This is a genomic window from Mycobacterium sp. UNC410CL29Cvi84, from assembly GCF_000686745.1.
Classification (GTDB): Bacteria; Actinomycetota; Actinomycetes; order Mycobacteriales; family Mycobacteriaceae; genus Mycobacterium; species Mycobacterium mucogenicum_B.
Genome location: NZ_JMLM01000007.1, coordinates 115,343 through 169,609, shown reverse-complemented (window position 1 = coordinate 169,609; position 54,267 = coordinate 115,343). Strand labels below are relative to the sequence as shown.

Here is a 54,267-nt window from a genome sequence, read left to right as displayed (position 1 = left end):
GAGCGAGATCACCACCACCGTAATGGGATTCAGCGAAGATGAGATCGTCGATCGCATTCGGGTCGATGCCGGCACGCCGCACCACCTCCGGCAGGACGGTGGTGATCAGCGTCTCCGGCGGAGTGTTGACGAGGGTGCCTTTGAAAGAACGGCCGATCGCTGTGCGGACAGCACCGACGATGACGGGTGTGGGCATTACGCGACCTCGGTTCCCCTACTTGTAATGGTTACTGTTGCATTCACAGTATATGAGACATGACCGTCCTCACCGGTTCGGTCACGGCGGCCACCGGTTGCCATGCCGACTACAACCGCGCCGTCACGGCGATGGCGGTGTCGGTGGTCTGTAGCGGACGGATCATGCCCTCCTGCGTGAACGAGGCGATGAGTCGACCGTCCTCGGTGTGGACTTGTCCTCGGACATAAGACATTCCGGCGCCGACCTGGGTGCTGTCGTGGGAGTACAGCAGCCAACCGTCCCAGCCGACGGGTTCATGGAACGCCACGGTGACCGTCATCGGCGCCGTGGACACGGTGAGGTGTGCCTGGCTGGTACCGATGCCGGCGTGCGCACGCATGGTCGCCGAGATCGACAGGTGGCCGGTGAAGTGCGCGAGCAGCGCCTTGGCCAGGTCGTCGCGGCGCGGGATCGGATCGTAGTGCAGCCACGCGTGCAATTCGGGCGGACCGACCTCGTCGGGACTGTTGACGTCGAGAACGTCGACGAGGCGCAGTTCGCGGCCGATCATCGGCATGGGGCTCGGATTCGACTCGGCGGGAGGCGCGATGTCGGGGCGGTCCGCGTGGTGGCGGATCACGTCGGGTGTCGGGGTGTCTGCCAACACCGTCACTGTCGCGCAGCGCCGGCCGCCCTGCTCGACCGCGACGACCGCCACGGCGAAACTACGGCCGTCGTTGACTACGTCGACGGCAAATTCGACTGGCAGATCAACCTGCACGGCCCGGCCGAAGATCGCGTGGGCGGAGCGAATCGCTTTGTTCGGCAACTGCTTTGCGACCGCCACGATGGACTGCGCCAGCAGCTGCGTGCCGTCGACGACAGCGCGTTCGCCACCGTCGCTGAAGCCGCGGAACCGGCCGGGGCCCGCAGGCTGGACGTCGAACACCTCGAGCATTCCGGTGACGGAGGACGGCGTCGTCATGCGTGGCCGTACCCGAGGACAGCGGGGTGAGCCTGGGCGACGCGGACGACAACGCGGTCTTGATAGAACGCGATGTGGTCGCGCAGCCGCGCCACCTGTTCGGTCGGGTCCTCGTAGCTCCAGCACACCGGTTCGTCTCCGTCGTTGTCGAATCGCCAATAGGTGGCTTGCCCTTTGAACGGGCAGCGGCTTGTCGCGTCCGGGTCCTTGCGCAGTTCGATGTGGACGTCCGACCGCGGGAAGTAGAACACCAGGCCGTGGTCCTGCTCGTCGACGAGCAACGCGGCCGCGGTCGACGCGAGCAGTCGTCCATCGTACTCGGCTGTAATCCTGTTGCGGCGGCGATGGATATCGACACGGTAGTCGGGGCGGTCCACGAAACTCATGCCGCCCTCACCACCGTCTCGGCGAATTCCCGCAAGGTATCGGGCTCGGCGAAATCGGCGAACCAGACGTAAAACCGTTCGGCGCCAAGATCACTCATCCGCCCGAAGTGGTCGACTAGCTCGTCGGCCGTACCGCAGGTCAGTCCGGCACCGAGATGCCCGAAGCGGCGCGTGCTCGTCTCGGTGACCGTCGCGCGGTCCGCTGCGGAGCCGACGAAACCGACCATCTGCTGCACCGACACCCGCGCTGCGCCCGCCTGCGGGCGCAGCAGTTGCAGCCGGTCGAGGTGATTGCATGGCAGGTTCCACCAATCGGCATGTCTGCGAACGAGTTCCATGGTCTTCTTGCCGACACCGCCCAGCACCAAGGGAATCGGATGTTCCCGGCGCGGGAACTGCGCATCATCGCCGTCGTCGCCCCAGTACCGGCGGATCAGTTGCAGGTCACGTTCGAGCCGGCGGAAGCGAGCCGGGGCGTCGTCGGCGTTGTCGATGTCGAACCGCTCGAACTCGGCAGGCATCGATCCCGCGCCCAGACCGAGCTCGAACCGCCCGCCCGACGCGGCGGACATCGTGACGGCGTGCTTGGCGAGCACCGCCGGATGACGGAAACCGTCACACAGGACCAGATGCCCGACGCGCAGCCGCTGGGTATGCGCCGCGACCCAGGCGGCGATCGCCGTGGCGTCCCAGATACCGCGATCCGGGGCGCCGGGCGCTTCGAGGTGGTCGATGAAGGCGATGCCATCGAAGCCCGACTCCTCGGCCACCCGCGCGCGCTCGACGATGTCGCCAATACTCAGCCGCACCTGCGGCAGGAACAAGAACCACTCGGCCATGACCCCGCCACGATACCGCGACCGGAAGGAATGTTCTACCTATTTGATAACGGCATTCTCGCTCGCGTCGCCGACGTCAGCTCCGGTTCGTCCTGATGTCGAAGCCGACCTTCTCGCCATCGACGCTGGTGATCTTGAGATGCGCCTTGTATGGCCCTTCCGGTCCCGTGAAGGTGCAGTCGAATTCGCCGCCGACCTTGGCGTCGATGCCCGACGGGCACTTGACATCGGTCGGGTGGAATCCGGTCTTGCTGCTCACCATGTCGGTCACCGACTGCGCGGCGCCTTCGGGTTTGATGGTCGAGGTACACGCGCTCAACTGCAGCGTGAGGACCCCGACGATGACGGTCGTGCCGATGAAACCGGTGGATCGGGTCATGACGGGAACGTAGTGGCAGGCAGTTGGAAACGCGTTGGAAATCGGCCGCAGCTGTGCGCCCACCAACACTTTCCGCAAGGCCACGCAACGACGGTCCGCGTCGGACTACGTTGGACCCGGCGGAAGTGGGTATCAGCCGAACATGAATGCCGAGATGGTCCAGGATCGCCGCGCGTCGCTGTCGGTCGTCGTCACCCTCACCGCGTTCGTGGGGATATTGGCATACTGCGACTTCCCGGTGGCGTGGCTGGTCAACTCGCATCTGAGCCCGCTGCGCTCATACGTCAGCGAGTTGGCGGTCGCAGGCCAACCGGCACGTGCGTTCTTCCGGGTCAGCGACATCGTGGCCGGGGTGGGCTTGATCGCCGTTGCCAACCTGCTGATGCGTTGGCCGCCGACGAGGCAGGCGTCGGTCGCGCATCTGTGCGCGATGGTCGCCGGCGTCTCGTCGATGGTCGATGGCCTGTGGACCATGCCGTGCGCGCCGTCGATCGACGTGAGCTGCCGCGCAACGGAAGAAGCGATCCACACGACGCAGGTCGTGCAACCCCATACCGCTTCCAGCCTCATCGGGTTCACCGCACTCGTCTGTGCCATCGGCCTCTACGGGGCAGCGCTGACACGGCAGCCGGGCTACGGCAGGCTCGGCGTCTCCGGACTTTCTGCCGCAGCCGTGGCCGCGCTTCTCGGCAGTGTCGACGTCGCCATGTGCCTGACGGACTCAACAGCCATGGTGGGGCTGGTGGAGCGGATACAGGTGTGCGCCATCGCCGCGTGGCTCGCCATCCTCCTACTCCGCATGGCCGGTGATCGCCACTGGCGTTGACCGAGCGCCTAGGTCGACTCGGACTGCGACTTGCGGATGCGGTCCCCGACGGCCGCGACCCGGCGCCGTACCCGAGTGACCCGCGGTACGTATTCGGCGGCCCGTCGGGCACCGTCCAGAATCGTGGCCATCGGCTGCAACGGAGCGGAGACCCGAACCGGTGTCCGATCGACCTGCGGCGGCTGACTTCCCTTCCACCACACCGGTTCGGTGAGCCTTTGCACGAACGGCACCGAACTCTCCACCGAGGCGTTGCCCCACTCGATCGCGCGGTCGATGGCCTCCGGCGCGGCAGCCAACGTCACCGGAGACAGCGTAGGGCTGAACCGGATGACACGGTCGGCGAACGGCGCGTTGCGGACCATCTGCAACTGCAGCGCCTGGGTAATCGGTTGCAGCCAAAGGTGTCTCGGGTTCCACTGCGGATGGAAGCAGTCCCAGCCGATGTAGCACGCGTTGCGGGTGCCGAGGCGACCGTCCTGAATTCGCTTCCACGCCAGCTCGATCGGGACGTTGCTCGCCGCTCCCCCGTCGACCAACGCGGCGACATCCTTCTCCACGAGCAGCTGATCGAGCAGGCCCCACATCCGCGGATCACTCGACTCATGATGCAGAATCCCCGGGATCGCCGACGAAAAGCTCGCGGCGTCAACGACATTGAAGTCGGCCGTCAGATCGTCGCCCCCGAGCACGATCGGCTTGACGACGCGGGAATCGATGAACGCAGCGACCTGCCACAGCCGGTTGACGACGCCGGGCGCGTAGCCCAGCTTGAGGTGCTCGAGCGCGCGCACTCCCATCATCGTGAAATGCGACGGATGGAACTGGCCGGGCAGCCGGTCGAATGACTGCTTCCGGACGCCGGCGACGACGGTCTCGTACGGGATCGAGAGATCCGTCATCCGCATCGGTTCACCGTCTTCGCGCGTGAACATCTCCTTTGCGAATTCGTTGAACTGCAACGAGAACAGGCCATTGAGTCCGTGGCGACGGCGGGTCCGGGCCGGGGCCAGGACGCCGCGGTAGGTGACGGTCTTCGCCCAGGCGACGTAGTCCTCGATGGGCACCGGCAGGACGCGGGCCATGACACTGCCGACGATGGCGCCGAACGAGTTGGTCAACATGTAGGCGGGCGGCAGGCCCGCCGCGAGCATGCGCTGCATGCCGCCCAGATAGACGTAGCCGGCGCCGCCCCCGCCGCCCAGGACCGCGACGTAGGTCTTGTAACCGAGTTCGGCATCTAGTTCCGCCGCGGAGAAGTCGTTGGCGTGGCGCTCCAGCAGCAGCGACCGCTCATAGTCGACGTCCTCGGCGAAAGTCTCGAGGATCGCCTTCGCCGCGTCCAACCGTTCCTGTGCGGTGGTCCGCCCGCGCAGTGCGTGGTACAGCGCATCGATCACTCGCGCGCGGAAGCCGGCGATCTCGTCACCAACCGTCACGTCGCCGCGACCCCGGGTACCGCCCGGACCGGCCGCGCCCGGTTCGAACACCGTCAGACGCGCGAAGCTCAACAGGTAGCGCAAGCGCCGGAACTGCTCGGGGCTGAGCACGTCGGGGCAGTCGAGGTCGGCCCGAACCAGCGCGGCTTCCATATGCTGCAGCGCGAGAGTCGGATTGCTGCCCGGAAGGCCCGGGGGTTCCGCGGCCTCGATCACCGCCAGCTCGGTGGACACGTCGCCGAACGGTACGAGCTCGGGATTCACCATCAGATCATTGTTCGCCACCGGGCATCCGGCCGCGGCGGTTGGGTCGGATTGCCAGAACTGCCCGACAACGTCAGCTCTGCCGTGACTCGGCCAGCACGTCCGAGAGCCACTTGATCACGAGATCGGGCTGCTCGTCGATGATGAAGTGACCGCAGTTGGGCACCTCGGTGATGTTCAGATCGTCGGCGTGATCCTTGAAGCCCTCCAGCAGCGACGGATGCACCGCCACATCGTCGAGACCGAACAGGACGCGCACCGGCATCGCGAGCTTCTGATCGTCGTAGGGACCACGCGCCAGTTTCGCGAACTCCTTGCCGACCATGGCGCGGTAGATCTTTGAGCCCGCGACGCGACGGTCCCGGTCGCGGAAGCAGCTGCGGAAGAAGTCCACCGACTCCTGGGGCATGCCGCTGCGGCGGATGAACCACCACAGCGTCGGTGACAGGTGCGACAGCGGTCCAACGACCGGAGCGCCCACGACAAGTTGGTACGCCAGCTTGTGGGCATGCCGTGCGACCCGGCCCGGCTCCTGCCACACCGGCGGGATGTTGAGGATCGCCAACCGCTTGACGCGCGCCGGCGCCTTCAACGCCACCAGCTGCGCGGTCCAGCCGCCCCAGTCATGGCCTACCAGGTCGAAGGTGTCCAGCCCCAGCGCCGTCGCCGCGGCGAGCACGTCGGAGGCGAACTGTTCCTTCTCGTAACCCTTCGGGGTGACCTCGCTCCAGCCGGCGCCGCGCAGGTCCATGGCGTGCACCCGGTAGCCGGCATCGGCCAGCGCCGGAATGACCTTGTGCCACATGAACCAGTTCTCCGGCCAGCCGTGCAACAGCACGACGGGGCGTCCACCCTCCGGCCCGGCCGCAGCCACGTGGATTTTCACGTCACCGGCCTGCACATATTCATGGGTCACGCCATCGAGAGTGGGCATGCTGCGCTGCGTCATGCGCGCATCTTACCGCGCGGTAAGTTCGCTGGTCGATAGGTGGCGCCTTCCTGCGGCCGGGACGCCAGGCGGTCGGCAGCGATCAGTTCGTCGCCGCGTTCCATTCATAGGGCAGGAACTTCCCGTCGAACGTGATCACCACGCGGTCGCCGCCTGGGTGGGACTTACGTTGCAGGTCGATGCTGAAGTTGATGGCGCTCATGATGCCGTCACCGAACTGCTCGTGGATGACTTCCTTGAGCGCTGGTCCATATACCGAAAGCGCTTCGTAGAGCCGGTAAATGGTCGGGTCGGTGGGCACCGCGGTCGGCAACCCGCCGCGCATCGGCACCGCTGCCAGGACGGGAATGACGGACTCGTCGAGACCGAGCAGTGCCACGACCTTGGCACCCAGTTCGGTGGGCACCGGGTGCTGGCCGAGCAATGCGGCGATCGTCCACACCAACGGACGCTCCAGCACATCCGCCAACTGTTGCCATGTCAGGCCTTTCGCCAGACGCGCGGCGACGATCTCTTCGGTTACTTGATCTCGTGTCATGCGGTACAGCTTCGTGGACCGGTGTTACTGAGGAATTACGAGTTCTGCGCTGCCGCAGGATCAACCGCAGCGCGCCGCGAAACGCGAAAACCCGCCCTGACCGAAGTCAGAACGGGTTTTACTTGTGGAGCTAAGGGGACTCGAACCCCTGACCCCCACACTGCCAGTGTGGTGCGCTACCAGCTGCGCCATAGCCCCTTAAGTGGTGCCTGATGAAGCTACACCACTGGCACCACCGTCGACAAAACGGCTGGTCAGAGGGACCCTTCCACCGGCTCGTGGCCCAGTGGACAGATCGGGGTCTCCTCGTCGTCACCGGATCGACGCGTTTCCGGGGCCAGCGACCAACACACCGCAGCCGCCAGCAGGATCACCCCGCCGACGCCGAATGCGGCGGTGAAGGACACGTGCTGGGCGATCTGTCCGGCGGCCAGGGAGCCGACGATCGTGCCGAGGTCCGACATCATCTGGAAGGTCGCCACGGCGGTGCCGCCGCGAGCCCGGTTGCCGATGATGTCCGCGACGGCCGCCTGCTGGGGCGAGACGAAGACGCCACTCGCCGCACCCGTCACGAACGCGATCACGAGGAACACCGGCAGCGACGTGGTCCAGCCGAGCAGCGCAGTCGAGGCGGCCGACACCGTCAAGCCGACGATCATCAATTTGCGGCGGCCCACCCGGTCGGACAGGTGCCCGCTGGGAATCACGGCACAGACGTTGCCGATCGCGAACATCGCCAGCACCAGGCCGGCCATGCCCGCGCTGCGGTGCAGCACGTCGACGACAAACAGCGGCACCAGCGCCACGCGCAGGCCCAGCGCCGCCCATCCGGCCGCCAGGTTCGACAGCAGGGCGGCCTGATAGGCGCGGTTACGCAGCACGGTTCGCACCGACACCGTCGGCCCGACCGCCTCCTCGTCCGGAGCGGCCAGCGTCGAGTTCCGCAGGCTGACGAACACCACGGCCGCGGCGACCACCAGCGCCGCCCCGTAGATGGCGAACGGCACGGACAGACCCAACCCGGCGGTCAAGCTGCCGACCACCGGCCCGGCCACGCCACCGATCATGAATGCGCTCGAGAACAACCCGGCCACCCGGCCACGGGCGTCGAACGGCGACAGCCGGATCATCAGCGCCAGCGACGACACCGTGAACATTGCCGAGCCCGCACCACCGAGGGATCGGAACACCAACAGCTGCCAGTAGGTCTCCGCAAACGCGCAGGCCAGCGTCGACAACGCGACGATCAGCAGGCCAGTGAGGTAGACACGCCGCTCACCGAGCTTCTGCACCAACAGGCCGCTGGGCGGCGCGAAGATCAGCCGCATCGCGGCGAACGCGGTGATGACGAACGTCGCCGCGCTGATGCTGACACCGAAGTTGCGGGCGTACGCCGGCAGTACCGGGGCCACCACGCCGTAGCCGAGTGCGATGACGATGTTGGCGCCGGCCAGCACCCAGATCTCGGCCGGCAGTCGGGTCGGGGTCGGACAGTCGCCCTCCGTTACAGCGCTCACGCTATGACTGTATTCACCACTTCCCGCGCGGCGGCCTGAACCTGCGCCAGATGTTCCGGACCCTTGAACGATTCGGCGTAGATCTTGTAGACGTCCTCGGTCCCCGAGGGCCGCGCGGCGAACCAGGCGTTCTCGGTTGTCACCTTCAGCCCGCCCAGCGGCGCGCCGTTGCCCGGCGCGGCCGTGAGCTTGGCGACGATCGGTTCGCCTGCCAGCTCGGTCGCGGTGACCTGTTCGGCCGACAGCTTCGACAATCGCGCCTTCTGTTCGCGGTTGGCCGGCGCGTCGATACGGGCATACGTTGGCGCACCGTACTTTTCGGTCAGCTCGGCGTAACGCTGCGACGGCGACTTACCGGTGACCGCCAGGATCTCCGAAGCCAGCAGCGCCAGGATGATGCCGTCCTTGTCGGTGGTCCAGACGCTCCCGTCCGTGCGCAGGAACGATGCCCCGGCACTCTCCTCGCCACCGAAGCCGATTGTGCCGCTGAGCAATCCGTCCACGAACCACTTGAAGCCGACCGGCACCTCCACCAGCTGGCGCCCCAGCCCGGCCACCACGCGGTCGATGATCGACGAGCTGACCGCGGTCTTGCCCACCGCGGTGGAACCCGGCCACCCCGCCCGATGCGTGTACAAGTAGTCGATGGCCACGGCGAGATAGTGGTTCGGGTTGAGCAGGCCCCCGTCGGGCGTGACGATGCCGTGCCGGTCCGAGTCCGCGTCGTTGCCGGTGGCGATCTGGTAGCGGTCGCGATTCGCGATCAGTGACGCCATGGCGTTCGGCGAGCTGCAGTCCATGCGGATCTTGCCGTCGGTGTCGAGCGTCATGAACCGCCAGGTCGCGTCCACGAGCGGGTTCACCACGGTCAGGTCCAACTGGTGCCGTTCGGCGATGGCGGCCCAGTAGTCGACGCTGGCGCCACCGAGCGGATCCGCGCCGATGCGCACCCCCTCTGCGCGAATGGCATGCAGGTCAACCACATTCGGCAGATCCTCGACGTAGGCATTGAGGTAGTCGTGCCGCTCCGTCGAGCCCAGCGCACGCGCCAGCGGCATCCGCTTCACGTCGCGCAGCCCGTCACGCAGAATCTCGTTGGCGCGCTTGGCAATCGCGCTCGTCGCATCGGTGTCGGCCGGGCCGCCGTTGGGCGGGTTGTATTTGAAACCACCGTCGCGCGGCGGGTTGTGCGACGGGGTGACGACGATGCCGTCGGCGAGGTCGCCTTCCCGGCCGCGGTTGAAGGTCAAGATGGCGTGGCTGACCGCCGGTGTGGGCGTGTAGCGGTCGGCGGCGTCGATCATCGCGACGACCTCGTTGCCGGCGAGCACTTCCAGCGCCGTGACCCAGGCCGGCTCGGACAAGGCATGGGTATCACGGCCGATGAACAACGGCCCCGTGGTGCCCTGCGCGGCGCGGTACTCGGCGATCGCCTGTGTGGTGGCCAGGATGTGCGGCTCGTTGAACGCCGCGTCCAGACTCGATCCGCGGTGGCCCGACGTGCCGAACACCACCTGCTGATCGACGTTCTCGGGATCGGGCGCCACGGTGTAGTAGGCGGTGACCACGTGGGCCACGTCGATCAGGTCATCTGGCTGGGCCGGTTGGCCGGCGCGCGGGTTGGCCGTCATGGGCTCGATTCTGCTACCGGTTCTCCCCCGGTGTGCACCAGTCGGCGTTCGGCCACCATACTTTTGCCCTATGTTCGGCCACGACAACCGAGAATTGGCCGCCGTCTTCGTCGGGGGCGCCATCGGCACCGTCGCGCGTGCCGCCCTCGCCGTCTTCGCCGCGCCACATCCCGCGCACTGGCCCTGGCCCACGTTCATCGTGAACATCGTCGGCGCGTTCCTGCTCGGCTACTTCACCACCCGGCTGCTGGAGCGACTACCGGTATCGAGCTATCAGCGCCCGCTGCTCGGCACGGGCGTGTGCGGTGGCCTGACCACGTTCAGCACCATGCAGGTCGAGACGGTGCGGATGCTCCAACACGGCGCCTACGGGCTGGCCGCGGGCTACACGGTGGCGAGCATCATCGCCGGCCTGGTCGCGGTCTACCTCGCCACCGTCCTGGTCCGACGGGTCCGGGTGCGGGCATGACGGCGGTCATCTGGCTGGGCGTCGCGCTGATCGGTGGCGTGGGAGCCGTGACGCGGTTCCTGGTGGACCGCGCGGTATCGAAACGCAAGAGCAGCAGCTTCCCGTACGGCACGTTCGTGGTGAATCTCAGCGGCGCCTGGTTGCTCGGCTTCTTCGGCGGTCTGGCGTTGCCTCCCAATGTCGCCTTGCTGGCCGGTACCGCGTTCGTCGGCGCCTACACGACGTTCTCGACGTGGATGCTGGAAACCCAGCGCCTCGGCGAGGAACGGCAGGTCTGGTTCGCGCTCGCCAACATCGTGGCGAGCGTGGTGCTGGGCCTGGCCGCCGCGGCGCTGGGAATATGGATGGGCGGCCTGCTGTGAGCGACTCCACGGACTACCTGAAACTCACCACGTATTTCGGTGAGCGACAACGTCATCAGGGCCGCCGCTTCCTCGCCGAGGAGCTGCTCGACCTCTACGGCGCCGAAAACGTCGCCACCAGTGTGGTGCTGCGCGGCATCGCCGGGTTCGGGCCACGGCATCAGCTGCGCACCGACCAGACCCTGAGCCAGTCCGAGGACCTGCCGGTGGCCATCGCCGCGGTGGACACCGCCGACAAGATCGCCGAGCTGGCCGAGCAAACCGTGGAGCTGACGACGCGCGGACTGGTCACGCTCGAACGCGCGCGCCTGCTCACCACCGCAAGCGCCGACCCGAGCTCATCCCCGTCGCTTCGCTCGCCCCACCCCACCAAGCTCACCGTCTATGTCGGCCGCCAGCACCGCGTCAACGGCCGGCCGGCCCACATCGCGGTGTGCGACCTGCTCCACCGCAGCGGATTCGCCTGCGCCTCCGTCTTTCTCGGGGTCGACGGCACGGTCCGCGGACGCCGCGAACGGGCCCGATTCCTGAACCGCAACACGGACGTTCCCGTCATGATCATCGCGATCGGCGACGGCGACCGCGCGTCCGCGGTCCTGCCCGAGCTGGAGCGGCTGCTGCCCGACCCGTTGGTGACGGTGGAGCGAGCCGAGCTGTGCAAGCAGGCCGGGACACTCCGGGCCCGCCCGGGTGCGCTGCCGGCGCACGACGCCGACGGAACTCCGTTGTGGCAGAAGCTCATGGTGTACACCACCGAGGACACGCTGCACGGCGGCGAGCCGGTGCACCGCGAGATCGTGCGCCGACTGCGCGCCATCGAGGCCAGCCGCGGCGTCACGGTGCTGCGTGGCATCTGGGGCTTCCATGACCGACGGACGCCGCATGGCGACCGGTTGTTTCAGCTCGGCCGCCAGGTCCCGGTCACGACAATCGTGGTCGACACCCCCGAAAACATCTCTACCGCTTTCGATCTCATCGACGAAGTGACCGCCGACCACGGCGTGGTCACCTGCGAACGGGTGCCGGCGCTGGTCTCCATCGACAATGGAAACCGGGACGGTGGTACCAGTCTGGGAGACTTCCCTGGCTAGAAGGTAAGCCTAGCCTAAACACCTTCGGTCAGCTACGGTCCCTCGACATGGAGACAGCTGAATCGGTAAGCACTGGCTTGGCCAAGATCATGCAGGACGACATGGGCGTGGACATCAAACGCGTCACCCGCGAATCACGGCTCATCAACGATGTCGGTTTGGACTCGGTGGCTTTCGCCGTGGGCATGGTCGCGATCGAAGACCGCTTCGGCGTCGCATTGTCCGAGGAAGACCTGCTGAGCAGCGAAACCGTCGGCGACCTCGAAGACGCCATCGCCGCGAAACTGCCTACCACCCAACGCTCATGAGCGCCTCGAGCCTCGCGTCCGCCCTGTCCGAGGTGATGACCCGGTCCACGCGCGACCTGGTGACCCTCGATCCGAAAACTGGTGACTGGCAACGGCATCCGTGGCAGGAGGTGCACGCCCGCGCCGAGAACGTCGCCGCACACATCGACGGACAAAGCCGAATCGGGCTGGTCGGCGAGCCCACGGTGGAATTCCTGGCGGGCATCTACGGTGCGATCTTCGCCGGCGCCGCCGTGTCCATCCTGCCCGGACCGGTACGCGGCGCGGACACAGCCGCCTGGGCCGACGCCACCCTGGACAGGTTCGCCGGTATCGGCATCGGCACGGTACTCAGCCACGGCAAGCACCTCGACCTATTGCGCACCGGCACCGGTGACACGCACCTCCACGACGTCAATACTGTTGCCCACGAACGTCGTTCGACGACCTACCTACCCTCTCGCACCGCCGACTTCGGCATCCTGCAGGGCACCGCGGGATCGACCGGCACGCCGCGCACCGCGCAGATCCCAGCGGACGCGGCGTTGGCGAACCTGCGTGGACTGGTCGCGCGGATCAGCGCCACCGACGCCGATCGTGGACATTCGTGGTTGCCGATCTACCACGACATGGGTTTGGCGTTCATGCTGACGATGACGCTCGGCGGCGGCGAACTCTGGCAGGCGCCCACCACCGCGTTCTCCGCGTCGCCCTTCAACTGGCTCAAGTGGTTGACCGAGAGCAAGGCGACCATGACCGCGGCCCCGAACATGGCGTTCGGGTTGCTCGGCAAGTACTCCCGCCTGATCACCGATGTCGACCTGGGCGCGCTGAGGTTCGCACTCAACGGCGGCGAACCCGTCGACTGCGACGGCACCAACCGCTTCGCCACCGAGATGGCCAGGTTCGGCTTCGACGCGGACGCCCTGTGCCCGTCGTACGGGCTCGCCGAATCGACCTGCGCGGTAACCGTTCCCGCTCCGGGTGGCGGCCTGCGCTGCGACGATGTCACCGTGTCGATCGACGGCGACACCGCCGTGCGCAGGTACGCGGTGCTCGGCCGGCCGATCGACGGTATGGAAGTCCGCATCGCTCCCACGGACGTGCCCCATGAGCTCACCGGACGCGACGTGGGCGAAGTTCAGGTGCGCGGCACCTCGATGATGGCCGGCTATCTCGGGCAAAACCCCGTCGACCGCGAAGAATGGTTCGCCACGGGCGATCTCGGCTATGTCACCGCCGACGGCCTGGTGGTGTGCGGCCGGCTCAAAGAACTCATCACCGTGGCCGGACGCAACATCTTCCCGACCGAGATCGAACAGGTGGCCGCCCGCGCCGATGGTGTGCGCGAGGGCGCCGTCGTGGCTGTGGGCACCAAAGACGCGGGCGCCCGGCAGGGTTTGGTGATCGCCGCGGAGTTCAAGGGCGACGACGAGTCGACCGCCCGCAGCCAAGTGGTGTCCCTGGTCGCCTCCGAGTGCGGCATCGTCCCGGCGGACGTGGTGTTCCTCAAACCGGGTTCCCTGCCGCGAACCTCGTCGGGCAAACTCCGGCGCCTCGAAGTCCGTCGTACCCTGGAGACGGTGGGATCGTGACCACTTTCGAGGCGTGCACCACCGAGAGCTATCGCGAGCTGCTGAGCGAGGTCTTCGACGACCGGGTCCGCGAATGGACCGCGGAAGCCGAAGAAAACGAACGCTTTCCGCGCAAGCTCATCGAATACCTGGGCCAGTCGGAGGTTTTCGCCGCCAAGTGGGGCGACAGCCAGCATCCGGACGTGGCGAAGGTCTTCGCCCTCGCCGGGGAACTGGGCAAGCTCGGTTCCGCGGGCATCGGTGTCGGGGTCAGTCTGCATGACTCGGCCATCGCCATCCTGCGCAGATTCGGCAAGTCTGATTATCTGCGCGACATCACCGAGCAGGCCATCCGGGGCGATGCCGTGTTGTGCATCGGTGCGTCGGAAGAGTCGGGTGGTTCGGACCTGCAAATCGCCGAGACCGAAGTCGTCTCCGCGCGTGGCGGTTTCGAGGTCCGCGGCACCAAGAAGTTCGTGTCGCTGTCGCCCATCGCCGATCACATCATGGTGGTCGCCCGGAGCGTCGACCACGATCCGGAGAGCCGCCACGGCAGCGTCGTGGTGATCTCCGTGCCGACCGCGCAGGTCGAGGTACGGACGCCCTACCGCAAGGTGGGCGCCGGTCCACTCGATACCGCGGCGGTCCACATCGACACCTGGGTGCCGGCAGAAGCGTTGGTGGCGCGGGCGGGCACCGGCCTGGCCGCCATCTCCTGGGGACTGGCGCAGGAGCGGCTGTCCGTCGCCGGTCAGATCGAGGCCAACTGCCGCAGGATCATCGGAATCACGTTGGCCCGCATGATGAAACGGCGCCAATTCGGCCACACGTTGTACGAGCATCAAGCACTGCGGATGCGACTGGCCGACCTGCACGCGCGGGTCGATCTACTGCGCTACGGCCTGGCCGGGCTGGCCGCGCAGGGGCGCATGGATCTGCGCGCGGCCGCGGCCATCAAGGTCACCGCGGCGCGGCTCGGCGTCGAGGTCGTCGACGAGTGCATGCACATCTTCGGCGGCGCCGGATATCTGGTGGACGAGACACCATTGGGCCGGTGGTGGCGTGACATGAAGCTCGCCCGGGTCGGCGGCGGCACCGACGAGGTGCTCTGGGAACTCGTGGCCGCGGGAATGCGGCCTGACTACGAGGGGTACGACGCGGTGACGTCCTCACCGTTCATCGCTTGACGAGATTCACCAGGAATTCGATGGTGACGATGGGATCGACGGCGAGCACTCCCCCCGGCGGCGCCGGGGGGACGATGCCGTAATCGGCGAAGGTGACAGGGATTTGGCCCACGGCCACGACCCCGTTGCCCGACCGCTGCACATCGAGGCGCACCGCGACCTGCCGGGCGACGCCCTTGAGCGTCAGTTGCGCCGAAACCTCCATGGTCGTCGGCATGCCGTCACCGGCGATGGACGACAGGTCGACCGGGTCGAGGACGGCGAGTTTGGCCGTCGGGAACTTGACGGCGTCCATCACGTCGGTGCCGCGGAACCTGTCGTCACGGCCGCGGTGCGGCGACTGCATGGTTGCCACGTCGACGACGAAGCTAGCTGCCTGCAGAGTGCCACCGGCAACAGTCGCGTCGCCCCGGACCGAGTTGGTCCGTCCGGTGACGGTCACGGTTTCCCACAGCAGTTGTTGCCGGGCGCGGTAACCGGCCTGGGAGCGGTTGGCCTCATCATCAGGACCCGCGGCCACGATCCATTTACCGTCGAGGCTCGTGCTGGCCGGGCGATGCGTGGACGGCAAGGTCAGGGCCGGAGCCGGGGCGCCTTCCATCTGGGTTCGGTAGAACCACGGTCCCGCGCACACCCCCACGACGGCGAGCACTGCCAGCAACAGCAGAAGCCTTTTTGCCACTCCCTCTATATACAGGGCAGGCCCGACGTCAGCTGGCTGGGCGCGCCAGCGCGTACAGCGCCATCCTGCGGTTGGCCATGTCGTGTTCACCGAGGAATTCGGCGCCGCCATGTTCGACCAGCCGGCGCGCACCGGTATTGCGATGGTCGGGATCGAACATCACCCGACGGCACGATGGCACGAGTTGGAAGAGACTGGCCAGCACCTGGGGCATCAACATCGGTCCCAGGCCGCGATTGACGAAGCGCTCATCCGCGATCGCGGCGTGCAGCCCCAGATCGTAGGGATCGGCATCGTATCGAGGCGCGATGGAATCCTTCGCGGCCCAATACAGCTCGAGGTAGCCCATGGCCTTGTCCTGGTAGCTCACCAGCAACGGCCGCGAGTACTCACCGTCGAGCTGCGCCTGCAGGTGACGTCGCCACCACTCCGGCGGTCGGTCGTACTCCCACGCCTCGGCCAGATGTGGTCGATTCATCCATTCGGACAGCATCTCGGCGTCGGCGTCAGCGTCGACAAGGCGCACTGCCCACGGGCTTGCCAGCTGCGGAACGGGTGGTGCACCCACCGCGCGCACTTCAGCGGACAGTGAGGTCAACTCGCGCGGTAGCACCGGCCCCTGATCAATCTCGGTCATTTCAGCGGCGAGCCTACCCGATTTTGTTTAGGTTAGGTTTGCCTACATCGGGGTGTCTGCACCTGGCCGATGCGCACATACCGACCGTCGCCGATACCGCCACTCATGCCACCCAGAACCCGCACGGACTGCTCGTTCAGGCGCTGTAACGCACAGCCACAGACGGTCGATAGAACTGCTAACGTAGTCATCAATCACTTTGGTCGCATCGGTTAGCTGGTGCGGGAGGGGAATACACAATGTCTTTCACCACTCGGATGATGGTCGGCGCGGGCTCGGCACTGGTCGCTGTCATGGCCAGCGGCGCAGTCGCCACCGCTCAGCCGGACCCCACCCCGATCATGTACTCGACCTGCACCTACCCGCAGGTGATCGCCGCTCTGACCGCCCTCGACCCGGGTGCCGCCGCCGAGCTGCAGGCAAACCCGATCGGCGTCGGTTACCTGCACCAGCTGATCGCCTCCGGTCCGCAGCAGCGTAAGGCCCTGATCACCCGGGCGTACAACACCCCGGGCGCCGCTCAGTACACCGACCTGGTGCTGAACGTGGCCAACACTTGCAACAACTTCTGATCAGAAGCCAGAACAACGCGGCTCGATCCTTCGGGATCGAGCCGCGTTGTGCTTTCTAGAGGCTGAAAGTCAGAATCCGCGGTTCGAACCCCGGACCGCGGCGACGGCCTCGTCAGGCCCGGTGAAAGCCACCTGAGCCGGCCCGCGACCCGCTGCGAAGAGCAGCAGCTCCCCCGGCGCGCCGGTCACCGTCACCTCGGCGCCGCGGCCCGCTGCGGCCAGTCGGCGGCCGTCCGGGGTGACCAGCACGATCCGCGCCGGAGCGTTCTTTATCCCCATGCGCGCCATGTTCGCCACCTGCCCCGCCAACGCGGACACCAGCCGGTCGTCGAGCTCGCGCGGTTCCCACGTCGGCTGAGCCCGGCGGACGTCCTCGTTGTGAATGAACATCTCGGCGACGTTGACGAACGGGTCGAGCAGCTTGAACGGCGAGTACAGCGGCGGGCCCGCAGCGATCATGTCGACCAGCTTTTCCCAGTCGGTGGATGCGGTCACCTGCGCCTGGACGCGTTCGGTATAACCGGCCAGCTGTGGCACCAGAATTCCGGGCGCGGCGTCGAGTCGACGTTCCCGCACCACCAGGTGCGCCGCCAGATCACGAGCGGTCCAGCCCTCGCACAAAGTGGGTGCATCGGGCCCGTGCTCGCGCAGGGATTCGACGAGTGCGGCACGTTCGCGCTGGGCGGCAGTCATGGCTGGAGTCTAGGTCGGACGACGATCCGGCCGCGCGGTACGAGCGCTGTGTTCCGACCTGCGACGCGGGTCACCTTCGCCGGGCAAACGCCAGGTGAACGATCGCGACGTGGTTACAGATGGGTACCCATCCCGACAGCAGAGGCCTCAACAGCCCCATTGATAACTATGGTCACAAAAGCCCCTCGCTGGCGTCCGAGCGCCGCCCGCCATCCGAAAGGTGTGACCGTGTCGCCGCGTCCTCGCATTGCATCGGTGGCTTTGACGGCCGCCGTCGTTCTCGGTGGAGCAGTCGGCATCGCGCCGCCACGCGCAGCCGCCGATCCATGCACCGGCCCGAATGCGGGCGTCCTGCCACCGAACGGGGTGCCCTCGAGCGGCGTCATGCGGCCGCCGTCGGGCGGCCACCGACCGAGCAACGCGAACGACAAGGCCCCGCTGCCGACTCTGGGCAAGTTGTCCCGGTCGCTGCTGAGCGCCTTCACCCAGGGCACCGTGCAACAGCAGGCGGGCGTGCTGCCCGGCAAGCCCCGCGTGCCGCAGCCGCCGGTCCAACCTCGCGCGGCACAGCCCGCCCCCGCCGCGGCGCAACCCCAGCCCGGAGCAGAACCCGCGCCGGCCATCGACGCGGGCACCACGTCATTGGTCGGCTGGGTGACCGGCGACCAGAGCGCGGGTGGCGACACCCTGCAGCGGTTCGGCATCTCCGGCACCGACCTCGGCATCATGTGGGACAACGGCGACCCGGTGAACAACCAGGTGCTGATGATGTTCGGTGACACCTACGGCTACTGCGCCACCCCCAATCAGCAATGGCGCTACAACACCATGTTCCGCACCAACGACCGCACGTTGTCGCACGGCATCCACATTCCGCCCGGTTCGGTGACCAACCCCTATTCGGGCTCACCCGAGTGGCAGCCGAATCTGGCCAAGCAGACCATCCCGACCATCCGGTGGGCGCCGGTCGAGAAGGGCATCATCCCGACTTCCGGTGTCTCCGTGGGCAAGACGCAGTACGCCAGCTTCATGTCGATCAAGAACTGGGACAGCGCCGGCGCGTGGACGACGAACTACTCGGCGATCGCCGTCTCCAACGACAACGGCCAGAACTGGGGTGTGTACCCCAGCAGCGTCCGGCCCATGGCGCCCGACAGCGTGTCGCGCGTGGCGTACCTGCCGGGGAACGAGAACTTCCAGCAGGGCGCCTTCCTGAAGGGCAGCGACGGCTACATCTATTCGTACGGAACCCCTTCTGGCCGAGTCGGAAACGCCTACGTGTCCCGGGTTCCGCAGAACCTGTTGCCGGACATGAGCAAGTACGAGTACTGGAACAACGAGAGCCAGTCGTGGGTGCCCAACAATCCCGCTGCGGCCTCGCCGATCATTCCCGGTCCGGTCGGTGAGATGTCGGTGCAGTACAACACCTACCTCAAGCAATACCTGGTGATGTACTGCAACAACTTGTCCGACGTGGTGATCCGTACCGCGCCGACACCGCAAGGGCCTTGGGGCCCAGAGCAATTGGTGGTGTCGTCGCAGCAGTTCCCGGGCGGCGTCTACGCGCCGTACCTGCACCCGTGGTCCAACGGTCGCGACCTGTACTTCACGTTGTCGCTCTGGTCGGCGTACAACGTGATGCTGCTGCACACCGTACTGCCCTGAGCCAGTTGGGTTTTGACGTTCAGTCGAGCGTGGCCCAGAACTCCGTGAGCGCGGCCGCGCCGCGCGCGGGGTCCTGCAGCATCCACCAGTGCCCCAGCCCGTCGAGCACCGTGGTGCGCGCGCCCGCGCGTTCGGCTGCGCGGTAACGAATTTCGTCGGATCCGATGTACGGGTCATCGGTGGCCAGCAGCGCGAGGCCCGGCCGGGCACGCAACTTCTCGAGGTCACGCCCGGCCTCTGCCATCGCGGGCTGGCGCGCCGAGCGGTACAGCGCCAGGATCGCCCGGCCCATCTCCGGCCCCTGCGCGGCGGCGAGGGCCGTGGCGACATCCAGCGGCATGCCCAGGGCGACCATCTGGGCGGCGCGGTCCTCGACGCTGCCGCCGAGCATCGTCTCGACCAGCTGCTCGCCCTCCCCCGGGGTCTGCCACACCTGAGCCAGGTCGTGCCACACGTAGTCCGGGTCGAGTATCCCGACCACGTCCGTCACCCAACTGCGGACGAGTTCGGGCCGGTGCATGACGGCAGTCAGTACGTGGCCGCCGCCCCAGTCGTGGCCGACGAGGTCGACCGGCTCCCCGATGGCTTCCAGCTCGGCCTCGAGCCAGTCCCGGTACGCAAGGTAGGTAGCCGGGAAGTCCTCGGGCAGTGGCGCGCCGAATCCCGGTGGCGACAGGCGCACCACGTCGTCGCGACCGAGCGCGTCGGCCAGCGGACCCCAGATCGCAGCGGTCTCCGGATTGCCATGCACCAGAACGACAGTCATGAGGCCATCCTGGCACTGCGGTGATCGTCATCGCCAGAAATACGTGCAAGGTGCCATGGCCACGACCCCATAGGCTTGAGCCATGCGTATCGGGGGAAATCGCTACTGGGTTACCTGCGTCGGCGTCACGGTGGTTGCGTCGTCGCTCATGACGGGCTGCAACAGCACGACCGAGCCCACGCCGTCGGCAGCCCCGACGTCGGCCACGAAGCCGATGCCGAAGAACCTGACCCGTCAGGATGCCATCGCGTGGGCCCGCGGGATCGATCCGTGCGCGTTGATCGACCGCGACAAGCTCGCCGCGCTTGGCACCATCAGCGCCTTCGGGACGGCGTCCAGCCCGACGAGCTGCGCCGCCCACATGGACGACGGTAGCGACCGCGGCGTCGACGTCGACTGGGCGATCGCTTTCACACCAACGGATTTCCTCACTACTCCCCTGGGCACACTCACAGAGATCGACGGTGCCCGGATCCGGCAGATCGACTCTGCTTCGGCCCTCCCGCCGGAGGCTCGGGGCCAACTGGTCGAGAGCGCGTGCAGCATCGACATACCGTTCGAGAACGACATCGCGGTGCGCATGTCGGTATCGATGGCCCGGGACCGCAAGGCATGTACATCCGGCGAACCGTTGGTACGCGCCGTGCTGTCGAAGTGGCCGTCGCAGCCGGCCCAAGGCAGCTCCCCGAACACGACAGTCACGGCGCTGACCCGAACTGCACCGTGTGCCGTCGTACCCGAACTGCAAAAGGCGCCGGGCCTGGTGTTCGACTGGAAAGACCAGAGCCTCGACAGCTGCTTCTTCAAACGCGGCGGGACGGATCTCCTGGTGAGCTTCAACTACCGCACTCGGGAACTCGCGACCGTCAACTCCCAGCCAACCGCGTTCGGTGGGCATCCCGGTTACACCGCAACCGATCCGGGGACGACGACGGCGACCGCCATCGTCGGCGACGAGTTCAGCGGTGTCGGCGCCGGCCATGAACGTCGACTGGTCCCCGTGGTCGAGGTGAGCGGCGACAATCCCGCCGCGGTATCCGACGTCATGGCAGCGGTGCTCGCGCAGTTGCCGACCTGACGGCGTCTAGGTTCTCGGTGGCGGGGTGGCCGCCGGGCCCAACAGATCGGCGCTGTTGTTCGACGAGGTGCGCCGCCACCGGCCGTACAGCGGCAACTCCCGCAACGACTCGCCGCCCACGGACCACCGTCGGGCGATGAATCGCAGGACCGTCCGGACGTAGCGGTTCGTCTCTGAGTACCAACGCCATTCGTACAGCCGGTCGCCCTGCAGCCAATGTGCGAGAGCTTCGGATTCGACGCCCTGCAGGTAGGGCCGCACCCAGGTGACAGTGACCCACGCCTGCGCGGCCGCGCCGTCGGGAAGCCGGAAGGTCCAGTCGATCGGATCGTCGCCGGCAATCATGGTGTGGCGCAACGGCGGTGGTGCCGACGCTGCGCCTTCGGGCATGCCGAACAGCTGCACCGTCACGTTGTGAAACACCGCGGGCCCACCGACCTCGAACCGCACGCGATAGGTGTCGTCAGCCGCGGCGTCGCGGTCGACGGAGAACGCCGCCAACCCGCCGACGGCGACATAGCGCGCGAACACCAGTCCGCTGACGGCCATCACAACGCGGCGCACCGCCAGCAGCACCGTGAACGTCGCGACGGTCAGCGCGACGACACCCCACACGAGGTCCATCCGGACAGCGTGTCAGAGCGTCAACGGCACGTCATGGCAATAGCGGACGTGCCGCTCAATCCGCCGTGTTCGCCTTCTCGAGTTCGTGCAGCAGCGATAACGACAGGAAGGTCATCGGTCCCACGTCCTTGAACTTGCTGCCGACGTTGCCCGCGATACCGCCTTCGACGGCGAGGTCACTGATCAGGTCGAGTTTGAGCTGCGGGCTGCCCGCGGTGAAGTCGAGATCCGCCAGATCGACCCACACGATGTTGGGGCGCGTGGTCGATTCGTAGACGTAGCGCCGGTTCGTCAGGTCCATGACCACCTGCCAGATGGTCTGCGAGGCATCGGGCTTGCCCGGATCCGGTATCCGGAAGGGCTGCGCGGCGTTGCGGATCACCGAGAACATGCCGGCGATCGCTTCCACCTGGCCGGCCGGCGTGGGCAGCCGGCCGGCGTAGTAGGTGGCGCGCGCGAACCTGTCGGAGGCCAACGTCGTACCCGGCAGCGGCTCCGAGCCGCCGAGGCCCTCGAAGTTCTTCACCAGCTCGAGCTGCTGATCGAAGGTGGGCGAGTTCGTCATCACCCGAAAGTCCTTGCTGTGATAGACCTTCGGCCGGCCGTCGAGGTACTCGATGATCGCCGAGTCGCCGGTGGCGTCATCGAGCGCCAGATGAATGGTCGGCGGGTCGCCGCCGGTGGGGTCGTCCAGCTGGACCACCTGCACGTCGGTCTCGCCGATCCAGGCGACCGCCTCGGCCACCGTCGCGAAGTTGTCGAGGAAGTATTGCAGCCAGACCGCCTGGCTCAGCTGGGTCCGGGTGTCATCCGGTGTGCCGTAGGTGGATTCGGCCAGCCACAGCACGTGCCCGGCCAATCCGGCTTCGTTGATGCCGTCCACCGAGATGATGTCGAAGGCAGTGGCGATCACGCTGCCGAACTTCGAGGTCCACGTGAGCTTTCCGGTGACGCCGTCGTCACGGGTCACGCCGCGCGGTTGCTTCCACAGGTTCGTCATGAGGTCGCGGTGGAAGTCCATGTTGCGGCCGACCAGGACCGCATCGCCTGCGTCAGGCCAGATGACTCGGGTGCACACCCGAGCAAGCCTAACTTTCTGCGCGCACGTCACCTGCCGAATTGTTTGCTATGAATCGCGCTCCGCGAGTGGGATGCTCAACAGACAACGGTTCCTCACAGGCAACTCGCAGCTGAATCTATGGAGGAGGAGGTCTTGCCGGTCAGCCGATGGTTGGCGGCCATCGGTAGCTATTCACCCCTCCGAGAGGAAGAGACATGAACATGTTGCGCACTACGACGGCCGTGCTGATCCCTGCCTTGCTGTTGACGATGTCTTGTTCCTCGGGAGGCAAGGATCAGTCGGCGCCGGGCGGCACGACGTTGCACTTCTACGAGCACGACACCGGGCAGACCAGTGTGGATCTCGGCACTCCCGGCGAGGGGCCGGGTGACCAATTCATCTTCGCCGGAGACGTTTTCGATCGCCAAGGCGGCACGAAGCTCGGGCGGACGGCAGGGGTGTGCACGACTGTCAGCGGCGATGCCACCGCCGGGGACGTCTCGTGCACCGAGACCTTCATCCTCGATGGCGGTCAGATTTCGATCCAGATGCTGGCCGACCGCGCCGCCGTGTTCAGCAAGGGCGAAACACTGCCCGTCTCGATCGTCGGAGGCAGCGGCAAGTACAGCAAGGCCCGCGGTGACGGCACCGCGCAGGTGCCACCCGAGGTGCCGAATCAGACCGACGCGAACTTCGTGCTGAACGTGGTGACGAACTGAGCGCCGCGGCGCGCGAGCACTAAGCCCAGCGGTTCGCTAACAATTTGAAACTCGGCATATCTTCCAGCGACGTGAGCGCCTCGTAGATGCGCTGGTACCCGGTGCTGGCGATCCGCCACACACCGTCCTCGTCCTTGCGGTAGGTATCGGAGTAGTAGCCCGAGCCGCGGATCATCGCGTGCCCCGGCACGATCACGGTGTCCTCGAACACCCACGAACCGTGCGCCGTGGTGTCGGAGTCGAGGTCGATCTCGGGGTGGCTGGCAATATGCGTGGTGATGATTCCGTTGTCGAGGTTCGTCCGCATGAAGTCGACGACGGCGTCTCGTCCCTCGTAGTGCACCGGCTCACCCATCGCGTGTGTGCCATAGCGGGTGACGACATCTGCGGCGAGGCAGTCCCCGAAGGTGTCCCAGTCCTTGAGGTCCAAGGAGCGGAAGTACCGGTACTTGAGCCGTTGAATGTCGGCGATCGCCTCCAGGTTACCCATACCCCAGAGACTAGAACGTGTTTCAGTTTCTGTCACGAAAATGCGGGACATGGCTCACCACATGGCGGTACCGAAACTACGAATCGTGTTGCATGCGCCGGGGTTGACCTCAACCATGGTTGAGGTTCTAGCGTGGATTACATGTCCTTCAAACCACACGAAATCGAATTCATGAAGGCGGCAGACCTCGGGCGACTCGCCACGATCCAGCCCGACGGCACACCGCAGGTCAGCCCCGTGGGCTTCACCTACAACGAGGAACTCGGCACCATCGACATCTCGGGCTACAACATGGCCAAGAGTCAGAAGTTCCGCAACCTCGCCCACCACGACAAGGTGGCGTTCGTCGTCGACGACATCGCCTCTCGCGACCCGTGGCGCGTGCGTTGCCTGGAGATTCGCGGCACTGCAGAACAGGCCGTGACAGCGTCAGGGCAGCATGGCCCCGCGGGAGATGCCCTCGATTCCGCGATCATCCGCATTACCCCGCGCCGCATCATCAGCTTCGGCATCGACGACACCGACACCGAACCCCACCTGCTCAAAGCGGACATCCGTAACGTCTGAGCCCGGGGGCGTGTGGGGCAGACCAAACAAGGCGATCAAACGAAAAGGCCCGGCTCGTTTCCGAGCCGGGCCTTTCTTGTGGAGCTGCCGGGAATTGAACCCGGGTCCTACGGCATTCCCTCAAGACTTCTCCGTGCGCAGTTCGCTATGCCTCTACTTGGATCTCCCGGTCACGCGAACAAGCCGAGATGACGATCCCAGTCGCTGTTTGATGTCCCCACGGGCCCCGCGACCGGCCCCGTGGGTGGGTCCCTCTAGTCGATGCCAGGGTCCGGGCCGAGGGCGCTCCCGGTCTGACAGACACGCGGTCGCTACTTAGGCAGCGAGGGCGTAGTCGCGCTGATGAGAATCGGCGCTTAATTGGTTACAACGACGCTTACGGTGGTCTCTTGCCTGCACCGGCACGCTTCCCTTGATTCGATGCGCGAAGTCGAAACCGTTCAGCCCCTCGCACCCCCGCCGACTTTCGGCAGGACACTCCATCATACCGGCCGCACCGACAACGTCCACCGAGTATCCGGTGCCGCCGTCAGACCAGGTCAGATGACGTAACCGAGGTTCTCGACGATCCGCCGGCCGACCTCGGCGTCACCCTCGAACTCGATGGCGACCGGCCGCACCGCGCCAAGCGGACGTCCGCCACACAGCCGCGTGAACTGCCAGCCGTCCATCCGGATCACCGTGGTCGGCTCGGCGCCGCCGAAGTCGGGCACCACCGCGGCGCGGCCGTCGACCGCGACCCGAATGGTGCGCGCCATGGGTCCGGTCAGCTCGATCGCGACCCGCGATCCGTCGGGCGCTCCCCCGCGCTTGGCCACGACGAAGCCCATCATCGTCTCGATCTCGTCGAGGGACAGCTGCGCTTCCGGCTTCTGCAACGCCGCATCCGGTGCGGGCCGCGCGACAGACTCGCGGATGTCCTGCTCATGCATCCACGAGTCGAACGTCCGGATCCGCATGAAGCGACCGACGCTGTCCTGGCCGGCCGGTGTCATCGTCGGGGTGTTCCACTCCTCGTCCGACATCGCCGTCAGCATGGCCCGCCGGTCGTCGGTGACGGCGCGGAACTTCTCCAACAGCTCGGTGCTCGAGAGCGCAGCCATCGACCGGGTCCAGCACTCGTTCATCACGCCGATGGGGTTGTGCACGTGGTCCAACTCGGAGACGTCGATGTCGGCTTCGGGCACCGCTTCACCCTTGAGCATGAGCTCGGTGCCGATGATGTGCGCGACGACATCGCGGACGTGCCAGCCGGGCAACTCGGTCTGTGTGGTCAGCAGCTCCGCCTCGGAGATGGTGGCCAGCAGTTTGTCGATGTCGTCCCATACCCCGAAGAGGGCGGGCAAGACGTCGGACTTCTCCAGGACGGTCACGGGTCGCGTTGAGCTGCTCACCGGCTGACCGTACGACGGCCGGACGGCCCCGGAAGGCGAATCGCGCAAGCATCCCAATCGTTGGTCATGCGACGATGGCCATATGGGGGACGACCGGGCCGAGGCACAGCGCCTGCGGGACATCACGGTGATCCGCAAGGTGCGGGACCGGATCGACCGGGAGTACGCCAAGCCGCTCAATGTCGAAGACCTGGCCCGTGGCGCGCACATGTCGGCCGGTCACCTCAGCCGCGAGTTCCGGCGCATCTACGGGGAATCGCCCTACTCGTATCTGATGACGCGGCGCATCGAGCGGGCCATGACGCTGCTGCGTCGCGGCGACCTCAGCGTGACCGATGTCTGTTTCGCCGTTGGCTTTTCATCGCTGGGCACGTTCAGTACGCGGTTCACCGAACTGGTCGGGGTGGCGCCGAGTGTGTACCGCCGCGACCATTCACAGGCGGCCGACGGCATTCCCGCCTGCCTGGCCCGGCAGGTCACCAGACCGGTCAGGAATCAAGAAGCACCGCCGCACTGACCGCCACTACCGTGACGGGCATGGACATCTCCATTCACTACGCATTCCTGCCCCACACCGACGCCGAGGCCGCGCTGAAGTTCTACCGCGACGATCTCGGCTTCGAGGTGCGCAAAGACGTTGGCTACCAAGACATGCGGTGGATCACCGTCGGCCCGCCCGGACAGCCGGGCACGTCGATCGTGCTGCACCCGCCGGCCGCCGACCCTGGCATCACCGACGACGAGCGTCGCACCATCCTGGAGCTCATCGCCAAGGGTTCCTACGGCGCCGTCACCTTGGCCACCGATGACCTGGACGCGCTGTTCGCGCGCCTCGAGGCCGCCGGCGCCGACGTGCTGCAGGAACCGACCGACCAGGATTATGGCGTGCGTGACTGCGCATTTCGCGACCCGTCCGGCAACCTGATCCGGATCAATCAGCTCTAGTGCTGCCGGCTATCCCGCGGCGATCATCGCGACCGAGCCCAACGCCAAAACCATGCCGACGGCTTGCCAGGCCCGTACACGCTCTTTGAGCACCACCATGGCCAGGGCGACGGTCGCCGCGGGATAGAGCGAGATCAGCACACTCGCCAACGACAGCATCGAGGCCTGCAGCGCCAGCAGCATCGCGACGTTCGCGATGACGTCGAGTCCCGCCGCGATGAGGGCGAGCTTCAGCGGAAGTCCGGCCGGCAGTGCGAAATTGCGGGTCACCACCGCGGCGATCATCACGACCGCGGTGGCCGCGAAGCGGGCGAACACCAGCGGCCAGAGCTTCGCGTCGTGCGGCACCTGATGGATCACGGCGAAGCTGAGCCCGAAGGTCAATCCAGAGCCGACGGTCAGCCAGGCGACCTTGGCCGTGAATCGGTGCGGCGTCTCGTCCTCATCGGTGGCCTGCGCGCTCACCAGCGCGACGGCGACCAACGCCAGCGCGATCCCGGCGATCGCCAGCCCGCTGGGCCGCTCCCCCATGGCGACGCCGACGGCAATCGGCCCTGCCGACACCAGGATCGCGGTCAACGGCGAGACGACGGATATCGGTCCGGAACCCAACGCGGCGTAGAACCACCAGATTCCGAACGCCTGCAGCACGCCGCACGACACACCCAAGAGCACCGCGTTCGACGAAACCTGGCCACCGACAACGCATGCCATCACCGTCAGCAGTACCCCGGCGATGGGGTATGACACCAGCACCACCCGCAGTGCCGCGACGCGCCGTGCCGCGATACCACCGACGAAATCGCTGATGCCGTAGCCCAGCGCCGACAGCAGCGCGAGCAGAACCCCGGTCAGATCTTGCCCTTGAAGCGGCGGCCCATCTCACGGGTGATCTCGCGCTGCGCATCGCGCTTGGCGATGTCCTGGCGCTTGTCGTGCGCTTCCTTACCGCGGGCCAGCGCCAATTCGACCTTGACCCGGCCGTCGGAGAAGTACAGCTTCAGCGGCACCAGCGTGAAGTTGCCGTCCCGCAGCTTGCCGACCAGCATGTCGATCTGCTTGCGGTGCAACAACAGCTTTCGGTTGCGTCGCGGCGCATGGTTGGTCCAGGTGCCGTGGTGGTACTCGGCGATGTGCAGGTTGCGCAGCCACACCTCGCCGTCATCGACGGTGGCGAACGCGTCGGCCAGCGATGCCAGGCCCTCGCGCAGGCTCTTCACCTCGGTGCCGACCAGCGCGATCCCCGCCTCGTAGGTATCGATGATCGAATAGTTGTGTCGCGCTTTGCGGTTGGTCGCGACGACGGAGTTGTTACCCGACTTGTCCTTGTCGTCCTTCTTCTTCGCCATCGCTACCGCCGGATGTACGCGCGTAGCGTGACGTATGCGGTGATGCCGGCCATGCCGAGCCCCAGCAACAACATCAGCGGCGCGCAATAGACGAGGACATCGGCGTAGTCGACCTTGGCGATCAAGCCCGCTTGATAGAACTGGTTGAGCACGTCCTCGAGGAACATCGCCCGGACGATGATCAACCCGACGACGGCAAGCACCACACCAACCAGTGCCGCGAGCACCGCTTCGACGAAGAACGGCAGTTGCGTGTACCAGCGCGTGGCACCGACCAGCCTCATGATGCTGATCTCGGTGCTGCGGGTACGTGCGGCGATCAACACCGTGTTGGCGATCAACAGGGTCGCGGCGATTGCCTGAACGAGCGCCACGGCGAAGGCGGTGGCACTGATGCCGTCGAGAATGCCGAAGAGGCGGTCGACCAGTTCCTTCTGGTCGGTCACCTGACGCACACCGGGACGTCCGCGCAACGCATCCTCAAATCCCTTGTGCTGCTCGGGATTGTCGAGCTTGACGACGAACGACGCCGGGAACGCCTTCTTGCTCGCATAGTCCTTGAACGCCGGAATCCGGCGGACGGCGTCGTCATACGCCTGGTCGCGGTTCATGTACCGCACCGACTTGACGTCCTTGCGGTCGTCGATCAGCTTGCGCAGCGACTTGCACGGGTCGGCGTCACAGTTGGGGTCATTGGACGAGATGTCGTCGGTCAGGAAGACCTGGCTCTCCACGCGGTCCAGGTAGATCTGCTTGGACTGGTCGGCCAGGCGGACGATCAGCAGACCACCACCGAACAAGCCGATGGAGATGGCGGTCGTCAGGATCATGGCGACCGTCATGGTGACGTTGCGACGAAATCCAGTCAGGACTTCATTGACGAGAAAGCCGAAGCGCACTTAGCGATCCATTCCGTAGACGCCGCTCTGCTCATCACGGATGAGGCGGCCGAGTTCGAGTTCGATGACGCGCTGACGCATCGAGTCGACGATGTGATGGTCGTGGGTGGCCATCACGACCGTCGTACCGGTGCGGTTGATCCGCTCCAGCAGGTCCATGATGTCGTTGCTCGTCTCGGGGTCCAAGTTGCCGGTGGGTTCGTCCGCCAGGAGCACCAGCGGCCGGTTGACGAAGGCCCGGGCGATCGCGACCCGCTGCTGCTCGCCACCGGACAACTCACCGGGCAGCCGGTTGGCCTTGCCCGACAAGCCCACCATCTCCAGCACATCGGGCACGATGCGGTTGATGGTGTCCGGGCGCTTGCCGATCACCTCGAGCGCGAACGCCACGTTCTCGAACACCGTCTTCTGCTGCAGCAGCCGGAAATCCTGGAACACGCAGCCGAGCACCTGGCGCAGGCTCGGGATGTGCCGGCTGGGCAGCTTGTTGACGTGGAACTTCGAGACGCGGATGTCACCCGAGGTCGGCACCTCGGCACCGAGCAGTAGACGCATGAACGTCGACTTCCCGGAACCGGACGGACCGATGAGAAAGACGAACTCACCCTTGTCAATCTTGAGCGACACATTGTCCAGGGCTGGGCGTGCCGAAGACTTGTAGTTCTTGCTCACGTGGTCGAGGGTGATCATCACGGCACGCCAGTGTAGTCGGACGCTGAGGTGTGACGGCTGAGGCTGATGCCGCTAGCTCGGCGCGGGTGCCGCGCCGGGCGAAATGATGGTGGTCGTGACCGGGCCATCAGCGGGCGCTGCGGCCGGGAGCGGTCCCGGTGGCGGCGACGGTGCGGGGGCCGGAGTCGGTGCCGGCGCCATGCCGGGCAGCACTGGCAGCGTGATCGGCGGCAGGCCCGGCGCCGGGGTGATGACCGTCGTGGTGGGCGGCGCCGTCGTCGTGGTCGTGGTCGGCGTGCTCGACGTCGTGGTCGTGGTGGTCGTCGTCGACGTCTCGGTGGTCTCCGTCTCCGTCGGCGTCGGCCGGTACGTCGTCTTCGGTCGGGTGTTCACGTCGGTACGCGGCACCCAGGTGTACTCGGGGTTGGGTACGAAACCCGGCGGCACCACCGCGGGCTGCGGTGGCGGCGGAGGTGGCGGCGGCGCGTAGGTCTGGTGCAGCCAGTACGCCACGAAGAAGGCCACGATCAAGCCGACCGTGGACGTCCGGACCCGGCCCAGGATGTAAGCGGGCCAGGCGCGGTCAGCACGTTTGACCGCGATCCGGGACAACGCGTTCATCACTGCTCGTCCCCCGGCCCCTGGGTCTTGTCCTCGGCGCCGCCGACCGTGGCGGGATGCACCATGGCCTCCACTTCAGGCTCGTGGTCGGCAGGACTCTCGATGCCGGCCCGGCCGAACGCGGAGACGACCATCACGCGCAGTCGCCGGCCGACCTCGAACTGCTTGCCGGGCAGCGTCCGCGCCACCATGCGCAGGTTCACGGTGTCCAGCTCGATGCTCTCCACACCCATCAACTGGGGCTTGTCGAGCAGCAGTGTGCGCAGCTGGCGGTCCTCCATCGCGCGTTCGCACACCCGGCCCAGCACGTCGTTGACCTTGCCCAGGTCCGCCGTCGTGGGCACCGGAATGTCCACCACCGCGCGGGCCCAGTCCTTCGACAGGTTGACTGTCTTGGCGATCTGGCCGTTCGGGATCGTGTACACCTCGCCGTCGCTGGAGCGCAGCTTGGTGACGCGCAGCGTGACGTCCTCGACGGTGCCCTCGGCCGGCACGGTGATGCCGGTGACGGTGAGCGCCACCAGGTCACCGAAGCCGTACTGCTTCTCGGTGATGATGAAGAACCCGGCCAGCAGGTCCTGCACGATGCGCTGCGCGCCGAAACCCAGCGCGGCGCCCAGCACGGCGGCGGGCGCGACCAGTGAACCGATGGGTATGCCGAGGATTCCGATGACGTCGACCAGCACGATGACCGACACCAGCGCGATCGTCACCCACGAGATCACCGAGGCGACGGCCTGCCGGTGTTTGGTGGTCTCCGACCGGACCAGCGCGTCGCTCTCCTGAAAACGCTCATCGATGCGGGCGGTGATCCGGTGCGTCAGCCAGCCGACGAACCGCGCGATGAGCATCGCCGCGATGACGAGCATGACGATGCGCAGCCCGCGGGTGATGATCCACTCGCCGATCGAGCCTCGCCAGAAGTCATGCCACTGTTGAGCCCACCAACCGAGCGATTGCGGTTGGCTCGCGACAAAGTCAGAGAAAAAGTTAGTCATCTTCTTTTCGGTTGCGCCAGCGGATCCCGGCTTCGAGGAAGCCGTCGATGTCGCCGTCGAGCACGGCGGCCGGGTTGCCGACCTCGAACTCGGTGCGCAGGTCTTTGACCATCTGGTAGGGGTGCAGCACGTACGAGCGCATCTGATTGCCCCAGGAGCTGCCGCCGTCGCCCTTGAGCGCATCCATCTCGGCGCGCTCTTCCTGGCGCTTGCGTTCCAGCAGCTTGGCGCTGAGCACTCGCATCGCGGAAACCTTGTTCTGCAGCTGCGATTTCTCGTTCTGACAGGTCACGACGATGCCCGTCGGGATGTGCGTCAGCCGGACCGCCGAGTCGGTGGTGTTCACAGACTGACCGCCCGGGCCGCTGGACCGGTAGACGTCGACCCGGACGTCGCCTTCGGGGATGTCGATGGAGTCGGCGGTCTCGACGACCGGCAGCACCTCGACGTCGGCGAACGACGTCTGGCGCCGACTCTGGTTGTCAAAGGGGCTGATTCGCACGAGCCGGTGCGTGCCCTGTTCGACCGACAGCGTGCCGTACGCGAAAGGCGTGTGCACCGCGAACGTCGCGCTCTTGATGCCCGCCTCCTCTGCGTACGACGTGTCGAAAACCTCGACCGGATACCCGTGCTTCTCGGCCCAGCGGATGTACATGCGCATCAACATCTCGGCCCAGTCGGCAGCGTCGACGCCACCGGCGCCGGAGCGGATGGTGACGACAGCTTCCCGCTCGTCGTATTCCCCCGACAGGAGCGTTCGAACCTCGAGCGCCTCGATGTCCTCACGCAGCTTGGCCAATTCGGCGTCGGCGTCGGCGATGGCGTCGGACTTGGCCACGCCCTCTTCTTCCTCGGCCAGCTCGTAGAGCACGGGCAGGTCCTCGACCCGTCCACGCAGCTCCTCGACCCGGCGCAGCTCACCCTGTGCGTGCGACAGGCTGCTGGTCACTTTCTGGGCGTTGGCCTGGTCGTCCCACAGCTTGGGGTCGGATGCCTCGTCTTCGAGTTTGGCGATTCGCGCGCGCAGACCTTCGACGTCGAGCACCCGCTCCACAGTCGTCAGAGTGCTGTCGAGGGCGGCAATGTCGGCTTGACGGTCGAGGTCCACAAAGGATGAGGGTACCGACCAGTGAGACGGACTTTCACATTGCAAGCCCTGATCGCTTAGACCGGTTTAGCATCGCCCTGTAGGCCCGCTCGGCCGCGTCGCGACAGCCCCTTGCGCGCACTGAGCAGAACAAGAAGGCAAACCATACATATGCGCCCTTACCATGTGGCGGTTGTCGGATCCGGCCCGTCAGGGTTTTTCGCTGCCGCGTCACTGTTGAAATTCGCCGATGCCAAGGCCGCAACCGATGATCCGGTCGACCTGCGCATCGACATGCTCGAGATGCTGCCCACCCCCTGGGGTCTGGTGCGCTCCGGCGTGGCTCCGGATCATCCGAAGATCAAGACGGTGACGGCGCAGTTCGACAAGATCGCCGACGACCCCCGGTTCCGCTTCTTCGGCAACGTCACCGTCGGTGAGCACGTGCAGGCCACCGAGCTCTCGGAGCGGTACGACGCGGTCATCTACGCCATCGGCGCTCAGTCCGACCGGCCGCTCGGGATCCCGGGTGAGGAGCTGGAAGGCAGCGTGGCGGCCGTCGACTTCGTCGGCTGGTACAACGCGCATCCGCATTTCGCGGCCATGAACCCCGATGTCACGAAGGACCGGGCCGTGGTCGTCGGCAACGGCAACGTGGCGCTGGACGTGGCCCGCATCCTCGTCAGCGATCCCGCCGAGCTGGCGGTCACCGACATCGCCGACCACGCGCTGACGGCCCTCGGCGCCCGCGGCGTCCGCGAGGTCGTGATCATCGGCCGCCGTGGCCCGCTGCAGGCCCCGTTCACGACGCTGGAACTGCGCGAGCTCGGTGACCTGGCGGCCATGGCCGACGTCGACGTGATCGTCGACCCCGCCGATGTCGACGGCATCACCGACGCGGACCTGGAAGCGGCCGGCAAGACCGTGCGGCAGAACATCAAGATTCTGCGCAGCTACGCCGAACGCGGGGCCCTCGGGCGCGAGCGCCGCATCGTGTTCAAGTTCCAGACGTCGCCGATCGAGATCAAGGGCACCGATCGCGTCGAGTCAATCGTGTTGGGCCACAACGAGTTGGTCGACGACGGCGGCCGGATCGTCGCCAAGGACAGTGGTCATCGCGAGGAACTGCCGGCCCAGCTGGTGGTGCGTGCCGTCGGTTACCGCGGCGTCCCGACCGCGGGCCTGCCGTTCGACGAGCGCGCCGCGACCATCCCGCACACCGAGGGCCGGGTCGAGGGCAGCCGCAACGAGTACGTCGTCGGCTGGATCAAGCGCGGGCCGTCGGGCGTGATCGGCAGCAACAAGAAGGACTCGCAGGACACGGTCAACACCCTGATCGAGGACATCTGCGGCGCCGAGCTGGCCGACTTCGGCCCCACCCACACCGAGGACCTGGCGGCGTGGTTCCTGTCCCGCCAGCCCGCGTTGGTCACCAATGACCACTGGCGCCTGATCGACGCGCACGAGCGGTCAACCGGCGAGGGCCAGAACCGCCCGCGGGTGAAGCTGACAGATGTGGCCCACATGCTGCGGGTGGCGCACGGCTGACCCGCCGCGCGCCTTCCGTGCCGCCGCCCCGGGCCGGCTAGTGGCCGGGCCGCAGGATGCCCTGCACCGCGAATGTCGTCAGGTTGCCACCTGAATTGAGCAGGGACGACGTGGCCGTCGACCCCGACAGCACGCCCGAGCTCAGCGACCCCACGCCGGCCTGCAGTCCGCCGGTGTTGATCGCGGCGATGCCCTCGAGTCCCCCGATGTTGTGGGTGGTGAAGTGCTGGGCAAAACCGACCTCGTTGGTCAGCGCGCCACCCAACCCGTCAAGCGGCCCGCCGTCGGCCGATGCCAGGCCGGCCGGCGCGAGGAGCATCAATCCGCCCGCCGCCAGGCCCACCCCGATCATCCTGATGGCTCCACCGCTCGACGACATCTGAGTTTTGGCCATGTTGCGTTTTGGTCCCCTTCTTTCGGAAAGACTGTGTCCGACGGTCGAATCCGAGCGCTGCGCGCCGACGGCTCAGCAAGCTCGATGCGATAGCTGGCTATTCGCACAGGAGATCTATTAGCACAGGAAAATAGCCAAAATGGCCCGATCGCCGGAAATTTCGGAGGGTGCTGAGCAAACGCCGGAATCGGGGTGGGTGAACGGCCGACAGGCCGCGCGACTACGCCTGCGGAGCGTGCGGCGCGAAGTTCCAGTTGTCGGGATTCTTGGGTGAGTAGACGACGGGCACCAACTGGCCCACCGCGGGCCACTCGGCCACATCGATGGCGATCCGGCCGTAGACCTCGTGCTCATTGACACTGGGGCCGTTGATGACCCCGGCGACGGTGACGAACTGCTCCCCCGTGGCATCGGGGCGGGGACTGACGCCGGTGATCAACAACGTCCCGCTCTCCCCGCTCCGCGTCCGCCGCAGCCATGGGGCGGCCAGCAGTACGAGCGCTCCGAGCAAGACAATGAGCACGACGAATTCCCACACGTACTCATGGTAGGACTGCACTCATGAGTGCCACCCAAGCAAGTAGCGCAGCGGATTGCGCGTCCCGCCGAGACGACGTCACTTTGGCCTTGGCCCTGGCCGATCAGGCCGATGCCGTGACGCTGGACCGCTTCGGCGCGCTGGATCTGCGCATCGAGACCAAGCCGGATCTGACCCCGGTGACCGATGCCGACCAGTCCGTGGAACAGGTGCTGCGCGAGACGCTGTCTGCGGCCCGGCCGGGCGATGCGCTGCTGGGCGAAGAGTACGGGGGCACAGCGGTTTTCGCGGGCCGACAGTGGGTCATCGACCCGATCGACGGCACCAAGAACTTCGTCCGCGGCGTGCCGGTGTGGGCGACGTTGATCGCCCTGCTCGAGGACGGCGTGCCGGTCGTCGGTGTGGTCAGTGCCCCGGCCCTCGGACGCCGATGGTGGGCCGGCACCGGCGAAGGCGCGTTCAGTTCCTTCGGTGGGCAGACGAGGCCCATCTCGGTGTCCGGCGTCGACGCACTGGACGCGGCGAGCCTGTCCTACTCGGATCTGACCACCGGCTGGGAGGACCGGCGCGACGCGTTCGTCGCACTGACCGACGCCGTGTGGCGGGTGCGGGCGTACGGCGACTTCTGGTCGTACTGCCTCCTGGCCGAAGGTGCGGTCGACATCGCCGTCGAGCCGGAGGTCAAGCTCTGGGATCTGGCCGCGCTGGACGTCGTCATCCGGGAAGCCGGCGGGTCGTTCACCAACCTGGCCGGCGAACCCGGGCCGCACGGCGGCAGCGCGGTCGCGACCAACGGCTTGCTGCACGAAAAAGTGCTCGCCGCCCTCTCCTGATTCCGGAATCTGTGCACGAAAACCCGCGTTCGGCGCGGGTTTTCGTGCATTGGCCGCAGGGTCTTCAAATGTGAAGTTGATAACACGAGCGTCGTACCTTACTCCGGAGTAAGATACGGTCATAGCGCACTGCCCCAACGACGCGAGGCTGTCGAAATGACCAACACCCTTCCTCAGAACGGCACAAAAGCCGGCTCCGCCCAGCGCCCCGTGCGCAAGGGCCCGGAGAGCGCCATCGGACTCCAGCGACACAAGCGGACAGCGACCGACATCGGTCTGGCGCTGATCACACCTTTTGTCGGCCAGGAGTTCCTGGACAAGTACAACCTGCGGGATCCCATGAACCGCGGCCTGAAGTACGGCATCAAGACGGCGTTCTCCACCGCCGGCGCCGCGGGCCGGACGTTCAAGCGCATTCCCGGGATCAACGGCGCCCCGACCCGCCTGAAGCCGGGCGGCTCGGACTACTTCGACCTGAACCCGGACGAAGACCAGCAGATGATCGTCGAGACCGTCCGCGAATTCTCGGAGGAGATCCTGCGGCCGGCCGCGCATGACGCCGACGCCGCCGCGACCTACCCGGCCGACCTGATCGCCAAGTCCGCCGAACTCGGCATCACGGCCATCAACGTGCCCGAGGAGTTCGACGGCATCGCCGCCTCCCAGAACACCGTCACCACGGCACTGGTCGCCGAGGCCCTCGCGTACGGCGACATGGGTCTGGCCCTGCCGATCCTGGCGCCCGGCGGCGTGGCGTCGGCCCTGACCCGTTGGGGCAGCGCCGGTCAGCAGGCCACGTACCTCCCGTCGTTCGCCGGCGAGAACGTGCCGCAGGCCTGTGTCGCGATCGCCGAACCGCACGCGCTGTTCGACCCGACCGCGCTGCGGACCACCGCGGTCCGCACCCCCAGCGGTTACCGCCTCAACGGCGTCAAGTCGCTGGTCCCGGCCGCCGCCGACGCCGAGCTGTTCATCATCGGCGCGCAGCTCGACGGCAAGCCGGCGCTGTTCATCGTCGAGTCCAACTCCGAAGGCCTCTCGATCACGGCCGACCCGAGCATGGGTATCCGCGCCGCGGCCCTGGGCAAGATCGAGCTGAACAACGTCGCAGTCCCGCTGGCCAACCGCCTCGGCGAGGACGAAGCGACCGACAACGACTACTCCGAAGCCATCGCGCTGTCCCGATTGGGTTGGGCCGCACTGGCAGTCGGCACCTCGCACGCGGTGCTCGACTACGTCGTGCCCTACGTCAAGGAGCGCGAGGCGTTCGGTGAGCCGATCGCCAACCGCCAGGCGGTGGCGTTCATGTGCGCCAACATCGCCATCGAACTGGACGGCCTGCGCCTGATCGTCTGGCGCGGTGCGTCGCGCGCCGAGCAGGGCATGACCTTCCTGCGGGAAGGCGCGCTGGCCAAGCGGTTCGCCGCCGACAAGGGCATGCAGATCGGCCTCGACGGCGTGCAGCTGCTCGGTGGCCACGGCTACACCAAGGAACACCCGGTTGAGCGCTGGTACCGCGATCTGCGGGCACTCGGTGTCGCCGAGGGTGTTGTCGTCCTGTAGTCGCCCAACCGCCGAACTCTTCCCACTCACCCGAAAGACCAATCATGGCAATCAATTTGGAACTGCCTCGCAAGCTGAAGGCTGTTGCGGAAAAGGGACACCAGGGCGCCGCCGAGATGCTCCGCCCGATCTCCCGTAAGTACGACCTCGCCGAGCACGCCTACCCGTCGGAGCTCGACACCCTGGCCAGCCTGTTCGAAGGCGTTCAGGAGTCGAACACCGTCTCGGTGGCCGGTGCCGGCTTCTCGGCGAACGAGTCCAAGAGCAAGCACGCAAACGTCAACGGCGCCAACATGTCTGCGCTGCTGAACGCGCTCGAGGTCAGCTGGGGCGACGTCGCCCTGTTGCTGACCGTGCCCTACCAGGGCCTGGGCAACGCCGCCATCTCCGCGGTCGCCACCAAGGAACAGCTGTCCAAGTGGGGCAAGGTGTGGGCCGCCATGGCCATCACCGAGCCGAGCTTTGGCTCGGACTCCGCGGCGGTCACCACCACCGCCGTGCTCGACGGCGACGAGTACGTCATCAACGGCGAGAAGATCTTCGTCACCGCCGGTTCGCGCGCCACCCACATCGTGGTGTGGGCGACGGTCGACAAGTCGCTCGGCCGGGCCGCCATCAAGTCGTTCGTCGTGCCGCGCGAGCACCCCGGCGTCATCGTCGAGCGCCTGGAGCACAAGCTGGGCATCAAGGCCTCCGACACCGCGGTCATCCGCTTCGACAACTGCCGGGTCCCGAAGGATTACCTCCTCGGTGATCCGGAGGTCAAGGTGGACAAGGGCTTTGGCGGGGTCATGGAGACCTTCGACAACACCCGTCCGATGGTGGCCGCCATGGCGATCGGCGTGGGCCGTGCCGCCCTGGAGGAGCTGCGGGCGATCCTGACCGACGCGGGCATCGAGATCTCGTACGACAAGCCGGCCCACGCCCAGAGCGCACCGGCTGCCGAGTTCCTGCGCATGGAATCCGACTGGGAGGCTGCGTACCTGCTGTCGCTGCGCGCCGCCTGGCAGGCCGACAACAAGATCCCGAACTCGAAGGAAGCGTCCATGAGCAAGGCCAAGGCCGGGCGCATGGGTACCGACGTCACCCTCAAGGCCGTCGAATTGGCCGGTACCACAGGCTATTCCGAGCAGACTCTGCTGGAGAAGTGGGCCCGCGACTCGAAGATTCTCGACATCTTCGAGGGCACGCAGCAGATTCAGCAGCTCGTCGTGGCGCGACGCTTGCTGGGCCTGTCGTCGGCACAGCTCAAGTGACCGTGCTCCGGTAGCACCGTGACAGACAAAAGGCCCCGGGATTGCCTCCCGGGGCCTTTTGCTGTCGTGGTTTACGAGGACGGGTTCGCGCCCAGCACACGCTGCAGGTCAGGCTTCATGGCCTGCAGCTGCTGGCCCCAGTAGCCCCAGTCGTGGGTGCCGCTGTCGGGGAAGTTGAACACGCCGTTGTTGCCGCCCGCGGCCAGGTAGTTGTCCTGGAAGGTGCGGTTGGTGCGGATGGTCAGGCCCTCGAGGAACTTGGCCGGCACGTTGTCACCACCGAGCTCGCTGGGGTTGCCGTTACCGCAGTAGACCCACAGGCGGGTGTTGTTGGCGACGAGCCGCGGGATGTTGACCATCGGGTCGTTGCGCTGCCAGGCGTTGTTCGGGTCGCCCGTCGAGCCCCACATGTCGTCGGCCTTGTAGCCACCGGCGTCACCCATCGAGACGTTGATCAGGAACGGCCACCAGCCCTCGGACGGGTTCAAGAAGCCCGACATCGAACCGGCGTAGATGAACTGCTCGGGGTGCCAGATCGCCAGGGTCATGGACGACGAGCCGGCCATCGAGAGGCCGACGGCGGCGCTGCCGGTCGGCTTGACCTCGCGGTTGGCCTGCAGCCACTGCGGCAACTCCGAGGTCAGGAACGTCTCCCACTTGTAGGTGGAGCAGCCCGCCTTGCCACACGCCGGCTTGTACCAGTCGGTGTAGAAGCTGGACTGGCCACCGACCGGCATGACGATCGACAGACCGGAACCGAGGTACCACTCGAACGCGGCGGTGTTGATGTCCCAGCCGTTGTAGTCGTCCTGCGCGCGCAGGCCGTCGAGCAGGTACACCGCGGGTGACCCGTTACCACCGCTCTGGAACTGGACCTTGATGTCGCGTCCCATCGCAGCCGACGGGACCTGGAGGTATTCGACCGGCAGGCCGGGGCGCGAGAACGCGCCGGCGGTCGCTGTCTGGCCGGCAAGTCCGATGAGGCCGGGGAGCAGGACGGCGGCGGAAACGGCGCCGGCGATCCTGCGTGCCCAACGGCCGCGAATCTTGTCAACGAACATTCACAATCCCATTTCAGTGTCGGGTACCGGGTAAAGTGCCCACTCCACGCGATCGGATGGCGTTGGTGGCACGGCCGCGATGCCCGCAGCCGCGTGCGGTGGCTCAGCCTGGTACGGGAACTGAACACACCGAATGATTCAGTTGTCTGTGGGCAGTAAAACACGCACCTGACACGCCGAGGAACCCCCGAATCGCGCTTGAGACCAGGTTGTTGCGGACTTCGTATCGTTCAGCTACCAACCCGGTGGCGCTGCTGGGGCCGTTCATCCGGCCGTAGGCTGCCGTCTGTGGCGAGCGATCGGAACGATGTCGACGACCTGCCGGACACCCGGCCGGGCAGCCGGTTGGGTATCGACGACTGGCGCGCGGCCGGCTACGCGATCCTGGCGGAAGAAGGCCTGAAGGCGCTCAAGATCGATCGCTTGTGTGCTCGGTTGAACGTCACAAAAGGCAGCTTCTACTGGCATTTCGCCAACATCGCCGGCTACCGGACCGCCCTCATCCAGGGCTGGGGCGAGCTCCGCGACGCCGACCGCAGCCAGATCGAGGAAATCGGATCCCTGCCACCGCGGGACCGGCTGATCCAGATGATGAACTCGCTGGTCAGCCCCCGGCACTGGACGCTGGAACGGGCCATGCGGGAGTGGGCGCGGTCGGATGAGGCCGTCGCCGACAGTGTGCGCGCCGCGGACCGGCGCATTCTCGCCGCGGTCCGGCGCGCGTTCGAGGATTACGGCTTCGACGCCGACGAGGCGGAGCTGCGGGCTGACGCCACCTTCGCTGTCGGCATCGGGTTCCTGCACCTCTCCGGCGACTCCCCGCATCCGCGGCTGGCCGCCCGCAGCGAACGATTCCTCGACCTGATGCTTGCCACCTGACCTCCATACCAAAAGGTATGGTACGGTCCGGCTCATGTTGAGTACGCAGGCCGGCATCACTGATGGGTTCGTAACCGCGCTCGGCGAACGCGCCGCCGAGGCCGAAAAACTCCGACGCCTTCCCGACGACACCGTGAGCGACCTGATCGCGTCCGGATTCACCGAGCTTCTGGTCCCCGCACGTTTCGGCGGGCAGGAGGCGCCGTTCCCCGACATCCTCGATCCGGTGCGCCGCCTCGCCCACGGCTGCACCTCGAGCGCCTGGACCATCGGATTCCTGGCGCTGCACAACTGGATGCTGGCGCTGTTCGGCGAGCAGGCCCAGCAGGAGGCGTTCGACAGCCGCCCCTTCCTGGCGCCGGCACCGCTGGCCCCGACCGGCAGGGGGCTGCCGGTCGACGGCGGCGTCCGGTTGTCCGGGCGCTGGTCCTGGGCCACCGGGGTGATGCACGGCAACTGGATCATCGTCGCCGCGCTCTGCGGGCCGGATGACGGTATCTACCCCGCCCTCGCACTCCTGCCGATCGATGCCGTCACCGTCGTGGACGTCTGGCACACCGACGGGATGCGGGCCACCGGATCCAACGACGTCGTCGCCACGGACGTCTTCGTGCCCGAGCACCGACTGGTCAAGGTGACCGACATCTACGCCGGCACCGCCCCCGGCGCCGGACTGCACGACAGCGCCACCTACCGCTGGCCGATGGTGCCGGCGCTGGCGCTGCTCGCCGCCATGCCCGCCCTGGGCAGCGCCGAACGCGTCGCCGAGAACTACGCGCAACGGTTGGCCGAGCGGGTGCTGCCCTACGAGGGCGTCATGCAGAAGGACAAGCCGATTGCCCAGGCGCACTTGGCCGGAGCGCAGGTGCGGTTGCGGTCACTGCGCGCGCTGCTCGCCGACACCGTCGGCGAGATCGAGGAGATGGTCGTCGCCGGCGACGCCGTCGAGAAGCCCGTGCGGGCGCAGGCCCGGCTGGCGGCCGCCCACATCGTCGCCGAATCACGGGCGGTGATCGGCGACCTCATGGGCGCCGGCGGAGCGAGCATCCATTTCCTGTCCAGCCCGATGCAGCGCTTCAAGCGCGACGTCGACGTGTTGGCCGGACACGTCGTCTTCGATTACGACACCAGCCGGGAGCTGGCCGGCGCACTCACACTCGGGATGAAGATCCCGCGGACGTCGATGATCTGATGAACACGAGGGTGTGAAATAGCCAGATGCCAAACCCACAGCCCGCTTTCACCAACTTCTTCCAGAAGCGGATCGCCAATCCCGTCATGCGGCGGTTGCCGTTCCAGACGCTGCTCGAGACCACCGGGCGCAAGTCCGGCGAACCCCGTCGCACCCCACTGGGCGGCAAGATCGTCGACGGGCAGTTCTGGTTCGTCTCGGAATTCGGTGAGCAGTCCCAGTACATCCGCAACATCCAGGCCGATCCCCGGGTTCGGGTGCGGTTGCGTGGCAGGTGGCACAGCGGGACTGCGCACCTGGTGCCCGACGATGACGCGGCCGCGCGACTTCGCGAATTGCCGCAGTTCAACAGCTTCGGGGTACGCACATTCGGCACCAACCTGCTGACCGTGCGCGTCGACCTGGACGGTTAGGCCGCGCCAATCTCCGTCGGGTCATTGACATCCGTCCATAAGTGAAACTAACGTCACTTTTAGTTCCAGCCACATACAGGAGCAAGCATGGAATCGTTCGTCCACCTGCGCAAAGGCAAGACTCCCAAGCGAGTTCACGCCGACCTCGACGGGCTCAAGGACGACGAACTCGGGCGCGGCGGCTTCGTCGGCCGCACCGCAAACATGTACCGGCGCAACGATCCGACCGCGTACCGCACCGTCGGCCCGCTGCGCCCCACCGACGTGCTGTCCTCCGAGCTGAAGCCCTCGGATGCGACCGACGCGGCGGGCACTCCCCTGCTCCTGTTCTCCAACACCGACTGTCAGGTGCTGCTGAGCCGGCGGAACACGGAGATGCCGTTCTTCGTCCGCTACGTCGACGGCGACGTACTTCTGTTCGTGCACAAGGGTTCCGGGCTCCTGGAGACCGAATTCGGCCCGCTGCAATACCGCGAGGGCGACTGGGTCTACATCCCGAAGGCGTGCACGTTCCGGCAGGTGCCGAATGACGAGTCGACGTGGCTCATGATCCAGGCCACCGATGACTTCCGGGTGCCGCCCGCCGGGACGCTGGGACGGCACTTCCCGTTCGACCCGGCGCAGGTCACCATCCCCGAGCCCGAGCCGCTTGAAACTGGCGACGGCCCGCAAAAAGACGGAGAGTACGAGGTGCGTCTCTACCACTCCCCGATCGACGGGGTCGGGACCACCTCTCTCATCTACCAACACAATCCGCTCGATGTGGAGGGCTGGCGGGGTGACAACTTCCCGTTCACCTTCAACATCGAGGACTACACCGTCATCACGTCCGAGAGCGTGCATCTGCCACCGACGGTGCACCTGTTCATGCAGGCGACCGGCGTCTACGTGATGAACTTCCTGCCCAAGCCGGCCGAGAGCGTCCCAGGGACCGAGCGCACCCCCTGGTACCACCGCAACGTCGACTACGACGAGATCGCGTTCTTCCACTCCGGCTCGCTGTACGGCATCCCGATGCCGCCGGGCCTGATTTCCCATGCGCCCCAAGGTGTTCACCACGGCGCACCGGAAGCGGCGCGGGAGCGCGCCCGCCGCAAGTTCGACCAATACGACCGCGTCGACTGGTCGGTGATCGCCATCGACACGCGCCGACGTCTGACACCATCCGCCGAAATCCTCGCCAATGATCTGGGGCAGCACTGATGACCGTTGAAGCACCCGTCAAGCACGACTACGAGCGCATCCCGTATCTGGTTGCGTACCAGAACAACTCGGCGGTCCGTGATGTGTACGGCGGCGTGGCGGAGTTGGTGGTGCTGGAAAGCTACCTGCTGAAGCCGAAAGCCAAGCCCAGTGACACCGTGCTGGTGTTCATGCATCCCATCGGGGGCGGTGCCTACCTGCCGATGATCAACGCCCTCGCCCGCGCCGGCCACCATGTCATCTACTGCAACAGCCGCTTCCGCGGCACCGACTCGGCGTTGCTGATGGAGAAGGTGGTCGAGGATCTCGGCGAGTGCATCAAGGACGCCAAGAACCGGCTGGGCTACGCGAAGGTCGTCCTCGCCGGGTGGAGTGGCGGTGGCTCACTGTCGGTGTTCTACCAGCAGCAGGCGCAACACCCGACGGTGACGGCCAGTCCGTCCGGGGACGGGCCCGACCTGACCAAACTGGGCCTGATCCCGGCGGACGGTCTCATGCTGCTGGCCGCCCACATCAGTCGCCACGGCACCATGACCGAGTGGATGGACGCCTCGATCCTCGACGAGAACGACCCGTCGAAGCGCGATCCGGAACTTGATCTCTACAACCCGGACAACCCCAATCAACCGCCGTACTCTCCCGAGTTCCTGCGCCGGTACCACGAGGCACAGGTTGCCCGGAACCGGCGAATCACCAAGTGGGTCAAGGAAAAGCTCGCCGAGCTCAAGGCCGCGGGACGTCCTGATGACGAGTTCGCGTTCGTCGTGCACGGCACCATGGCCGACCCGCGCTGGCTCGACCCGACGGTCGATCCCAACGAACGCACCCCGGGACAGTGCTATCTGGGGGATCCTCGAGTGGTGAACATGAGCCCCGTCGGCCTGGCCCGATTCTGTACCTTGCGCAGCTGGCTGTCGCAGTGGAGTTACGACGACGCCAACGGTGACGCCGTGAAGGCGGGTCCGGACATCGCGGTGCCGACACTGGTGATCGGCAACCTCGCCGACGACGCCTGCACGCCCAGCCACACGCGGCGGCTGTTCGAGGCGATCGGGCATCCGGACAAAGAGATGCACGAGATCCCCGGCGCCAACCACTACTACTCCGGACCGGATCAGCGCGGCACCCTGGGGCAGGCCGTCGGCATCTGCACGGACTGGCTGCACCAGCGAGGCTTTTCCGCATGAGCACCACAGGGGCACTCGACGGCATCCGGGTGCTCGAACTCGGCACCCTGATCTCCGGGCCGTTCGCCGGCCGGCTGCTGGGCGACATGGGCGCCGAGGTCCTCAAGATCGAATTGCCGTCCGCCCCCGATCCGCTGCGCACCTGGGGCCAGGCCGAACTCGACGGACACCGGTTCTTCTGGACGGTCCACGCACGCAACAAGAAGGCAGTGACACTGGACCTGCGCACCGAGCAGGGCCGGGAACTTTTCCTCGACCTCGTCGAGCAGTCCGATGTGATCGTGGAGAACTTCCGGCCGGGCACCCTCGAGAAATGGAACCTGGGTTACGACGTTCTGCGCGAACATAATCGGGGCATCATCCTGGTCCGGGTGTCGGGCTACGGCCAGACGGGCCCGGACGCCGGGAAGGCCGGCTACGCATCGGTGGCCGAGGCGGCAAGCGGGCTGCGGCACATGAACGGTTTCCCCGGCGGTCCCCCGCCACGACTCGCGTTGTCGCTAGGCGACAGCCTCGCGGGCATGTTCGCCGCGCAGGGCGCGCTCGCCGCGCTGTACCGGCGCAGCGTCACGGGTGAGGGGCAGGTCGTGGATACGGCACTCACCGAAAGTTGTTTGGCCATCCAGGAATCCACCATTCCGGACTACGACGTCGGCGGCGTGGTGCGCGGACCGTCGGGTACCCGGCTCGAAGGTATCGCACCGTCGAACATCTACCAGAGCGCGAACGGCAGCTGGGTGGTGATCGCGGCCAACCAGGACACGGTGTTCCGTCGGCTCTGTCAGGCCATGGACCGGCCCGAGCTGGCGACGGACGAGCGATTCGCCGACCATCTGGCGCGGGGCCGCAACCAGGACGAACTCGACAAGATCATCGGCGACTGGGCAGCGCAGCGTGAGCCCCACGACATCATCGCCACGCTGTCGGAGGCCGGCGTGATCAGCGGGCCCATCAACACCGTCGCCGAGGTGGTGAATGACCCACAACTGCTGGCGCGCAACATGATCGCCGACCACTGGGACGAACGCGTGCAACGCAACGTGAAGGGCCCCGGCGTCGTCCCGGTGCTCTCGGACACGCCCGGCACCATCCGCAACGGTGGCTCGGCGCGGCCAGGTCAGGACAACGAGGAGGTGTTCGGCCGGCTCCTCGGTCTCGATGCCGAGCAGTTGGCGGCGCTGCGCGAGGAGGGTGTGTTGTGACCGACCTGCCGGCCCACGTCACCGTCCGCGAGGTCTGCCTGCGCGACGGCCTGCAACTCGAAGACCCGATTCCGTTGTCCGCCAAGCTGGAACTGCTCGCGGCCATCGTGGCCACCGGCGTGCGCGAGGTCGAGGCGACCGCGTTCGTCTCGCCGTCCAAGGTGCCCGCACTGGCCGATGCCGCCGAATTGGCCGCGGCGCTGGGGGCATTTCCCGATGTCGAGTTCTCCGCGCTCGTGGCGGGAGCCGGCGGCGCCGGTCGTGCGCTCGCGGCGGGCATGCGGTCGCTGGAATACGTGGTGTCCGCCGCGGACGGGCACAGCCAGGCGAACGTGGGGCGCTCGACGGCCGAGTCCACGACCCTGATCTCCGACATTGTGAAACTGGCCCACGACAGCGGCGCCAGCGCCGAGGTCATCATCGCCACCGCCTGGGACTGCCCTTTCGACGGACCGACCGACCCGGGCCGGGTGGTCGAGATCGCCGCGGCAGCACGGGAATTCGGCGCGGATCGGGTGGCCATCGCCGACACCATCGGCACCACCACCCCGCGGCGCGTCAGCGACCTGATCAGCCGCGTCCGCCCGGTCATCGGAGACCTGCCGCTCGGCGCGCATTTCCACAACACACGCGGCTCCGGCCTGGCCAGCGCCTACGCCGCCGTGCAGGCCGGTGTGACGCGGCTCGACGCATCGGTGGGTGGCCTGGGTGGCTGCCCGTTCGCACCCGGCGCGACCGGCAACATCGCGACCGAAGACCTGGTCTATCTGTTGCGGGACAGCGACATCGACACCGGCATCGACCTGGACCTGGCGATCGACGCGGCCATGGTGGCGCAGCGCGTCGTCGGCCACGAGCTGCCCAGCGCCCTGCTGCGCGCCGGCGACCGGCTGCTGGGCTGAGCATGCCGGCCGAGACGCTGACCGCCAAGGGCCGACAGACCCGCGAGGCCATCGAACTGGCGGCACGGAAGCTGTTCGCCGAGCGGGGCTTTCATGGCACCACACTGGCGGACATCACGTCGGCGGCCGGCAAGTCGTCGGCGGTGTTCTACCGCTACTTCGACGACAAGGAAGACCTCCTCGCCGGCCTGGCCGAGTCGTTCCTGCACGACATCGTCACCCCTTCGGGGATGGGCGTGCCGCTGCCCGAGTCCCCCGAGGACACCGAGTACTTCACCACCGTGGTGACGGGGTACTGGAACCTTTTCAAGCAGAACATCGGCATCATGATCGCGGTCGCCCAACTGGGCGCCACGCAGCCGCGATTCGCCAAGGTGCAGAACGAGTTCCGTCGCTTCGGGATGGACCTGGTCGCCGACTCGGTCCGCCACGCCCAGGAACAGGGGTATGCCCAGGGCATCCATCCGGGGCAACGCCTCGACCCCGAACACATCGCCGCGGCGATTTCGCTGCTGTTCGAGAACTTCACCGTCGTGGTGGTCGGCAGCCCGGGCTCCGGGCTGCAGATCAGCGACGAGGACGCCATCACGACCCTGTCGACCATCTGGAAGAAAACCCTGTACGGCTTCTGACCGAAGAAAGAGATCAACGTGGATTTCGCTCTACCGGAACACCTTCCGGGCCTGCTGGCCGACATGGACGCCTTCATCGAGGCGGAGATCAAACCGCTGGAACAGGAGAACCTGCAGTACTTCGACCGCCGCCGGGAGTTCGCCCGTACGGACCTCGAGAACGGCGGGGTGCCCACGAGGGAATGGGAGGATCTGCTCGACGAGATGCGCCGCCGCGCCGACGCGGCCGGCTGGCTGCGGTACGGCCTGCCGAGCGCGTTCGGTGGCCGTGACGGCACCAATCTGGACATGGCCGTCATCCGGGAACACCTGGCGCACAAGGGCCTCGGCCTGCACAACGACCTGCAGGACGAGTCGTCGATCGTCGGCAACTTCCCCCAGGTCATCATGATGAGCCGGTTCGGCACCCCCGCGCAGCAAGCCGAATGGGTCGAGGCCATGATCACCGGTGAGCGGTCAATGGCGTTCGGGCTCACCGAACCCGACCACGGCAGCGACGCCACCTGGCTGGAGACCACCGCGGTCCGGGACGGTGACGGGTGGATCATCAACGGCCGCAAGCGCTGGAACACCGGCGTGCACCGCGCCACCCACGACCTGATCTTCGCCCGCACGTCGGGGGAACCCGGGCAAGCGGTCGGCATCACCGCGTTCCTGGTCCCCACCGACACCCCGGGATTCACCGTGCCGTACTACTGGTGGACGTTCAACATGCCGAGCGATCACGGCGAGGTGGAACTGAAAGATGTTCGGGTGCCGGACGATGCGGTGCTCGGCGAGGTGGACCATGGCTTGGAGGTCGGCCAGACGTTCCTGCACGAGAACCGCATCCGTCAGGCCGCCAGCAGTCTGGGCGCCGCGCAGTACTGCATCGACCGGGCCGCGCAGTACGCCGGCGAGCGCGTGGTGTTCGGTAAACCCCTGGCGGTGAACCAGGCCGTGCAGTGGCCGCTGGCCGAGCTGCAGACCGAGGCGCAGATGGTCCGGCTGCTGGTGTATTACGCCGCGTGGCACCTCGATCGCGATCACCACATGGAGGTCTCCGACAAGGTCTCGATGGCCAACTACCGCGCCAACAGACTGGTGTGTGAGGCTGCCGACCGCGCCATGCAGATTCACGGCGGCATCGGCTACAGCCGGCACGAGCCGTTCGAGCACATCTACCGGCACCATCGCCGCTACCGGATCACCGAAGGGGCGGAAGAGATTCAGATTCGCCGGGTGGCGCAGCGGATGCTGAAGTTCGGGCGCAAGTGATCGACGCTCCGGAATTGGCCCGAGCCCTCGCCGCGACGCTCGAACCCGGGCTCGGCGATGTCAGCGTCGAGAACCTGCGGGAGCTGACCGGCGGCGCCAGCCGTGCGACGTGGGCTTTCGACGCGCGCACCGCCACCGGGGCCCGCGCGTTGATCCTGCGGGTCGGACCGCCCGACGAAATCCACGCCGGCATGGAACTCGAGGCCGCCGCACTGTCCCGGGCGGCGGCCGCGGGCGCGCCGGTTCCCCGCGTGCTGGCAGCGAGCAACTCGCCTGAGGCCCTGGGCAATCCGTTCCTGGTGTGCGACTTCGTGCCCGGCGAGACCATCGTCCGCAAGATCCAGCGAACACTCGATGACGACGGCCGCGCCACCCTTCTCGGGCAATGCGCCGAAGCACTGGCGGCCATCCATCGCGCCGACCCCACCGGTATCGGGCTGTCGCGCGAGGACCAACTGAGTTCATGGCGACGCGAACTCGATGAGATCGGCGACACCACAGCCATTTTCGAGTGGGCCTTCCGCTGGTTGGCGCGCAACCAGCCGTCGGACGCCGGCGATGCGGTGCTGGTTCACGGCGACTTCCGGATGGGCAACCTCATCGTCGACGGCAACCGGCTGGCGGCGGTGCTGGATTGGGAGCTCACCCACCTGGGCTCGCGCGCTGAAGACCTGGCCTGGTTCTGCATTCGGGCCTGGCGCTTCGGAGCGCCGCGAGCGCTCGACGCCGGCGGCCTGGGCAGTATCGAGAACTTCCTGACTGCCTACCAGCGCACCAGCGGAATCACCCTGGACCGCAGAACCTTTCACTGGTGGCTGGTATCCGCCACCTTGCGCTGGGGCATCATCTGCCGGTATCAGGCGCAGCGCCACCTGTCCGGGCAGACCCGGTCGGTCGAGTTGGCCACCATCGGCCGGCGGGTGTGCGAAACCGAATGGGACCTTCTCGAACTCTTGGAGGACCGGTGAGCCACTACCGTCCGACCGCCACCGAACTGGTCGCCGCGGTGGCCGAGTTCCTGGAGACCGAGGTCCGCGCGGCGACCGATGGCGCGGTGAACTTCCACGCCCGCGTCGCCGCGAACGCGCTGCGGATCGTCGAACGCGAGCTGTCGCAGCACGGCGCGGAGCCCGGCCTGCTGGGATTCGACGACGAGCAGGCCCTGGCGCGCGCGATACGCGACGGGGATTTCGACGACCGCGGTCCGGAACTCGAGCCCGTGCTGCGGGCACTCGTGCGGCATCGGCTGGACGTTGCCCACCCCGGTTATGCGGACGAGTAACCGAACCCGACCTACCTGATCACCGGACTGTCGTAGCCTGAGCACGTGGCCGACTCCGCGCTCAAGATCCTGGTGTACAGCGACAACCCGAACACCCGTGACCAGGTGCGCACGGCGCTGGGACGGCGCATCCACCCGGACCTGCCCGACCTGACGTATCTCGACGTGGCGACAGCGCCCGTCGTGGTGAGTTCCGTCGACGCCGGCGGGATCGACTTGGCGATCCTCGACGGCGAGGCCACGCCCGCCGGTGGGATGGGGCTCGCCAAGCAGCTCAAGGACGAGGTCGCGAACTGCCCGCCGATCGTGGTGCTCACGGGCCGTGCGGATGACGCCTGGCTGGCGTCCTGGTCACGCGCGGAGGCCGCGGTGCCCCACCCGATCGACCCGATCCGGCTCGGTGAGGCCGTGGTGGCGGTGCTGTCTCCCCAGCGGTGAAACCGTGCGTTAACCAGCACGAAATGGCCTGTGGCCGTTCACTCTTCGCGCCGGCGGCGGTGTGTCGTTAATAGCGTAGGCAACGTCAGAAACTGATCATGATCCTAGCCAAAATGCGGCGGCCGTTCCGTTAACCGAGCTAAGCTGTGGGCCAGCTCACATCGACAGCTCGACGAGGGAGCCTCACAGGGCATGACGAACGCATGAACGTCTACATCCCCATCCTGGTACTGGGCGCGATCGCCGCGGCGTTCGCGGTGGGTTCGGTCGGAATTGCGCTGGTCATCGGGCCGCGCCGGTACAACCGGGCCAAGCTCGAGGCCTACGAGTGCGGCATCGAACCGATGGCGCCCGGCTCCGCGGGCCATGAGACCACCGGGCAGCGGTTCCCGGTGAAGTACTACCTGACCGCGATGCTGTTCATCGTCTTCGACATCGAGATCGTCTTCCTGTATCCGTGGGCCGTTTCCTTCGAAGCACTCGGGGTATTCGCGGTGGTGGAGATGTTGCTGTTCATGCTGACGGTGTTCGTCGCCTACGCATACATCTGGCGCCGCGGCGGACTGAGCTGGGACTGAGGACAGACCCATGGGACTCGAAGAACGCCTGCCCGGCGGCATCCTGCTGTCCACTGTCGAGAAGGTCGCGGGCTACGTACGCAAGGGGTCGCTGTGGCCCGCCACCTTCGGGCTGGCCTGCTGCGCCATCGAGATGATGGCGACCGCGGGCCCGCGCTTCGACATCGCGCGCTTCGGCATGGAGCGGTTCTCCGCGACGCCGCGCCAGGCCGATCTGATGATCGTCGCCGGCCGTGTGAGCCAGAAGATGGCGCCGGTGCTGCGTCAGGTGTACGACCAGATGGCCGAGCCCAAATGGGTGCTGGCCATGGGTGTGTGCGCCTCCTCGGGCGGCATGTTCAACAACTACGCGGTGGTGCAGGGTGTCGACCACATCGTGCCCGTCGACATCTACCTGCCGGGCTGTCCGCCGCGGCCGGAGATGCTGCTCAACGCAATTCTCAAGCTGCACGCCAAGATTCAGGAGATGCCGCTGGGTGTGAACCGGGCCGAGGCGATCGCCGCGGCCGAGGAAGCCGCCCTGCAGGCCCGTCCCACCATCGAGCTGAAGGGACTGCTGCGGTCATGACGGACGCGCCGGACCAGACGGGACCCGAGGTGATCGGGACGCGGCGCGGCATGTTCGGTGTGCGCGGCAGCGGCGACACGTCGGGCTACGGCCGGTTGGTCCGGGAGGTGGCCCTGCCCGGCAGCTCACCCCGGCCCTACGGCGGCTACTTCGACGACGTCGTCGACACCTTGGCGGCGGCCCTCGGTCCCGACGACTTCGGCGCCGCGATCGAGCGCGTCGTGGTGTTCCGCGACGAACTGACCCTCGAGGTGCACCGCGACCACCTTGTCGCCGTGGCTCAGGCGCTACGGGACGAACTGCGATTCGAACTGTGCCTGGGAGTGTCCGGGGTGCACTACCCAGACGACACCGGTCGCGAGTTGCACGCCGTCTACCCGCTGATGTCCATCACCCACAACCGCCGGATTCGTGTCGAGGCGTGCGCTCCCGATGCCGATCCGCATGTGCCGTCGCTGTATTCGGTGTATCCGACGACCGACTGGCACGAGCGGGAGACCTACGACTTCTTCGGCATCATCTTCGACGGCCACCCTGCCCTGACCCGGATCGAGATGCCCGACGACTGGGTGGGCCATCCGCAGCGCAAGGACTACCCGCTCGGCGGAATCCCGGTCGAGTACCACGGTGCGAAAATCCCGCCCCCGGACGAACGGCGGGCCTACAACTGATGACTCAGGACAACGAACCCGATGGCCGCGAACGCGTGGTCACCGTCGGCGGTCAAGACTGGGCCGACGTCGTGGCAGCGGCACGCGAGAGCGCGGTGGCCGGCGAGCGCATCGTGGTCAACATGGGGCCGCAGCATCCGTCCACCCACGGAGTGCTGCGGCTGATCCTCGAGATCGACGGCGAGACCATCACCGAGGCCCGGTGCGGAATCGGCTACCTGCACACCGGAATCGAGAAGAACCTCGAATACCGCACCTGGACGCAGGGCGTCACCTTCGTGACCCGCATGGACTACCTGTCGCCCTTCTTCAACGAGACGGCGTACTGCCTCGGCGTCGAGAAGCTGCTGGGCGTCACCGAGGATATCCCCGAGCGCGCCAGCATCATCCGGGTCATGTTGATGGAACTCAACCGCATCTCGTCGCACCTGGTCGCGCTGGCGACCGGCGGCATGGAGCTGGGCTCCATGTCGGCCATGTTCTTCGGCTTCCGGGAACGCGAACTGGTGCTGTCGATATTCGAGACCATCACCGGGCTCCGGATGAACCACGCCTACGTCCGCCCCGGCGGCCTGGCCGCCGACCTGCCCGATGAGGCACTGCCACAACTTCGGGAACTGCTCAAGCTGCTGCCCAAGCGGTTGCGCGACATGGAGAATCTGCTCAACGAGAACTACATCTGGAAGGCCCGCACGCAGGGGGTCGGATACCTGGACCTGACCGGGTGCATGGCACTAGGTATCACCGGACCGGTGCTGCGTTCGACGGGGCTGCCGCACGACCTGCGGAAGTCGCAGCCGTACTGCGGATACGAGTCGTACGACTTCGACGTCATCACCGACGACCAGTGTGATGCCTACGGCCGCTACATCATTCGGGTCCGTGAGATGCACGAGTCCATCAAGATCGTCGAGCAGTGTGTCGAGAGGCTCGGCAAGGTCGCCGGGCCGGTGATGATCACCGACAAGAAGCTGGCCTGGCCCGCGGATCTGAAGGTCGGCCCCGACGGCCTGGGCAACTCGAAGGAACACATCGCCAAGATCATGGGCTCGTCGATGGAGGCCCTGATCCACCACTTCAAGATCGTGACCGAAGGTATCCGGGTGCCCGCCGGGCAGGTGTACGTCGCCGTCGAATCGCCGCGCGGCGAGCTGGGCGTGCACATGGTCTCCGACGGCGGCACCCGGCCCTACCGGGTGCATTACCGCGACCCGTCGTTCACGAATCTGCAAGCGGTGTCGGTGATGTGCGAGGGCTCCATGGTTGCCGACGCCATCGCCGCGGTGGCATCGATCGATCCGGTGATGGGAGGCGTCGACAGGTGACCGCTATCGAACTGCGTCTCGGGCCGCGTCCGGACGAGCCCGGCCCACCGATCGGTCAAGGGCCGCAGTCCTATTCGCCTGAGGTGACCGAGCGCCTGGCCGCCGACGCCGCGGTGATCATCGCCCGCTACCCCAGTGCCCGCTCGGCGCTGCTGCCGCTGCTGCATCTCGCCCAATCCGAGGACGGGTACCTCACCCCTGCCGGAATCTCTTTCTGCGCTGCGCAACTGGACCTCAGCACCGCCGAGGTCACCGCGGTCGCGACGTTCTACTCGATGTACCGCCGCACCCCGACAGGCGAGTACCTCGTCGGGGTGTGCACCAACACGCTGTGCGCCATCATGGGCGGCGACGCCATCCTCGAATCACTGGAGGACCACCTGGGTCTCGGCGCCGGCGAGACCACCGCCGACGGCCGGGTCACGCTGGAGCACGTCGAATGCAACGCCGCCTGCGATTACGCGCCGGTGGTCATGGTGAACTGGGAGTTCTTCGACAACCAAACCCCCAGTTCCGCACGTGATCTCGTCGACTCGCTGCGCGCCGGTGAGCCGGTCACCCCGACGCGGGGCGCGCCCCTGTGCACCTTCAGGGACACCGCACGCATCCTCGCCGGCTTCCCCGATGAACGCCCCGGCAGCAACGACTCCGAACCAGGCGCGGCCACCCTCGCCGGGTTGCGCGTCGCGCAGGAGCGCGGGATGGAGGCGCCGCAATGACACTCGCGCCGGTGCTGAGCAGACATTGGGATCAGCCGCAATCGTGGACGCTGCAGAGTTACGTGCGGCAGGGCGGCTACCAGGCATTGCGGGCGGTATTGCGGATGCAACCCGCCGAAGTCATTGCGCTGGTCAAGGATTCCGGACTGCGCGGCCGCGGCGGCGCGGGTTTCCCCACGGGGACCAAATGGTCCTTCATCTCGCCCG

The 54,267-nt window shown here is 66.8% G+C and carries 63 protein-coding genes, 1 tRNA gene, 1 other RNA gene and 1 pseudogene (2 of these 66 only partly in view); 36 read left to right on the top strand and 30 right to left on the bottom strand.

Going from position 1 to position 54,267, the window contains the following annotated elements:
• The 5 genes from BR47_RS0111400 to BR47_RS0111380 all read right to left on the bottom strand — a co-directional run.
• A protein-coding gene (locus BR47_RS0111400) for a thiolase family protein (protein ID WP_020102645.1) crosses the window boundary here: on the bottom strand, positions 1-196 show its 5' end (the start). It extends 980 nt beyond the left edge of the window; only the first 196 of its 1,176 coding nucleotides appear in the window; it begins with the start codon at positions 194-196; the stop codon falls past the left edge of the window.
• Positions 197-305: 109 nt separating this feature from the next.
• The gene (locus BR47_RS0111395; RefSeq protein ID WP_029119588.1) at positions 306-1,163 is read right to left on the bottom strand and encodes an acyl-CoA thioesterase; all 858 of its coding nucleotides are present in this window, start codon (positions 1,161-1,163) and stop codon (positions 306-308) included.
• Positions 1,160-1,549 (bottom strand): DUF427 domain-containing protein, encoded by a 390-nt coding sequence (locus tag BR47_RS0111390; protein ID WP_020102647.1) that lies wholly within the window; start codon positions 1,547-1,549, stop codon positions 1,160-1,162. Before BR47_RS0111390 ends, BR47_RS0111395 begins: the two co-directional genes overlap by 4 nt.
• Positions 1,546-2,388: an LLM class flavin-dependent oxidoreductase gene (locus BR47_RS0111385; RefSeq protein ID WP_029119587.1), complete on the bottom strand. Its 843-nt coding sequence runs from the start codon at positions 2,386-2,388 to the stop codon at positions 1,546-1,548. Before BR47_RS0111385 ends, BR47_RS0111390 begins: the two co-directional genes overlap by 4 nt.
• 76 nt (positions 2,389-2,464) lie before the next feature.
• A complete protein-coding gene (locus tag BR47_RS0111380; RefSeq protein WP_036420991.1) occupies positions 2,465-2,767 on the bottom strand; it encodes a DUF4333 domain-containing protein in 303 nt (100 codons plus the stop codon).
• 142 nt (positions 2,768-2,909) lie between these two features.
• Between BR47_RS0111380 and BR47_RS0111375 the strand changes: the two genes are divergently transcribed.
• Positions 2,910-3,593, top strand: a complete 684-nt coding sequence (locus BR47_RS0111375; protein ID WP_029119586.1) for a DUF998 domain-containing protein — start codon at positions 2,910-2,912, stop codon at positions 3,591-3,593.
• An 8-nt stretch (positions 3,594-3,601) separates the two neighbouring features.
• Here BR47_RS0111375 and BR47_RS0111370 read toward each other — a convergent pair whose 3' ends face one another.
• From BR47_RS0111370 to pgm, 6 genes and pseudogenes are all read right to left on the bottom strand, one after another.
• The gene (locus tag BR47_RS0111370) at positions 3,602-5,299 is read right to left on the bottom strand and encodes a patatin-like phospholipase family protein (protein ID WP_051128549.1); all 1,698 of its coding nucleotides are present in this window, start codon (positions 5,297-5,299) and stop codon (positions 3,602-3,604) included.
• Positions 5,300-5,369: 70 nt separating this feature from the next.
• Positions 5,370-6,245, bottom strand: a complete 876-nt coding sequence (locus tag BR47_RS0111365; protein WP_020102652.1) for an alpha/beta fold hydrolase — start codon at positions 6,243-6,245, stop codon at positions 5,370-5,372.
• Between the two features lie 82 nt (positions 6,246-6,327).
• A complete protein-coding gene (gene cynS, locus BR47_RS0111360) occupies positions 6,328-6,783 on the bottom strand; it encodes a cyanase (RefSeq protein WP_029119585.1) in 456 nt (151 codons plus the stop codon).
• 125 nt (positions 6,784-6,908) lie between these two features.
• Positions 6,909-6,981 (bottom strand) — tRNA-Ala (locus BR47_RS0111355).
• A 60-nt stretch (positions 6,982-7,041) separates the two neighbouring features.
• Positions 7,042-8,300 (bottom strand): annotated as a pseudogene (locus tag BR47_RS30310) (MFS transporter); the annotation flags it as partial.
• Positions 8,297-9,931: a phosphoglucomutase (alpha-D-glucose-1,6-bisphosphate-dependent) gene (pgm, locus tag BR47_RS0111345; protein WP_020102654.1), complete on the bottom strand. Its 1,635-nt coding sequence runs from the start codon at positions 9,929-9,931 to the stop codon at positions 8,297-8,299. The pseudogene BR47_RS30310 and the gene pgm, both read right to left, overlap by 4 nt.
• 70 nt (positions 9,932-10,001) lie before the next feature.
• Between pgm and crcB (BR47_RS0111340) the strand changes: the two genes are divergently transcribed.
• The 6 genes from crcB (BR47_RS0111340) to mbtN are packed head-to-tail and all read left to right on the top strand — an operon-like array spanning position 10,002 to position 14,901.
• Positions 10,002-10,400, top strand: a complete 399-nt coding sequence (gene crcB, locus BR47_RS0111340) for a fluoride efflux transporter CrcB (RefSeq protein WP_029119584.1) — start codon at positions 10,002-10,004, stop codon at positions 10,398-10,400.
• Positions 10,397-10,762 carry a fluoride efflux transporter CrcB gene (gene crcB / locus BR47_RS0111335; protein WP_020102656.1) on the top strand — a complete coding sequence of 122 codons (366 nt, stop codon included), beginning with the start codon at positions 10,397-10,399 and terminating at the stop codon, positions 10,760-10,762. Before crcB (BR47_RS0111340) ends, crcB (BR47_RS0111335) begins: the two co-directional genes overlap by 4 nt.
• Positions 10,759-11,853, top strand: a complete 1,095-nt coding sequence (locus BR47_RS0111330) for a DUF190 domain-containing protein (protein ID WP_090562395.1) — start codon at positions 10,759-10,761, stop codon at positions 11,851-11,853. The genes crcB (BR47_RS0111335) and BR47_RS0111330 overlap by 4 nt, the downstream gene beginning before the upstream one ends.
• The gene (locus BR47_RS0111325; protein ID WP_286154334.1) at positions 11,772-12,161 is read left to right on the top strand and encodes an acyl carrier protein; all 390 of its coding nucleotides are present in this window, start codon (positions 11,772-11,774) and stop codon (positions 12,159-12,161) included. Before BR47_RS0111330 ends, BR47_RS0111325 begins: the two co-directional genes overlap by 82 nt.
• Complete coding sequence (gene mbtM, locus BR47_RS0111320) at positions 12,158-13,735, top strand: long-chain-fatty acid--ACP ligase MbtM (RefSeq protein ID WP_081831267.1); 1,578 nt, start codon at positions 12,158-12,160, stop codon at positions 13,733-13,735. Before BR47_RS0111325 ends, mbtM begins: the two co-directional genes overlap by 4 nt.
• Entirely contained in the window at positions 13,732-14,901 is a 1,170-nt protein-coding gene (gene mbtN / locus BR47_RS0111315; protein WP_029119580.1) for a mycobactin biosynthesis acyl-ACP dehydrogenase MbtN, read from the top strand. Before mbtM ends, mbtN begins: the two co-directional genes overlap by 4 nt.
• Here the strand turns inward: mbtN and BR47_RS0111310 are convergent.
• Together BR47_RS0111310 and BR47_RS0111305 are read right to left on the bottom strand one after the other, a co-directional pair.
• Positions 14,891-15,583 carry a YceI family protein gene (locus BR47_RS0111310; RefSeq protein WP_029119579.1) on the bottom strand — a complete coding sequence of 231 codons (693 nt, stop codon included), beginning with the start codon at positions 15,581-15,583 and terminating at the stop codon, positions 14,891-14,893. The two genes, mbtN and BR47_RS0111310, sit on opposite strands and share 11 nt — an antisense overlap.
• A gap of 28 nt (positions 15,584-15,611) precedes the next feature.
• A complete protein-coding gene (locus BR47_RS0111305) occupies positions 15,612-16,220 on the bottom strand; it encodes a GNAT family N-acetyltransferase (RefSeq protein ID WP_020102662.1) in 609 nt (202 codons plus the stop codon).
• Positions 16,221-16,459: 239 nt separating this feature from the next.
• Between BR47_RS0111305 and BR47_RS0111300 the strand changes: the two genes are divergently transcribed.
• Positions 16,460-16,792 (top strand): hemophore-related protein, encoded by a 333-nt coding sequence (locus BR47_RS0111300; protein ID WP_020102663.1) that lies wholly within the window; start codon positions 16,460-16,462, stop codon positions 16,790-16,792.
• 69 nt (positions 16,793-16,861) lie between these two features.
• On the opposite strand, the gene BR47_RS0111295 is transcribed toward BR47_RS0111300, so the two are convergent.
• Complete coding sequence (locus BR47_RS0111295; RefSeq protein WP_029119578.1) at positions 16,862-17,485, bottom strand: TIGR03085 family metal-binding protein; 624 nt, start codon at positions 17,483-17,485, stop codon at positions 16,862-16,864.
• 228 nt (positions 17,486-17,713) lie between these two features.
• Here BR47_RS0111295 and BR47_RS0111290 point away from each other — a divergent pair, with 228 nt between their 5' ends.
• Positions 17,714-19,150, top strand: a complete 1,437-nt coding sequence (locus tag BR47_RS0111290; RefSeq protein ID WP_029119577.1) for a glycoside hydrolase family 183 protein — start codon at positions 17,714-17,716, stop codon at positions 19,148-19,150.
• Between the two features lie 19 nt (positions 19,151-19,169).
• Here BR47_RS0111290 and BR47_RS0111285 read toward each other — a convergent pair whose 3' ends face one another.
• Complete coding sequence (locus tag BR47_RS0111285) at positions 19,170-19,916, bottom strand: alpha/beta fold hydrolase (protein ID WP_029119576.1); 747 nt, start codon at positions 19,914-19,916, stop codon at positions 19,170-19,172.
• Between the two features lie 82 nt (positions 19,917-19,998).
• On the opposite strand from BR47_RS0111285, the gene BR47_RS0111275 reads away from it, so the two are divergent.
• A complete protein-coding gene (locus BR47_RS0111275) occupies positions 19,999-20,994 on the top strand; it encodes a DUF3558 domain-containing protein (protein WP_081831265.1) in 996 nt (331 codons plus the stop codon).
• A 6-nt stretch (positions 20,995-21,000) separates the two neighbouring features.
• Here the strand turns inward: BR47_RS0111275 and BR47_RS0111270 are convergent, their stop codons facing one another.
• Both BR47_RS0111270 and BR47_RS0111265 read right to left on the bottom strand, forming a co-directional pair.
• The gene (locus BR47_RS0111270) at positions 21,001-21,618 is read right to left on the bottom strand and encodes a hypothetical protein (protein ID WP_029119574.1); all 618 of its coding nucleotides are present in this window, start codon (positions 21,616-21,618) and stop codon (positions 21,001-21,003) included.
• A gap of 55 nt (positions 21,619-21,673) precedes the next feature.
• On the bottom strand, positions 21,674-22,696 hold the full coding sequence (locus BR47_RS0111265; protein WP_029119573.1) for a linear amide C-N hydrolase: 1,023 nt from the start codon (positions 22,694-22,696) through the stop codon (positions 21,674-21,676).
• Between the two features lie 197 nt (positions 22,697-22,893).
• On the opposite strand from BR47_RS0111265, the gene BR47_RS0111260 reads away from it, so the two are divergent.
• Positions 22,894-23,397, top strand: a complete 504-nt coding sequence (locus BR47_RS0111260) for an allene oxide cyclase barrel-like domain-containing protein (RefSeq protein ID WP_029119572.1) — start codon at positions 22,894-22,896, stop codon at positions 23,395-23,397.
• A gap of 19 nt (positions 23,398-23,416) precedes the next feature.
• Here the strand turns inward: BR47_RS0111260 and BR47_RS0111255 are convergent, their stop codons facing one another.
• Positions 23,417-23,887, bottom strand: a complete 471-nt coding sequence (locus BR47_RS0111255) for a nuclear transport factor 2 family protein (RefSeq protein ID WP_020102671.1) — start codon at positions 23,885-23,887, stop codon at positions 23,417-23,419.
• 141 nt (positions 23,888-24,028) lie between these two features.
• On the opposite strand from BR47_RS0111255, the gene BR47_RS0111250 reads away from it, so the two are divergent.
• Positions 24,029-24,454, top strand: a complete 426-nt coding sequence (locus BR47_RS0111250; RefSeq protein ID WP_029105501.1) for a PPOX class F420-dependent oxidoreductase — start codon at positions 24,029-24,031, stop codon at positions 24,452-24,454.
• Positions 24,455-24,530: 76 nt separating this feature from the next.
• On the opposite strand, the gene ssrA is transcribed toward BR47_RS0111250, so the two are convergent.
• Positions 24,531-24,902, bottom strand: a transfer-messenger RNA (tmRNA) gene (ssrA, locus tag BR47_RS32570).
• Between the two features lie 91 nt (positions 24,903-24,993).
• Positions 24,994-25,848, bottom strand: a complete 855-nt coding sequence (locus BR47_RS0111245) for a maleylpyruvate isomerase family mycothiol-dependent enzyme (protein WP_029119571.1) — start codon at positions 25,846-25,848, stop codon at positions 24,994-24,996.
• An 82-nt stretch (positions 25,849-25,930) separates the two neighbouring features.
• Between BR47_RS0111245 and BR47_RS0111240 the strand changes: the two genes are divergently transcribed.
• Both BR47_RS0111240 and BR47_RS0111235 read left to right on the top strand, forming a co-directional pair.
• Positions 25,931-26,365, top strand: a complete 435-nt coding sequence (locus BR47_RS0111240; RefSeq protein WP_029119570.1) for a helix-turn-helix transcriptional regulator — start codon at positions 25,931-25,933, stop codon at positions 26,363-26,365.
• Positions 26,366-26,385: 20 nt separating this feature from the next.
• Positions 26,386-26,793: a VOC family protein gene (locus BR47_RS0111235; RefSeq protein WP_029119569.1), complete on the top strand. Its 408-nt coding sequence runs from the start codon at positions 26,386-26,388 to the stop codon at positions 26,791-26,793.
• A 9-nt stretch (positions 26,794-26,802) separates the two neighbouring features.
• On the opposite strand, the gene BR47_RS0111230 is transcribed toward BR47_RS0111235, so the two are convergent.
• From BR47_RS0111230 to prfB, 7 genes are read right to left on the bottom strand one after another with little or no spacing between them, the layout of a single operon-like run.
• Entirely contained in the window at positions 26,803-27,648 is an 846-nt protein-coding gene (locus BR47_RS0111230; protein ID WP_090562393.1) for an EamA family transporter, read from the bottom strand.
• Entirely contained in the window at positions 27,645-28,142 is a 498-nt protein-coding gene (gene smpB / locus BR47_RS0111225) for an SsrA-binding protein SmpB (protein WP_020102685.1), read from the bottom strand. Before smpB ends, BR47_RS0111230 begins: the two co-directional genes overlap by 4 nt.
• A gap of 2 nt (positions 28,143-28,144) precedes the next feature.
• Entirely contained in the window at positions 28,145-29,041 is an 897-nt protein-coding gene (gene ftsX / locus BR47_RS0111220) for a permease-like cell division protein FtsX (RefSeq protein WP_020102686.1), read from the bottom strand.
• Positions 29,042-29,731 (bottom strand): cell division ATP-binding protein FtsE, encoded by a 690-nt coding sequence (gene ftsE / locus BR47_RS0111215; protein WP_020102687.1) that lies wholly within the window; start codon positions 29,729-29,731, stop codon positions 29,042-29,044.
• Between the two features lie 54 nt (positions 29,732-29,785).
• Positions 29,786-30,334 carry an Rv3103c family proline-rich protein gene (locus tag BR47_RS32565; protein ID WP_081831264.1) on the bottom strand — a complete coding sequence of 183 codons (549 nt, stop codon included), beginning with the start codon at positions 30,332-30,334 and terminating at the stop codon, positions 29,786-29,788.
• Positions 30,334-31,332, bottom strand: a complete 999-nt coding sequence (locus tag BR47_RS0111205) for a mechanosensitive ion channel family protein (protein ID WP_020102689.1) — start codon at positions 31,330-31,332, stop codon at positions 30,334-30,336. The genes BR47_RS32565 and BR47_RS0111205 overlap by 1 nt, the downstream gene beginning before the upstream one ends.
• Positions 31,325-32,440, bottom strand: a complete 1,116-nt coding sequence (gene prfB, locus BR47_RS0111200; RefSeq protein ID WP_029119568.1) for a peptide chain release factor 2 — start codon at positions 32,438-32,440, stop codon at positions 31,325-31,327. Before prfB ends, BR47_RS0111205 begins: the two co-directional genes overlap by 8 nt.
• Before the next feature lie 150 nt (positions 32,441-32,590).
• On the opposite strand from prfB, the gene BR47_RS0111195 reads away from it, so the two are divergent.
• Positions 32,591-33,967: an FAD-dependent oxidoreductase gene (locus tag BR47_RS0111195; protein ID WP_029119567.1), complete on the top strand. Its 1,377-nt coding sequence runs from the start codon at positions 32,591-32,593 to the stop codon at positions 33,965-33,967.
• Between the two features lie 37 nt (positions 33,968-34,004).
• Here BR47_RS0111195 and BR47_RS0111190 read toward each other — a convergent pair whose 3' ends face one another.
• Positions 34,005-34,361 (bottom strand): hypothetical protein, encoded by a 357-nt coding sequence (locus BR47_RS0111190; RefSeq protein ID WP_138158454.1) that lies wholly within the window; start codon positions 34,359-34,361, stop codon positions 34,005-34,007.
• A 220-nt stretch (positions 34,362-34,581) separates the two neighbouring features.
• Entirely contained in the window at positions 34,582-34,878 is a 297-nt protein-coding gene (locus tag BR47_RS0111185) for a hypothetical protein (protein ID WP_371824577.1), read from the bottom strand.
• A 44-nt stretch (positions 34,879-34,922) separates the two neighbouring features.
• Here BR47_RS0111185 and hisN point away from each other — a divergent pair, with 44 nt between their 5' ends.
• The 3 genes from hisN (at position 34,923) to BR47_RS0111170 (ending at position 38,551) form a co-directional block, all read left to right on the top strand.
• A complete protein-coding gene (gene hisN / locus BR47_RS0111180; RefSeq protein ID WP_051128545.1) occupies positions 34,923-35,732 on the top strand; it encodes a histidinol-phosphatase in 810 nt (269 codons plus the stop codon).
• 156 nt (positions 35,733-35,888) lie between these two features.
• Positions 35,889-37,295 (top strand): acyl-CoA dehydrogenase family protein, encoded by a 1,407-nt coding sequence (locus BR47_RS0111175; protein ID WP_029119565.1) that lies wholly within the window; start codon positions 35,889-35,891, stop codon positions 37,293-37,295.
• A gap of 44 nt (positions 37,296-37,339) precedes the next feature.
• Positions 37,340-38,551, top strand: a complete 1,212-nt coding sequence (locus BR47_RS0111170; protein ID WP_020102696.1) for an acyl-CoA dehydrogenase family protein — start codon at positions 37,340-37,342, stop codon at positions 38,549-38,551.
• Positions 38,552-38,622: 71 nt separating this feature from the next.
• Here BR47_RS0111170 and BR47_RS0111165 read toward each other — a convergent pair whose 3' ends face one another.
• A complete protein-coding gene (locus BR47_RS0111165; protein WP_029119564.1) occupies positions 38,623-39,612 on the bottom strand; it encodes an esterase family protein in 990 nt (329 codons plus the stop codon).
• Between the two features lie 288 nt (positions 39,613-39,900).
• On the opposite strand from BR47_RS0111165, the gene BR47_RS0111160 reads away from it, so the two are divergent.
• The 18 genes from BR47_RS0111160 to nuoF form a co-directional block, all read left to right on the top strand.
• Positions 39,901-40,491: a TetR/AcrR family transcriptional regulator gene (locus BR47_RS0111160; RefSeq protein WP_051634745.1), complete on the top strand. Its 591-nt coding sequence runs from the start codon at positions 39,901-39,903 to the stop codon at positions 40,489-40,491.
• A 34-nt stretch (positions 40,492-40,525) separates the two neighbouring features.
• Entirely contained in the window at positions 40,526-41,683 is a 1,158-nt protein-coding gene (locus BR47_RS0111155) for an acyl-CoA dehydrogenase family protein (protein ID WP_029119562.1), read from the top strand.
• Between the two features lie 26 nt (positions 41,684-41,709).
• Positions 41,710-42,096 (top strand): nitroreductase/quinone reductase family protein, encoded by a 387-nt coding sequence (locus tag BR47_RS0111150; protein ID WP_020102700.1) that lies wholly within the window; start codon positions 41,710-41,712, stop codon positions 42,094-42,096.
• 87 nt (positions 42,097-42,183) lie between these two features.
• Entirely contained in the window at positions 42,184-43,299 is a 1,116-nt protein-coding gene (locus tag BR47_RS0111145; RefSeq protein ID WP_029119561.1) for a homogentisate 1,2-dioxygenase, read from the top strand.
• Positions 43,299-44,486, top strand: coding sequence for an alpha/beta hydrolase (locus tag BR47_RS0111140; RefSeq protein WP_036427109.1), 1,188 nt, complete (start codon positions 43,299-43,301; stop codon positions 44,484-44,486). Before BR47_RS0111145 ends, BR47_RS0111140 begins: the two co-directional genes overlap by 1 nt.
• Positions 44,483-45,688 (top strand): CaiB/BaiF CoA transferase family protein, encoded by a 1,206-nt coding sequence (locus BR47_RS0111135; RefSeq protein WP_020102703.1) that lies wholly within the window; start codon positions 44,483-44,485, stop codon positions 45,686-45,688. The genes BR47_RS0111140 and BR47_RS0111135 overlap by 4 nt, the downstream gene beginning before the upstream one ends.
• Positions 45,685-46,590, top strand: coding sequence for a hydroxymethylglutaryl-CoA lyase (locus BR47_RS0111130; RefSeq protein WP_029119559.1), 906 nt, complete (start codon positions 45,685-45,687; stop codon positions 46,588-46,590). Before BR47_RS0111135 ends, BR47_RS0111130 begins: the two co-directional genes overlap by 4 nt.
• A 2-nt stretch (positions 46,591-46,592) precedes the next feature.
• Positions 46,593-47,222 carry a TetR/AcrR family transcriptional regulator gene (locus BR47_RS0111125; RefSeq protein ID WP_020102705.1) on the top strand — a complete coding sequence of 210 codons (630 nt, stop codon included), beginning with the start codon at positions 46,593-46,595 and terminating at the stop codon, positions 47,220-47,222.
• A gap of 18 nt (positions 47,223-47,240) precedes the next feature.
• Positions 47,241-48,479, top strand: coding sequence for an acyl-CoA dehydrogenase family protein (locus tag BR47_RS0111120; protein WP_029119558.1), 1,239 nt, complete (start codon positions 47,241-47,243; stop codon positions 48,477-48,479).
• Complete coding sequence (locus tag BR47_RS0111115) at positions 48,476-49,447, top strand: phosphotransferase family protein (protein WP_029119557.1); 972 nt, start codon at positions 48,476-48,478, stop codon at positions 49,445-49,447. Before BR47_RS0111120 ends, BR47_RS0111115 begins: the two co-directional genes overlap by 4 nt.
• Positions 49,414-49,761 carry a DUF6285 domain-containing protein gene (locus BR47_RS33745; RefSeq protein ID WP_036427107.1) on the top strand — a complete coding sequence of 116 codons (348 nt, stop codon included), beginning with the start codon at positions 49,414-49,416 and terminating at the stop codon, positions 49,759-49,761. Before BR47_RS0111115 ends, BR47_RS33745 begins: the two co-directional genes overlap by 34 nt.
• Before the next feature lie 45 nt (positions 49,762-49,806).
• Positions 49,807-50,199: an Rv3143 family two-component system response regulator gene (locus tag BR47_RS0111105; protein WP_029119555.1), complete on the top strand. Its 393-nt coding sequence runs from the start codon at positions 49,807-49,809 to the stop codon at positions 50,197-50,199.
• A 203-nt stretch (positions 50,200-50,402) separates the two neighbouring features.
• Entirely contained in the window at positions 50,403-50,777 is a 375-nt protein-coding gene (locus BR47_RS0111100; RefSeq protein WP_029119554.1) for an NADH-quinone oxidoreductase subunit A, read from the top strand.
• A gap of 10 nt (positions 50,778-50,787) precedes the next feature.
• Positions 50,788-51,345 (top strand): NuoB/complex I 20 kDa subunit family protein, encoded by a 558-nt coding sequence (locus BR47_RS0111095; protein WP_029119553.1) that lies wholly within the window; start codon positions 50,788-50,790, stop codon positions 51,343-51,345.
• Complete coding sequence (locus BR47_RS0111090; RefSeq protein ID WP_020102712.1) at positions 51,342-52,016, top strand: NADH-quinone oxidoreductase subunit C; 675 nt, start codon at positions 51,342-51,344, stop codon at positions 52,014-52,016. Before BR47_RS0111095 ends, BR47_RS0111090 begins: the two co-directional genes overlap by 4 nt.
• Positions 52,016-53,341: an NADH dehydrogenase (quinone) subunit D gene (gene nuoD / locus BR47_RS0111085; protein ID WP_029119552.1), complete on the top strand. Its 1,326-nt coding sequence runs from the start codon at positions 52,016-52,018 to the stop codon at positions 53,339-53,341. The genes BR47_RS0111090 and nuoD overlap by 1 nt, the downstream gene beginning before the upstream one ends.
• Positions 53,338-54,060 carry an NADH-quinone oxidoreductase subunit NuoE gene (nuoE, locus tag BR47_RS0111080; protein WP_029119551.1) on the top strand — a complete coding sequence of 241 codons (723 nt, stop codon included), beginning with the start codon at positions 53,338-53,340 and terminating at the stop codon, positions 54,058-54,060. Before nuoD ends, nuoE begins: the two co-directional genes overlap by 4 nt.
• Positions 54,057-54,267, top strand: the 5' portion of a protein-coding gene (nuoF, locus tag BR47_RS0111075; protein ID WP_020102715.1) for an NADH-quinone oxidoreductase subunit NuoF. Its footprint extends 1,091 nt past the window's final position; the window shows 211 of its 1,302 coding nt (coding positions 1-211); the start codon lies at positions 54,057-54,059; the stop codon falls past the right edge of the window. The genes nuoE and nuoF overlap by 4 nt, the downstream gene beginning before the upstream one ends.

What these genes read in the sequence shown, in the direction of transcription:
- BR47_RS0111395 (WP_029119588.1), bottom strand. Translation starts at nt 1,163, where the DNA reads ATGACGACGCCGTCCTCCGTCACCGGAATGCTCGAGGTGTTCGACGTC.
- BR47_RS0111390 (WP_020102647.1), bottom strand. Translation starts at nt 1,549, where the DNA reads ATGAGTTTCGTGGACCGCCCCGACTACCGTGTCGATATCCATCGCCGC.
- BR47_RS0111385 (WP_029119587.1), bottom strand. Translation starts at nt 2,388, where the DNA reads ATGGCCGAGTGGTTCTTGTTCCTGCCGCAGGTGCGGCTGAGTATTGGC.
- BR47_RS0111380 (WP_036420991.1), bottom strand. Translation starts at nt 2,767, where the DNA reads ATGACCCGATCCACCGGTTTCATCGGCACGACCGTCATCGTCGGGGTC.
- BR47_RS0111375 (WP_029119586.1), top strand. Translation starts at nt 2,910, where the DNA reads ATGAATGCCGAGATGGTCCAGGATCGCCGCGCGTCGCTGTCGGTCGTC.
- BR47_RS0111370 (WP_051128549.1), bottom strand. Translation starts at nt 5,299, where the DNA reads ATGGTGAATCCCGAGCTCGTACCGTTCGGCGACGTGTCCACCGAGCTG.
- BR47_RS0111365 (WP_020102652.1), bottom strand. Translation starts at nt 6,245, where the DNA reads ATGACGCAGCGCAGCATGCCCACTCTCGATGGCGTGACCCATGAATAT.
- cynS (WP_029119585.1), bottom strand. Translation starts at nt 6,783, where the DNA reads ATGACACGAGATCAAGTAACCGAAGAGATCGTCGCCGCGCGTCTGGCG.
- pgm (WP_020102654.1), bottom strand. Translation starts at nt 9,931, where the DNA reads ATGACGGCCAACCCGCGCGCCGGCCAACCGGCCCAGCCAGATGACCTG.
- crcB (WP_029119584.1), top strand. Translation starts at nt 10,002, where the DNA reads ATGTTCGGCCACGACAACCGAGAATTGGCCGCCGTCTTCGTCGGGGGC.
- crcB (WP_020102656.1), top strand. Translation starts at nt 10,397, where the DNA reads ATGACGGCGGTCATCTGGCTGGGCGTCGCGCTGATCGGTGGCGTGGGA.
- mbtM (WP_081831267.1), top strand. Translation starts at nt 12,158, where the DNA reads ATGAGCGCCTCGAGCCTCGCGTCCGCCCTGTCCGAGGTGATGACCCGG.
- BR47_RS0111305 (WP_020102662.1), bottom strand. Translation starts at nt 16,220, where the DNA reads ATGACCGAGATTGATCAGGGGCCGGTGCTACCGCGCGAGTTGACCTCA.
- BR47_RS0111300 (WP_020102663.1), top strand. Translation starts at nt 16,460, where the DNA reads ATGTCTTTCACCACTCGGATGATGGTCGGCGCGGGCTCGGCACTGGTC.
- BR47_RS0111295 (WP_029119578.1), bottom strand. Translation starts at nt 17,485, where the DNA reads ATGACTGCCGCCCAGCGCGAACGTGCCGCACTCGTCGAATCCCTGCGC.
- BR47_RS0111285 (WP_029119576.1), bottom strand. Translation starts at nt 19,916, where the DNA reads ATGACTGTCGTTCTGGTGCATGGCAATCCGGAGACCGCTGCGATCTGG.
- BR47_RS0111275 (WP_081831265.1), top strand. Translation starts at nt 19,999, where the DNA reads ATGCGTATCGGGGGAAATCGCTACTGGGTTACCTGCGTCGGCGTCACG.
- BR47_RS0111270 (WP_029119574.1), bottom strand. Translation starts at nt 21,618, where the DNA reads ATGGACCTCGTGTGGGGTGTCGTCGCGCTGACCGTCGCGACGTTCACG.
- BR47_RS0111260 (WP_029119572.1), top strand. Translation starts at nt 22,894, where the DNA reads ATGAACATGTTGCGCACTACGACGGCCGTGCTGATCCCTGCCTTGCTG.
- BR47_RS0111255 (WP_020102671.1), bottom strand. Translation starts at nt 23,887, where the DNA reads ATGGGTAACCTGGAGGCGATCGCCGACATTCAACGGCTCAAGTACCGG.
- BR47_RS0111250 (WP_029105501.1), top strand. Translation starts at nt 24,029, where the DNA reads ATGTCCTTCAAACCACACGAAATCGAATTCATGAAGGCGGCAGACCTC.
- BR47_RS0111240 (WP_029119570.1), top strand. Translation starts at nt 25,931, where the DNA reads ATGGGGGACGACCGGGCCGAGGCACAGCGCCTGCGGGACATCACGGTG.
- BR47_RS0111235 (WP_029119569.1), top strand. Translation starts at nt 26,386, where the DNA reads ATGGACATCTCCATTCACTACGCATTCCTGCCCCACACCGACGCCGAG.
- smpB (WP_020102685.1), bottom strand. Translation starts at nt 28,142, where the DNA reads ATGGCGAAGAAGAAGGACGACAAGGACAAGTCGGGTAACAACTCCGTC.
- ftsE (WP_020102687.1), bottom strand. Translation starts at nt 29,731, where the DNA reads ATGATCACCCTCGACCACGTGAGCAAGAACTACAAGTCTTCGGCACGC.
- BR47_RS32565 (WP_081831264.1), bottom strand. Translation starts at nt 30,334, where the DNA reads ATGAACGCGTTGTCCCGGATCGCGGTCAAACGTGCTGACCGCGCCTGG.
- BR47_RS0111205 (WP_020102689.1), bottom strand. Translation starts at nt 31,332, where the DNA reads ATGACTAACTTTTTCTCTGACTTTGTCGCGAGCCAACCGCAATCGCTC.
- BR47_RS0111195 (WP_029119567.1), top strand. Translation starts at nt 32,591, where the DNA reads ATGCGCCCTTACCATGTGGCGGTTGTCGGATCCGGCCCGTCAGGGTTT.
- BR47_RS0111190 (WP_138158454.1), bottom strand. Translation starts at nt 34,361, where the DNA reads ATGGCCAAAACTCAGATGTCGTCGAGCGGTGGAGCCATCAGGATGATC.
- hisN (WP_051128545.1), top strand. Translation starts at nt 34,923, where the DNA reads ATGAGTGCCACCCAAGCAAGTAGCGCAGCGGATTGCGCGTCCCGCCGA.
- BR47_RS0111175 (WP_029119565.1), top strand. Translation starts at nt 35,889, where the DNA reads ATGACCAACACCCTTCCTCAGAACGGCACAAAAGCCGGCTCCGCCCAG.
- BR47_RS0111170 (WP_020102696.1), top strand. Translation starts at nt 37,340, where the DNA reads ATGGCAATCAATTTGGAACTGCCTCGCAAGCTGAAGGCTGTTGCGGAA.
- BR47_RS0111165 (WP_029119564.1), bottom strand. Translation starts at nt 39,612, where the DNA reads ATGTTCGTTGACAAGATTCGCGGCCGTTGGGCACGCAGGATCGCCGGC.
- BR47_RS0111155 (WP_029119562.1), top strand. Translation starts at nt 40,526, where the DNA reads ATGTTGAGTACGCAGGCCGGCATCACTGATGGGTTCGTAACCGCGCTC.
- BR47_RS0111150 (WP_020102700.1), top strand. Translation starts at nt 41,710, where the DNA reads ATGCCAAACCCACAGCCCGCTTTCACCAACTTCTTCCAGAAGCGGATC.
- BR47_RS0111145 (WP_029119561.1), top strand. Translation starts at nt 42,184, where the DNA reads ATGGAATCGTTCGTCCACCTGCGCAAAGGCAAGACTCCCAAGCGAGTT.
- BR47_RS0111140 (WP_036427109.1), top strand. Translation starts at nt 43,299, where the DNA reads ATGACCGTTGAAGCACCCGTCAAGCACGACTACGAGCGCATCCCGTAT.
- BR47_RS0111135 (WP_020102703.1), top strand. Translation starts at nt 44,483, where the DNA reads ATGAGCACCACAGGGGCACTCGACGGCATCCGGGTGCTCGAACTCGGC.
- BR47_RS0111125 (WP_020102705.1), top strand. Translation starts at nt 46,593, where the DNA reads ATGCCGGCCGAGACGCTGACCGCCAAGGGCCGACAGACCCGCGAGGCC.
- BR47_RS33745 (WP_036427107.1), top strand. Translation starts at nt 49,414, where the DNA reads ATGGGACCTTCTCGAACTCTTGGAGGACCGGTGAGCCACTACCGTCCG.
- BR47_RS0111100 (WP_029119554.1), top strand. Translation starts at nt 50,403, where the DNA reads ATGAACGTCTACATCCCCATCCTGGTACTGGGCGCGATCGCCGCGGCG.
- BR47_RS0111095 (WP_029119553.1), top strand. Translation starts at nt 50,788, where the DNA reads ATGGGACTCGAAGAACGCCTGCCCGGCGGCATCCTGCTGTCCACTGTC.
- BR47_RS0111090 (WP_020102712.1), top strand. Translation starts at nt 51,342, where the DNA reads ATGACGGACGCGCCGGACCAGACGGGACCCGAGGTGATCGGGACGCGG.
- nuoD (WP_029119552.1), top strand. Translation starts at nt 52,016, where the DNA reads ATGACTCAGGACAACGAACCCGATGGCCGCGAACGCGTGGTCACCGTC.